This is a genomic window from Acetobacter orientalis, from assembly GCF_000963965.1.
Classification (GTDB): domain Bacteria; phylum Pseudomonadota; class Alphaproteobacteria; order Acetobacterales; family Acetobacteraceae; genus Acetobacter; species Acetobacter orientalis.
This window is the reverse complement of sequence record NZ_BAMX01000003.1, coordinates 1-54,733: the sequence shown is the minus strand read 5'-3', so window position 1 is coordinate 54,733 and position 54,733 is coordinate 1. Positions and strand designations below refer to the sequence as shown.

The window sequence follows — 54,733 nt, the reverse complement described above, 5'->3', positions numbered from 1 at the left end:
TGCGCGGGCTGCATAAGGTAAGGTGCGTAAAGAGTGTAGGGAAAAAGAAGCCCCCAAGGGGCCGCGCCCTTTCTCTAAAAAACCAAAATTTTTGATTGTGAGAGAAAGTGGCGCGAGTGACGGGGCTCGAACCCGCGACCTCCGGCGTGACAGGCCGGCGCTCTAACCAACTGAGCTACACCCGCAGTCCAGACGCTCATCAGAGAGTGATGTGCGTTGGTATGTCGCGTCTTATAACGGGATTTTTTTGTTTGGCAACCGGCTTTATGAAAAAAAATGCAGTTTAGTGTTTTTTTCTTCCGTGGCAGCGGGTTAGGGGTTTTGTGTGCTGTAAAAGCAGCTCCCGCCTTTGTGCACATAAAACAAAACCCCACCCTGTAAGGGGTGAGGTTTTGCAGGCAACGCTATAGGCAAGCTGCTTTAGCAGAGCAGGGGCTTAGGGTTGTTTTTCAAAAGCACCAGATAGGGTTAAGGTTACGTCGTCTCCCACAAGTGGGACGTATTTTTTAACATCATAGTCGCTGCGTTTTAGGGTGCCTGTGGCTTTAAAGCCTACCGTATAGGCTTTATCCATTGGGTTGGTGCCAGACCCAACATACTGGGCGTGTAAGGTAAGCGGCTTGGTAATACCGTGCAGGGTAAAGCTGCCGGTAATGGTTGCGCCCCCTTTACCATCTGGCTCTACTTTAGACGAAACAAAGGTGGCCGTGGGGTAATGGGCTGCGTCAAACCAGTCTGCGCTTTTTAGCTCGTCTGTGAGTTTGCCGCTGGTGGTCTGCACGCTGCTAACGGGTATGGTAACGTTTAGGCTAGAGGTGGCAGGGTGTGCGGTGTCTAGCTTGAGGGTGCCGCTGGCGTCTGAAAACAGGCCATAATACGGGGTAAAGCCAAAATGCAGCAAAGAGAAAACAACCTGTGTGTGCGTTGGCTCTAGTGCATACGTGCCGCTTTGTGCGTCTTTAAACGGTGTAGCATGGGCAGCCGTGCAAACGGCAGCGGTAAGGCTGAGTGTAGCTAAGGTGGCGGTAAAAGCTGCTTTAAACATGAAAACCTCCTGTATTTAGGTGCAAAACAAAAGCGTGGCTGCCCTGTTACAGAGCAAGCGTGTTTGGGCGTGCGGGTTACGTGCCTTGCCCAAACGGAAAACCAAATGTGAAGCCAGATAAGGCTTTGCCCATAACGGCCTCGCTGTAAGTGCGGTGGCCTTGGTCTGGGCCTGCGGCCCCGGCCACTACCATAAGGGGTAGCAGGTGCTCTTCTCTGGGGTGGCAAAAGCGGGCAGTGGGGGCAGTGTGCCACTGCGTTAGGGCTGCGTTACGTTCTTGCTCTGGCAGGCAAGCGGCATGTGCCAGCCATGTGTCAAAGCGTTCAGCCTCGTACGCGGCGTCAGGCGTGTCTGCCATAAAGTGGCGCAAATTGTGGTAGCTCATACCCGCGCCGATAATGAGCACATTCTCATCACGCAGGGGGGTAAGCGCTTGGCCCATGCGAATATGAAATGCCGGGTCGAGTTTTTCCTGCAAAGAGAGTTCGATAACCGGAATATCGGCTTTTTCAAAGGCGACCATGAGGGGAATAAACACCCCATGGTCCCAGCCGCGGGTGGGGTCTGTTGTGGCGGTTATGCCTGCATCTGTCAGCCGTTGGGCTATGGCTGCCGCTAAAGCTGGGGCGCCCGGTGCAGGGTATTGCAGGTGGTAGGTGTGGGGCGGAAAGCCATGATAGTCATAAATGAGGGGCGGGTTGCTAGCGGCGGTGAGTGTGGGGGTAGGCGTTTCCCAATGGCCAGAGACAATTAAAATGGCATCTGGTTTTTGGGGTAATGTTTGGCTGATACCACGCAGGTAAGCGGCCATGTTGTCCCATGTTTTGGGCCAGTCCATAAAAAAGCAGGGGCCACCACCATGGGGTATAAACAGCACGGGTTGGCGCAAAGGGGCTGCGGTTTGGCTGTCGTGTGTCATGGCAGTGTGCAGGCTCCTTCATACCCAAGAGAAGGCAACTGTGACTGCGTTTTGTCGCTTCGATAATATCTCTTTTTGAGAGAACATTTCGCACTTATGGTGTGAGATTGGGTGCGTTAGGGGCACAAAAAAGCCGGAGGGTGCGTTGCACCGGCTCCGGCTTTTGGGGTGTATGCGCCTAACCCTTACAAAAAGTAGGGGCGCATGGTGGGCTGGTTAGCTCTTTTTAGCGGCTTCTACACCTTGGCGGATAAAGTCAGCTGCTTCTTCACGGCTGCCCCAGCCGGTTACTTTTACCCATTTGCCGGGTTCAAGGTCTTTGTAGCGGGTAAAGAAGTGCTCAATGGCTTTAACGGTAATTTCTGGCAGGTCAGAAATGCTTTCCACTTTGCTGAACTGCGGGTGGATCTTGTCGTGCGGGACGCAAATAATTTTTTCGTCCTGACCGGATTCGTCTTCCATTTTCAGCACGCCAATCGGGCGTGAGCGGATAACAGAGCCGGGCACAACGTTAGAGGGTGTTAAAACCAGTGCGTCTGTGGGGTCGCCATCGGCGGCAAGGGTGCCGGGAATAAAGCCGTAAGCGGTGGGGTAGGCCATAGGGGTAAACAAAAAACGGTCAACAAAAATAGCGCCGCTGTCTTTGTCTACTTCGTATTTTACGGAAGAACCCTGCGGGATTTCGATCACGACGTTAATGTCGAAAGGCACGTCTTTACCGGGTGAAATTTTTGACACGTCCATAACGCTACTCCAGCACTAAAAATACGGATGGCCGACCCTATCTGGCGCAATGCAACTTGCCAAGTCAGAAGGCTGGAAGGTTTTTTGTGTGTTTTCATGCACTCAACCCTTGCCAAATGCGTCAGGTTGCGTAAATCAGAGACCCACCTGTGTGCGCCTGTAGCTCAATTGGTTAGAGCGGGCCGCTCATAACGGCTAGGTTGCGGGTTCAAGTCCTGCCGGGCGCAGGTTTTTCTTTTTACGTCCTTATATGGCGCGCCACCATTCCATTTGCGGGGGTCATCTCATGGCATCTTATCAATACGTCTATGTGATGAAGGATCTGACCAAGTCTTATCCGGGTGGGCGCGAAGTTTTTAAAGGCATTACGCTCTCCTTCCTACCGGGCGTAAAAATTGGTGTTCTCGGTGTTAACGGCGCCGGTAAATCTACCTTGCTTAAAATTATGGCCGGGATTGATAAAGAATACGGTGGGGAAGCATGGGCCGCTGAAGGCGTTAAAGTTGGCTACCTTGAGCAGGAACCCCAACTAGACCCTAAACTGACAGTTGGCGAAAACGTAGCACTTGGCTTTGGCGACCTGAAAAAAGCCGTTGACCGTTTTAACGAAATTTCCATGCGCTTTGCCGAGCCCATGGAAGATGCAGAAATGAACGCCCTGCTGGCCGAACAGGCTGAATTGCAGGAAAAAATTGATGCCGGTGACGGCTGGGAGCTTGACCGCAAACTTGAAATTGCGCTTGACGCTCTACGTTGCCCTCCGGCAGATAGCCCCGTTGATAAACTGTCTGGTGGTGAGCGCCGCCGTGTGGCCTTGTGCCGCCTGTTGATTGAAAAACCAGACATTTTGCTGCTTGACGAACCAACCAACCATCTGGACGCAGAAAGTGTTGCTTGGCTCGAAAAAACGCTGCACGACTATCAAGGCACTGTCATGGTTATTACCCATGACCGTTACTTCCTGGACAACGTGACCAACTGGATTCTGGAAATCGAGCGTGGCCGCGGTATTCCGTTTGAGGGCAACTATTCTTCTTGGCTGGAGCAGAAGCGCAAACGCTTGGCTCAGGAAGAGAAAGAAGAAAGTGCACGCCAGCGCGCCCTTGCCGCCGAGCAGGAATGGATTGGCTCCAGCCCCAAAGCGCGTCAGGCTAAAAGCAAGTCTCGTATTGCACGGTATGAAGAAATGCTGGCCAAAAGTGCTGAAAAGCAGAATGGCGTGGCTGATATCGTTATTGCTCCCGGCCCCCGCCTTGGTGGCACGGTTATTGAGGCCGACCATGTCTTTAAGGGCTTTGGTGACCGCCTCTTGATTGATGACCTGAGCTTTAAGCTGCCGCCTGGTGGCATTGTTGGGGTTATTGGCCCCAACGGTGCTGGTAAATCGACTCTGTTCAAAATGATTGTGGGTGCAGAAAAACCCGATTCTGGCGAACTGAAAATAGGTGAAACGGTTAAGCTGGGCTATGTTGACCAGTCCCGTGATGATCTCGATCCGGACAAAACCGTCTGGGAAGAAATTTCTGGCGGTACGGACGTGATCTACTTGGGTAAACGCTCAGTTGCTTCACGCGCTTATGTGGGTGCTTTTAACTTTAAAGGCTCAGACCAACAGAAAAAAGTTGGCATTTTGTCTGGTGGTGAGCGTAACCGCGTACACTTGGCTAAAATGCTACGCCAAGAAAGCAACGTGCTGCTGCTTGACGAACCTACCAACGACCTAGACGTAGATACCCTGCGCGCACTTGAGGAAGCCTTGGCTGAGTTCCCTGGTTGTGCTGTGGTTATTACCCATGACCGTTGGTTCCTTGACCGTTTGGCAACGCACATTCTGGCGTTTGAAGGTGATTCCCACGTTGAGTGGTTTGAAGGTAATTTCCAGGCTTATGAAGAAGATAAGCGCCGCCGCCTTGGGGCAGATGCCACAGAGCCGGGCCGCATTCGCTACCGGCCTATTGCCCGCTAAATAGCATTAGGTGGGTGCTTGGTGTGGCATCCATCTGGCTTTTGCATAAGATGCTGCCCTAACCTTGGCCCTGCCTTTTTAAAAGGCAGGGTTTTGTGTATTTGGTCTTGTGTGTGTAAAGGGGCTGCTCATGGCTGATGCCCGGACAGTGTGTACGGGGCGTCTTGTTTTACGGCCTGTTACATGGCGCGACATGGACGATATGGCACGCCTTAAAGCAGATGGCGGTGCTTTTGGGCAAATGCTGGGCGGGGTATGCACGCGCCAGCAGGCTGAAAAAGAAATGGCTGATGATATAGCCTTTTGGGCCTGCCACCGTGTTGGCATTTTTACCATTCACGAACACGGTAAATTTGTAGGCATGACCGGCATACACGACCGGCCAGATGGGCGTGGTTTTGGGTTGCGTTTTGCCCTGTACCCGTGGGCCAGCGGGCGCGGTATTGCCAGAGAGGCCGCCAATGCGGCCCTCAGTTTTACCCATAATGCCGGTATTGAGCGCGTGATTGCTGTTGCTAAAGAGAGCAATCAGGCATCGCGGAGTATTCTGAAAGGCATTGGTATGCATGAATGCGAGCAGTTTATGCGTAACGGCCAAACCATGCTGGTTTATGAAAGTGTACGCACACCATAATTTATGGACAGCCCATAAAAAAAGCACTCCCTAAAGAGTGCTTTTGTAACCAGTTTAAGGCCCAAAATCGGGGCGGCTAAACACTTCTGTCTTAACCAGCTTTAGCCTACCGCACGATGGTGTGGCGGCAGGCAAAGCGTGTTGGGCAGGAAGTGTGGCCCGATTAGTGAGCGTCTGGTGTGTGGTGGGCAATCTGGCGTTTTAGGGCGTTAATAAGCGCACCCACGTTACCGCCGTTACGCGCAATGTAAGAGGAATAGTCTTGGCGCTGTGTCAGGCGCAGGCTTGCCCCTTCGCCTACAACGTCTACCACTTTGTCGGTACCGCTTGCGTTGCTAATAATCCACTGCATGGTTGCTGGGGGCTGCTGTGGGCGTACCAGGGTGGCATCAACAGATTCGTCGTCGCCAGATTTGGTTACGTTGCCAATGGTAAAGCTTACGCCACGGTAGTCACCTAGTTTATCGGTAATGGCGTTTACCAGCACTTGGTGAAACAGGCCGATATATTCTTTTTGCTGTTCGGGTGTGGCTACTTTCCAGTAGCGGCCCAGGCAGTAACGGCCAATGGCATCAATATCGACATTTTGCTGGATAAGCGGCAGCACCTGCTCTTTCTTTTCAGAAAGTGGAATGGGGCTGTTTACAATAGCGACAAGTTTGTTGCCGAAATTTTCAATAAACTGGCGTGTGTTGTGTGCTGCGCGTGCTGGCAAAGCTGTCAGGTTAGCTGCACACAAAAGTGCCAGAGAGCCGAGAATAAAGCGGCGGCCAGAGAAAAATTTCATGTCGGTGCTACCCTTGTTGTCTATTCTTGACATGATACCACAGCGGCACGGTGGCGCGGTGGTCGTTCTTGATGGCTTCAGCCTGCGCTTTACGCTGCTGCTGATAGGCACTGCGAATGGTTGCGTAGGGGTCAAGCGCGTCACGCTGTAAGGCGTCTAGGTCGTCCAGATGTTCTGAGCGGCCGTGCACAACCCCCATCATGTTATAGGCCCAGTTAAAGCTGATAAGCCCATAGCCACGCGGTACATAGTTCCAGGGTGAGAGCCCCTGATCAATACCGTAACCGATACCATCACGGAAGGATGATGGCCCCATGGGTAAGAACAGGTACGGGCCAGAGGGCACGCCCCAGTTGGCCATGGTTAGGCCTGCATCGTTATCGTGGTGCGGGAAGCCCGCCATTTTGGCGACATCGATTAACCCGCCAATACCCACAGACATGTTAATGCACCACCGGGCAAATGCATCACCCGCACGGCGTGGGCGGCCTGCGCCTACGTCGTTAAAGAACACAGATGGTTCGTTCATGGTGGTAATCATGTTGCCCAAGGAGTTACGCACCGGGTGCGGTACAGCCCACACATACGCTTTGGCCACTGGCCGGAGCGCCCATTTGTCGAACTTCATGGTCAGGTTATAGACCTTGCGGTTCAATGGCTCGTAGCGGTCGTTGGCTTGCTTGTAGTCTTCAAGGGCGTCTGGGTCTTTGGGAACAGGGGCTTCAATGCTGCTGCACCCAGCAAGTGCAAGCACAGACAGCACCAGACCAGCGCGGCGTGGCGAAAAGCGGCGAGAAGCCGAAGTGCCTTGAATGGCCTGAGCGTTATGTGCCTGACCACGAGGGCGAATTCGTTTGCCGTTCCGTCCAGAATTCATTGCCGCCTTCACCTTCACCCTGTCACGTATCCTTGAGTAACATCCCAACCGGTATGGCTAGGCGCTATCCTGCCGCACTGTCTACCACGAGAACGGCACTACGCAATGCAGGGCTTCTCTGCACGGCAGGCAGGGTTAAGGAAAAGAAGCGCCTTAGGGGCCTTTGAGTTCTCTTACGCTTAAAAATTTTTACACATCTGTTGCGCGAATGTCGCAGGGTAGTGCGGCGTACAAGCTATATTAAGTGCACACGCTACAGGCTGGCTGTTGTGTGGGTGGTGCGCTTATAAACCCCGTTCGCGCTTGATCAGATCCCACGCGGCGTTGATTCGCGAAATTTTAGCCTCAGCCTCTGCAATTTCGGCGGGGGAGGCTTGGCGGGCTGTCATCACGTCGGGGTGATATTGCCGTACCAGCACTTTCCAGTGCGCCCGGATTTCATCGTTGGTGGCAGACGACTCGATACCCATAATGGTGTAGGCGTCATCTTCTACCATGCTGGGGCGGGCGCGGCCTTGCTCGGCCCGCTCCCACGCGCCTTTGCTCAGGCCAAAGAGGGCGTGCACACGGTGTAAAAAGCGGGTTTCTTCTTTGGTAAGGGGTTCCCCCTTGGCCAAGTCTGCACGGGCAATGGCAAATAATATGCCCAGCAGGTCTTCTAGCGGTTGTTTTTCGGTGGCGTAGGCATGGCCAAGTTCGCGGGCAAAGGCCTCAAAGTCATCTGTGCGTTGGCGGGCCATGTCAAACAAGCGCCCAAGCTCGCGCATATTCTCGTCTGGTACCCGAAAGCGCAATTTAAACGCATCTATTTCTTTGCGGTTTACCGGGGCGTCGCACTTGGCCAGCTTGGCGCACAAAATAACGCTGCTTAGCCCGTAAAGCTGTTCTTTTTTGCCCATGGCGGCAGCCAGTTTGGCCGCCATAAAGGTTGCTGCACCGCTGGGGTCTGGGTTTGTGCGGGCGGCAAAGCGGTCGCTCCAGCCGCCGGTGGGTGGGTTTAAAAGGGTACCTTTATCGGCTGCGTGCCCTAACGCCGCACCTAAAGCAGCCCCAACCGGGCCGCCCATGGCAAACCCGGCTACACCACCAAAAACTTTACCCCAAATAGCCATACTGTTTGTCTTTAACCTTGTTTACGCACAGCGCACAGAACGCACCACACACCGTTACGTGCCACCATAACAAGCATTTACCCTGCAGGAGAAGGCAACCATAAGGCAGGGCTGGCATAAAACGGCTGCCCACCCCGTAAAAATGAGCGTTATGGCTGGTTTTGTAGGCTTTTAAGTGCAAACACCCGCAAGGCAGAGGCCAGAGACTGGCTTGGTGTGCGGGCGGCATCAATACTGGCAACAAGTGCGGGTAGTGGTTGTTTTTTTTGGGCAGCGCAGTGCTCAAGCACCTGCCAGAACTCATTTTCAAGCGCAACGCTGGTGTCGTGGCCAGAGAGAATAAGGCTGCGTTTACGCAGGTGGGCACTCATGGTGGTAAGCTTTCCAAACAGGTAACGGCCCAAGTGGCGGCTTCTGCCACAATGGGGTCTGGGTCTTGGCGCAGGGCTGCGGCATATGCCAACAGGTCTTTTTTACCACTATTGCCAATGGCTGTCAGAACATTCCGAATAAAGCGGTTACGCCCAATACGTTTAATGGGCGAGCCAGAGAAAAGCTGCCTAAACGCGGTATCATCTAGCTGCACAAGGTGGGCAAGTTCTGGTGCCAGCAGGTCTGGTCGGGGTTGAAGCTTGGCGTGGCGCGATGTTTTGGCAAAGCGGTTCCAGGGGCACACGGCCAAGCAGTCGTCGCAGCCATAAATATGGGTGCCTATGGCGGGGCGTAGGTCGTGCGGTATGGGGCCTGCGTGCTCTATGGTCAGGTAAGAAATGCAGCGTTGAGCATTTAGAGTGTAGGGAGCCGGAAAAGCCTGCGTAGGGCAGGCGGTTAGGCAGCGCGTACAACTCCCACACTGCCCGCCAGACGGGGGCGTGGTAGGCAGGGCTAGCGTTGTATAAATTTCGCCCAGAAATAACCAACTACCATGCGTGCGAGAGACAAGGTTGGTGTGTTTACCCTGCCAGCCCAAACCTGCTTGGGCGGCAAGCGGTTTTTCTGCCACGGGGGCCGTATCGACAAACACTTTTACCTGTGGTGGGGCAGCATTGCCATGTTTGGCTAGGGCCGCTTGGCCCTCTTTCACCACATATTGGGCAAGGTGTTTGAGCATGCCTTTAATAAGGTCGTGGTAGTCTCGGTGGCGCGCATAGACAGAAATATTGCCGCATTCTGGCCGCTTTAAAGTAGCCAGAGCATCACCTTCTGGCGCGTAAGAAACGCCAAGCGCAATAACGCTTTGGGCCTCTGGCCATAGGGCTTGTGGGTGGGTACGTTGTGCGCTGCGCTCTGCCAGCCACCCCATTTCACCGTGGTAGCCTTTTGCTAAAAAATCGGCCAAGCGGGCGCGCACTTCTGGCCCAAGGTGGGCTGGGCAAAAGCCAATGGCGTCAAACCCAAGCGCTAAGGCCTTATTGCGTATGTTGTCTGCTAAGTTTTGCAGGGCAGGCGCTGGGGCTTGGGTCACGGAGGGGGCAGGCCTTTACGCTAAACAAATCAAATGCGCCACACACCACAGGCTTAGGGGTGTTACCCCCGTTTTTTAGGCCACGGGGGGTATGTGGGGTTGAGGCATTTCGTCCTCAGTCCAGTCTTCAGCCGCCCATTCGGCACGTAGGCGCGTTGCGAGGGCTTCGAGCTGCCCTTCAAGAATGGCAGCGCGTATTTGGCGCATGAGGCGCTGGTAATAGGCAATATTGTGCCATGTAAGCAGCATAGGGCCAAGAATTTCGTTGGCGCGAAAGAGGTGGTGCAAATAAGCACGGCTATGGCGTGTGCAGGCCAAGCAGTCGCAGTGGGGGGAAATGGGGCGTGCATCGTTTGCGTGCCGGGCGTTGCGCAGGTTAAGCGTACCGCGCTCTGTATAAGCGCGGGCTGTGCGGCCTGCGCGGGTGGGCATTACGCAGTCAAACATATCGACACCGCGCATAACACTGCCCAAAAGGTCGTCTGGGGTGCCAACGCCCATAAGGTAGCGCGGGGCGTTAGTGGGCATAAGGGGCACGGTGGTATCTAGGGTTGAGAACATGAGTTCCTGCCCTTCACCCACCGCAAGGCCACCAATGGCGTAGCCTTCAAACCCGATATCGGTCAGGGCTTTTACACTTTCTGCCCGCAGGTCTGTTTCTGTGCCACCTTGCACAATACCAAATTGGCCGTAGCCTGCGCGCGGTATAAAGGCCTCGCGCGAGCGGGCGGCCCAACGCATGGAGAGGCGCATGGAAGCCGCAATGGCTTCTGGCGCAGCGGGCAGAGCCGGGCATTCATCAAAGCACATGGTAATTGTGGCATCGAGCTTATGCTGAATGTCTGTCGAGCTTTCAGGCGTTAAGCGGTGGGTTGAGCCATCTATGTGCGACTTAAAGGTAACGCCGTCTTGGTCGAGCTTACGCAACGCCCCAAGAGACATAACCTGAAAACCCCCTGAGTCTGTTAAAATAGGGCCAGACCAGTCCATAAATTTATGCAGGCCGCCGAGTTGCTGCACGCGCTCTGCGCCGGGGCGCAACATAAGGTGGTAGGTGTTGCCCAAAACAATACCCGCCCCTGTTGAGCGCACGGCATCCATGGTCATGGCTTTAACGGTGCCAACTGTACCCACGGGCATAAAAGTGGGGGTGGCAACGGGGCCATGGGAGGTATGGAGCATACCAGCACGGGCTGCGCCGTCTGTGCTTTCGCAGGTCCAGTGAAAACGGCTCATGACGGCACTCCGGTTTCGGGCTTGGGGGTATGGATACTATGGGCGCAGCGCAGCAGGCAGGCATCTCCATAGGAATAAAAGCGGTAGCCGGTTTGTACGGCGTGCTCGTAGGCAAGGCGCATTCTGTCCTGCCCGGCAAAGGCGCTTACCAGCATAAACAGGGTTGAGCGCGGTAGGTGGAAGTTGGTCATGAGCATATCCACCGCGCGAAAGCGGTAGCCGGGCCTAATGAAAATAGAGGTTTCGGCATTAAAGGGGTGCACTACACCATGCGCGTCAGCCGCGCTTTCAAGCAAGCGCAGGCTGGTGGTGCCCACGGCAATAATGCGGCCCCCGGCTTTACGTACGGCGTTAATACGCTCTGCCGTTTCGGGTGTTATTATGCCGCCCTCTGCATGCATATGGTGTTTTGAAATATCGTTATCCCGCACAGGTAAAAACGTACCTGCGCCAACGTGTAGGGTTAGGGTGCAGCGGCTTGCGCCTGTGTCATCTATGGCGTTGAGCAAGGCCGGAGTAAAATGCAGGCCTGCTGTGGGGGCTGCTACCGCACCCTTATGCTCGGCAAAAATAGTGGCGTAATCGAGTGCATCTTGCGCCGTGGGGCCGTGGGGGCGGTGAATGTAGGGGGGCAGGGCCAGCGCCCCTACGTGACGCAAAAAGGCATCAAATGCCTCACCTTCTGCTGAAAAACGTAAAACGCCACCACCGCCTTCTTCCCGTGCGGTAACGGTTGCGGTGTGGGGGGTGTTGGCAAAGGTTAAGACATCGCCCACGCGTACCCGTTTGGCGTTACGCAGCAGCACATGCCACGATGTATCGGGTAAGATACGGTCTAGGGTAATACCAATATGGGCCTCGCCACGCATGGCCTGTAATTGCGCCCGTATAACGGCTGTGTCGTTAGCGACCAACAGGTCTTGGGGCTGTAACAGGCTGGGTAGGTCTGACACATGGCGGTCTATAAAGGGGCCGTGCAATGGCACGTCCAGAAGGCGTGCGCTTTCACGGGGGCGGGCGGGTTCCTGCGCAATTAGAGTTTCGGGCAGGTGAAAGTCAAAATCTTCTGTACGGTCGCTCATGGCCCGTTGGGTTTACGCAATAGCCTGCGGCAATGCCAGAGGGTAGGTGGCCTGTGGGTGTTAAAATCACCTCTACATCTTTAAAATATGTGGCAGGCGTGGGCGTGGTGCGTGCTCCCTAAAGGGTATGTGTAAGGGTAGGGCTTGAACAACGCGCCTGCAACAGCCAGATTTATCAGGTATTTTTTGACCGATATGTAAGGATATGACCGAATGTCTTATGCTCTACTTGATGCCGCACGCGTAGCAAGTGCTGCCAAAACCTCTTTGGGTGTGCTGCATGCAGCTCAAGAAACCTCTGAAGCGCACCAGCGTAAAGTAATTATGATTGAGCGTATTGAGGCTCTGGCCCGTGCCGCGGCAGAATCTGACGCGGGGAAAGCTGTTACCCTCACGTCTGAAGAATTCTGGCTGATTAGCAAAAACTGGTAAGCCCAAAATACAGTAAGGAGCACAGCCATGACATTTGTGTTAACCAGCCCAGCCTTTAAAAATGGGGACACCCTGCCGCAGGCACAGGTTTTTAATGGCATGGGGCAAAGCGGGCAAAATCTTTCACCCGCGCTGGCGTGGCATGGCGTGCCCCAAGGCACCCAAAGTTTTGTGGTAACGGTATACGACCCCGATGCCCCGACCGGTTCTGGGTGGTGGCATTGGGTTGTGGCGAATATTCCGGCAAACGTAACCAGCCTGCCTGAAGGGGCAGGTTCTGGTAAAGCTGGTTTACCTGCACAGGCCGTGCAGGTACGAACAGATTTTGGGCAGCCGGGTTATGGCGGAGCCGCCCCGCCACCGGGGCGTAAGCACCACTATGTTTTTACCGTGCATGCGCTTGATGTGCCTGCGTTGGACATTACACCAGAGGCCAGCCCGGCCTTGGTTGGTTTTATGGTGCACCACCATACATTAGGGGCCGCAACCCTAACCGCAGTGTATGGTGAGTAAGAGCGTTTAAAAGCATGCTGCATAGTTAAAGAAAAACCCCACTTTCATTTTTTGAAAGTGGGGTTTTCTCTGTGTTATGCGCTAAGCAGGGCGCTATGCCCGGACAGGGGCCGCGTGTTCTGGCTCTTGTTCAATAAGGTATGGGCCAGAGGTCAGCACCTTAATGGCCAGCATACCAATGCTGCGGGGGCGGCGCGGGCCTAGGGGTAGCACGGCATTGCCGCTGCTCCACCGTGATGTGTCTTGTTCAGACGGGTTCCAGCCTGTTAGGTCTGGATTTTTTAAATGCTCTGTAATGCTACGCGTTTTTCCACCTTCAAAGAAGGTAATATCGCTAACCAGCACACCAAGTTGGCGTCGGTCATCGACATAGGGCCCGATAGTATCAACCGGCCGGGAAACCCGAGAAACAAGACGAACGGTTGAAACGTCTGGTGGCACCATAAAGACAATACTACCGTCTTTTTCACGTATTTTACGAATGACGTGGCCAGATTCCGTAATCAGGTGCAGGTCAGGGTCATGCGTGAGTTCCGGTTCGGCAATTTTGCTTTCAATGCCAGCTTCTATCGCCTTATTTGTAAACTGGGCGTGCAAGGGTTCAACCTTGTCCCGGTCAACAATCAGAGGGGCTGCGGCATCGTCTTCCCATGTTTTGGGTCTGGTTTGGTTTGGCAGGCTCACGATTTTTCCTTCCTGTTGGAAAGACGCATGGTTGCCGGTATTCAGGTAGCTTTCTGTTAATGTGCCATCGGCAACAATCACAGAGTGCTCCTGCGTTTCGATATGGTAGTATTCGTACGCCGAGAACGATTTGTCATAAAAAATCGAGCGACCGTTTATGAGCATACGAACTGGCACAAAACCCCCATTAAAGAAGAGGCAATGCTCTGCCGTTACCAGCATGTCTTTGTAAGGTAGGCCGGTTGAAAACGCATTGGCCAAAATACGCACAGGATAGCCTGCGCGGTCATCTGGCAGGTTACGGTCTATCTCGGCGCGCTGCTTGCCGACCCACACAACAGGTTTGTAATATGAGGAATTCGTTTTCCAGTCATATGTTTTAATAAGATCGCCAACCTGAAACTGTTCAACAGCTTTGTCTCGTTGATCTGTTGCCAGCATGGTGCCGGGTAGAAAGCACGGGCAAGGTGGTCGCCGATGGCACCACAGCCACCAGAGAAGTCCTATTGTCATTTTCTTATGCCTTATGTTTGGTTATTTTGGAAAAACCGTTTTTGTAACGGATAAGACCAAGAAACTGCACCCGAACTTGCAAGCGCATATTCTGTGCAGCCGGAAACCACGCAGATGTGTGGCTGAAGGAAAAAGCAGATAAACCAAACAAACATAGAACTGTCTGTGTTTTGCGTTGGGCAGGTATTGCCAAAAGAGAAGAGCAAGGCAGACTGTTATAGGATGTATTGGTTATAAACAACGCAGACGTGTTAGCCAGTTTTTCAGGCAACAACACCCAGCTCCATGCCCCTTGCTGCAAAGAATTCAACAAAGGTAGAAAACCTTTGTGTTCTTTGTTGTAAGTTTTGCAAGCTGAGCGCTGCATGGTTTTTTCTTCCTGTACGTCTACGCAACCAGAAGGAAGCGTTTGTTATTGACCAACACAGAAATATTACAGAAAACTCATGAAAAATATGTTAACTTAAGGGGTGAAAAGTGGATTTTTTTTCACATACTGGACATCATGAAGATAGAAACGGAGAAAATTCAAGAATTTGTTTTATAAAACAAAACTAAATGCAGTATTTTTAGTTAATTTTGTTCGTTTTATTTAAACTATACTGAAAATAAGAGAATCGAAGCGCCTGTGGCTGTGTGCAATAAGCAGCAGACAATAAGAGGCTGTGCATGCAAGGCTATAAGAGAGAACTATAGCCTTGCATATAAAGGTTATTAAGACAGTACGGCTTGTAATGCGGGTAGATACTGCTCCAGCTTTACACGGAGCGGCATGAGGTAGACATGCCCTTTGTCTGTTGCAAGGCTTTTCAGGACTGTTTGTGCAAAGGTAATGTTTGCTTCTAATGTTGGTACAAAATTTTTTGGAAAAACAACACGGTTTGTTGTTTCCCAATAAGAGCGGGAGCGTGGGCCAATAACCGGAGACAAGCCCCAGAAAACAGTCTCGCCACTGAGCCATTCCCGGCAGAGGTCAAAAAGTTTGAGGTCAAACACGGGTTGGGTAAAAAAACCTTCGGCTCCGGCTTCTTTTTTACGTGCTATCTCTTCTAATTCGTGCCACGGGGCGCGGCGATAGGGGTCGAAAGCTGCGTAAATACGAAGGTGAGGCGCTTCTTTTTTGTAACGGCGAATAATGCTTTCTGTGCTGTTGCGGTAAGTGCGGTGTGCAAGGTCTGCCGGTGGGTCGCCATGTACCACAAGCACTTCTTCCAAACCCGGTTGGTTGGCACCGGGTAAAGGGGCATCTGGCGCTATATCAATGGCTCTGACATGCGGTACAATACGAGGGAATAAAGGCTGCATTTGGGCAGCGGCATCCCAACTGCGTAGGGGGAAGCGCATAAGGTCGGGAATGTTGAGCGTATCAGCAGCAGGTAGGAGCTGTTTTACGGCTGCAATATCGTCCCGCAATGCGTCTGCGCTACGCGGGATAAGCTCAACAGAGAGGCGACTTAAGCTCATTCCGCTTTACCAGTTACTAAAAGTTTTGCTGCACTCAGGGTGTTTTTAAGCAAGCAGGCAATGGTCATGGGGCCTACACCGCCGGGCACTGGGGTAATGCGGCCCGCAACCTTTACGGCTTCATCAAACGCGACGTCACCTACAAGCCGGGTTTTGCCGTTGTCTAGGGTAATGCGGGTAATGCCTACGTCTATGACTGTTGCGCCGGGTTTAATCCAGTCTCCGCGCACAAGGCCGCTGCACCCGGTGGCAACAACCAAAATATCAGCTTGGCGGGCCAGTGCGGCTGTATCTTGCGTATGAATATGCGCAATAGACACTGTGCAGCCTTCTGCCAGCAGCAGCAAGGAGAGCGGCTTACCAACAAGGTTGGAGCAGCCAATAACAACGGCGTGTTTGCCGCGCATATCGCCCAATTGGTCTTTAAGCAGTAAAAGGCAGCCTAAAGGGGTGCAGGGTATTAGGCTTGGTAGGCCAATAGACAGGCGGCCTGCATTAATTTCACCCAGACCATCGACATCTTTTTCTGGCCGAATGGCGTTGGTAACCCGGCGCGCATCTAACCCATTGGGTAAGGGCAACTGCACCAGAATACCATGAATTTCGGAGTCTTTGTTCAGGCGCTCAATTAAGGCCAGAAGTTCTTCTTCGGTCGTGGTTTCTGGCAACATGTGCATAAACGAGCGCATGCCAGCGTGGTGGGTTTGTATGGCTTTGTTGCGCACATACACTTCGCTGGCGGGGTCGTTGCCAACTAAAATAACAGCCAGGCCGGGGGTTACGCCGTGTGCATCATGGAAGGTGCGCACATCATCACGGATCTGGTTGCGGAGGTTGGCGGCAAAGGCTTTGCCGTCAATGAGGGAGGCCTGATGGTCTGGGGAGAGGGTGGGAGATGTGCTCATCGTTCCTGCTGCCGGGCAAAACTGAAGGTTAAAAAAGGCTGTCAGCTCTGCTGTGGCATACGCAAAAAAGCCGGGCGGGACAATGCTTGGCAGGGCATATAAGGCCGGTACCCGGCTGGGCTATGGTGTGGCAGAGGCTGGAATGGTGTTGCGGGGTTGGGCTTAGCCTAAGCTGTGGTTGGGGCTTTTAGCGTAAGGGCTGGGTATTTTCATTCCAGCTCCTGCTTGTAGGGGCTAAGGGCCGTAAGGGCTTGTGCCTCTTGCTGTATGGCGGTGCGTTCTTGCTCTAAAAAGGCGGCAACACTGGCCCTGAAAGAGGGGTTTTCTATCCAATGGGCAGAGTGGGTAAGGCTTGGGGTGTAGCCCCGTTGAATTTTATGCTCACCCTGAGCACCTGCCTCTACCCGCTTTAGGCCGTTGGCAATAGCAAACTCTATGGCGCGGTAATAACACAGCTCAAAATGCAAAAAGGGCCATGTGCCTACGCAGCCCCAGTTACGGCCATAGAGTGTGTCTGTACCCACTAAATTAAGAGCTGCCGCTACGGGCTGGGGGCCGTGGCGGGCTACCATAAGCACAACACGCTCACCTAGTTTTTCAGACAGCAGCGAGAAAAAACTACGGGTGAGGTAGGCGCTGCCCCATTTGCGATCAATTGTGTTTTGGTAAAACTGGTAAAAGGCGTCCCAGTCTGCGGGGGTTATGTCTGCGCCGCGTAGGGTTTCAAAAGTTAGGCCTGCGGCGTTGGCATCGCGCCGTTCACGCTTGAGCACTTTGCGCTTGCGAGAGGAAAGGGCTGCTAAAAAATCGTCAAATGTTTGGTAGCCGTTATTATGCCAGTGGTATTGCATGCCCAGCCGTGGCAGCCAGCCGCGTTGGCTTAGGGTTGTGCTATTTTGCGTGGTGCAAAAAGTAACATGTGCCGAAGAAAGTTGTAGCTGGCCGCATATCTGGCGGAGTGCATCAGCTAAAACCGTTGCGGTTTCTGGCGGGGCATTGGGGTGCACCAAAAGGCGGGGGCCGGGTGCAGGCGTAAAAGGGACAGCTATTTGTAGTTTGGGGTAATAGCTGCCACCAGCGGCCTCAAAGGCGCGTGCCCAGCCTTGGTCAAACACATATTCCCCCCACGAGTGGCCTTTTAAATAGGCGGGGCATACGGCTGCCAGTGTGCCATCTGGTGCATGCAGGCTAACATGTTGGGCCAGCCAGCCTGTGCGGGCCGAGACAGATCGACTTTCTTCTAAGGCAGAAAGAAACGCATGGCTGACAAAGGGGTTATCTGCCCCAGCGCAGGTATCCCACTCGGTTGGGGTAAAAGACTGCATGCCATCATGGAGTTTTATAGACCAGTCTGGCATGGCATGTCCTTATGCGGAGTGAGTATTAGTCGATTTCAAACAATCCTTCGACTTCAACTGGTGCGTCAAGCGGGAGTGAGGGCACGCCAACGGTAGAGCGCGCATGGCGACCTGCATCGCCAAAGACCTCAACCGCAAGGTCGGACGCCCCATTCATGACAGACGCATGCGCGGTAAATTCTGGGGTGCAGGCAATAAAACCCCCAAGGCGCACAACGCGCTTAACGCGGCTTAGGTCACCTACAGCGGCTTTAACCTGCGCAATAACGTTAATCATGCTGTAGCGGGCTGCCTCAACTGCTGTTTCAACAGAAACGGCACCGCCCAGCTTACCGGTTGCAAACAGCTTGCCATTAGCCAGCGGCAACTGGCCAGACACAATAAGTAAAGAGCCGGTTTGTACGCAGGCAACATAGTTGGCAACAGGGGCCGCAGGTGTGGGCAGGGTAATGCCAAGGGCGGCAAGGCGGGCTTCTGGTGTTGTGCTCATCTCTTATTCTCTCTTTCCGTACTGGTATACAGGCCGTGCAAGGCGGGGGTTAGCTTACAACCAAGCGTAAGCTGCCCCGCTTGCGCGGAGGAGGGTCGCCTCCATCTCCGGGGAAATCAAGGGGGAGAAGTGGGTCAGGCTCGCCTTGCATGTCTTGGTGGGGGCCATCTGGCAGCTTTTTGTCCAGATATGCCTCAGACAATGCACGGAAGGCATAGTCGAGCATGGAGGTGGCATAGGTCGCAACTGGGTCGCCCTCTACAGTGCCAGCCGGGCCAAAGCAGGAATACGCAAAGCTGTTCACGTATTCTTCCAGCGGGGCACCATATTGTAGGCCAATACTTACGGCCTCCCCAAAGCTTTCCATAAGACCTTTTACCATTGCACTTTCGCGCGTGGGGGTTAGGCACAGTTCGCCCAATGTGCCGTCTTCATATTCACCGGTGCGTAAAAAGAGCCGGTGGCCCCCGATAGCGGTTTTTTGCGTAAAGCCGCCATGCCTGTGCGGTAGGGCACGGCGCATGCCGCGTTCCAGCTTTTGGTTGAGGGGTTGGTCTGCGGGGTCTGGCTTGGCGGGTAGGCGGTCAATAAAGCCGCTTAAGGCACGGTACATAGCCATGTGGGCCGTGGCGCCGGGTAGGGGCAACACACTCTCGCCCGCTAGGGCTGCGGCCAGTGCGGTTTCTGCGGTAAAGCCGCGGGCATCTAGGCGGTTAAGCGTGCTTTGGGCTAACTGCCCATCGGGCCGTAAAAGCGAAAATACAGGGGCGAGACCACAGGCCTCAACACCCAAAATACCATCAACTGCGGCAGAGTTAGAAAACCCTGTTTCTATAAAAGCAAGGGGGTTTTCAGTTTCAACGGCGGCTTCTGCCCAGACAGCGCGCAGGGTTTCACCCAAGCCCGGCAGTACTGTGCGTACGGGGGGCAGGGGGAGAGACTCCGGCCCGCAACCGCAATGCGCGGTAAGGGTGGTTAGGGCTGCAATGGCGCAGGCGGCGGCGCGGCCATCTTCACTATCATAATCCAGCCCGACACCAGCAAGGCAGGCATCTAGGTTGGTCAGTAACAGTGTGCCTGCCAGGGCGGGTTGCGTGGGGTCGTCTTGCGCTGGGGCATCTGCCTGCGTGGGGACTGGGGCCGCTGTGGTGGCAAACAGGCCGGGCAGCGGCAGCTCACCATTGCGCTGGTTGGCGCGTGTTTGGGCTGTGTCGCGCAACACGCAGCTTAACAGGCGCAGGGCCGCTACAAAGGTTTCGGCGCTAAAGCCTTCACCCGGTGTCACAAAGGCTGCCAAATTAACAATAAAGCCGGGTGGCCGGTCAAACGTGCAAGTCCAGACACTCTCGGTTGGGGCGGCTTGGCGCATGAGCAAAAGCCACGTGAGCGAGCGGGCCGTTGCATCGTCTTGCGTTAGGGCCTCTACCCAGCGTGAGGCCACGCGAGCAAGGTCAATAGCATCTGTTCCGGGCACCAGCTGTGCCAGCGCGGCAGCAGCTTCGGCATCCCACTCTGCGGGCAACAGGACGGAGCGCAAAGGGGCATCCGGGTCTGCTGCGGCCTGTAATGTGCTCATGAGCACACCACTCCAATGGCGTCTGGCTCTTGTCATGGTGCAAGCTTACTCCTGCCACCAAGAGCAGTGTAACCCGCTCAAACAGCCCCAAACGCGATACAATGGTTAGTATAATGAGGATATGGGGGATAACTTTTGCCCTGCTCGAGCGCAGTTGATCGGGTAGCCCTTTAAAAGGCATAGACCGGGCTATAAACCGCGCATTATTATGCGAGTCATGGCAAATCTCGGAACACGGCTTTACACGCGCCGCAAGGGGCGCCTGGTTGGTAAAGATGACCAGGGGCGCTGCTACTACGAATCGACCGGCCTAGCCCGCAAGGGCGGAGGGATAGACCGGCCAGAACGATGGGTGATCTACCTAAAGGGCGAAGACCCTTCAGCCGTGCCACCAGAGTGGTGGGGGTGGTTGCACCATATGCTGGATGCCCCTATTGCGCCAGAAGAGCGCAAGCCGTGGCAGGTACCCCACGTGCCAAACCAGACTGGTACGGCCCAAGCTTACCGCCCAGCAGGGAGTGCCTATAACTTGGGCCGTAAACCTGCCGCGCAAGGAGATTACGAATCTTGGGTGCCAGAGGCGTGATCTAAAAAGCATTCCCTGCTACAGAAAAAGGGGAGAGGCACGGTGTTGGTAAGCTGCTTTACCTGCTAACCTCTCCGTTCATTCAGGGAGTGCACACGTCTATGGCTTCAGTTACCACGGCTCCAGCCCGGCGCAATATGGCAGAACTTATTACCGGTGTTGCGGTGCTGCTGGGTCTTGCCCTTATGTTGGTGGCAGCCATTGTAGGTGAAGGCCGCAAAACAGACAGCACAGGCTATGCCCTGCATGCCAGCTTTGGCCATATTGATGGTTTGGGCGTTGGCTCAGACGTAAGGCTGGCAGGGGTAACGGTTGGCCAAGTAACCCAAGAGCGGGTTAACCCCGCCACTTATAAGGCTGAAGTTACTTTTACCGTGCGGCCTGATATTAAATTGCCTACCGATAGTGCGGCTATTATTACCAGCGACAGCCTGCTGGGCGGTAAATACATTGCCCTCTCCCCCGGTGGTGATGACAGCACCCTTAAAGCGGGCAGCACCATTAACCAGACGCAGGGCGCGATTAGCCTTGAGCAATTGTTGAGCAAATTCATTTTCTCTGTAACCGACACCCTAACCCGCGCCAATAAAGATGCGGCAGATAAAGAGGCCACACCGGCAAATGGTGCGGCACCAGAAGCTGCGGGCAAAACAGACCAGCCTTAAGCCACACTCTGGCCATGTATCGGAAATAAGGTCGCGTTATGGGAAAGCAAATGCTCTGGTTGCAAGATGATGCTCAGCCAGTAACCTGCACGGAAAAACTGCGTGTTCTGGAAGAAAATTGGGAAGAATTGCACAGCATTGTGCAAGACGCCTTTGAAGACGCGGTTTTAATGGGGGTAAGCGAGCACGATATGCGCCAGAAATTGACAGATCTTATTGCAGGCCTTGTCTCTCCCAAAGTGGGGCATGCAGCATGAGCTTTGGCGTACGTAAGCGTGTTGTGGGTTGCCTGAGTGTGGCCTGTGTGGGGCTGTCTGTGTCTATGGCCCATGCAACGGGTGAAGCTTTGGCCCCCCCGGCTATTTACCCCGCTAACACATGGCAAGGTAAGGCAACCGCTGTGGTGCGGGTGTTAGACAGGCTAGACGCCCATGTTGAGCTTTTAAGTGTGCCAGTTGGAACGACTGCGCATTACAAGAGTTTGGATATTACACCGGGCCGGTGCTTGCAGCGGCCCAAAACATTATCTCCGGATGCCGCAGGGTGGCTGGAACTGCACGATACCCACCCAGATGGGGCAACGTTTAAAGGCTGGATGCTAGCAGCCGAGCCTGCTTTGGGTGTGTTTGAAAGCGCTGTGTACGATGTGCGCATGGTGCGGTGTGAAGGCAATGACGTAGCCCCTGCGGCACCGCCACTGCCTACGCCAGCAGTTCCGGTTTTAGCACAGCCATCCGGCCCTGATGCTCCTGCGCAAGGAGAGAGCACAGGCGAGGGTGGGCAAGCAGTGCCAGCAGGTGGGGCCGCTCCCGCACAGGGGGCAAGCCCCGCTGCACCTGAATATGGTGGTGAATATTAAGGACACTACAGCCAGCAGCCCAACGCAAGGGTTAACTACGCTGGCTTAACGCATGGCCTGTCTTCTGTATGACAGGTTGTCCTTAACCACTGGCTCCGGCATCGTTTAGTCGCAGGCATGGTGCGCAGCGTATGCGCGCTTTTGGCCGCATAAAACAAGGCGAGGTGCACGTGGTCCGTACTATTTCTAATAATGAGTTCCGCTTTCAGGTTCCGGCTCTGGACGAAGCGGCTTTTTTATTCGATTTTGACGGAACGTTGGTCGATATTGCGCCTACCCCAGAAGCAGTGGTGGTGCCAGATGGCTTGGCAGACACGTTGCGCCAACTGCGCGATAAGTGCGGAGACGCGCTGGCCGTTATTTCTGGCCGCCCGATTGACCAAATAGACCATTTTTTAGGCGACATACCCTTTGCTGTAGCGGGTGAGCACGGCATTGCCATACGGCACCGCCCCGGTGGCCCCATAGAGCGGGCCGCTCTGCCAACCTTGCCCCAGCAGTGGCTGATAGAAGCCCGTGCTTTGGTTGAAATGTACCCCGGCACCCGTTTGGAGCACAAACAGGCAGGCTTTGTGCTGCACTACCGTGCCGCGCCAGAAGCCGGTGCGGCCCTGAAAAAAGCGGCAGAGGGTTGGATGCACGAAGCAGACGGCGCCTTTCACCTGCAAGCGGCTAAAATGGCGTGGGAAATACGCCCAACAGGGGTGGATAAAGGCTACGCCGTCTCTTTGCTTATGCAAGCCGCCCCGTTTGAAGGCCGCAAACCCGTTTTTGTGGGGGATGACGTAACCGATGAAGACGGCATAGCCGCAGCCAAAAGGCTTAAAGGTGTGGGCTTGCGTATTCCAACAGATTTTCCGACCCCTGCGGTCTTTCGGTCTTGGTTGTCTATGCTGGTAGGGCAGGAGCGTTAAACTATGGCCCGGCTTATTATTGTCTCTAACCGTGTTCCGTCATCTTCTGACCGGCAGCAACCCGCCGGAGGGCTGGCTGTTGCGTTGCGTGACGCTCTAAAACAGGGCGAGTGCTTATGGTTTGGCTGGTCGGGGCGGCAAATAGATGATGCCGATAAAGACAACCGCAAAGCCGGTGCAGAGCAGGTGCGTAATGTTGCCTACAGCACCATTGACCTCACCCATTCTGAATTTGATGGGTTTTACCAGAAATATTCTAACGGTATTTTATGGCCGCTTTGCCATTACCGTGCAGGGTTAATGAGCTATTCCAGAAAAGACCAAGAGGTTTACTGGGAGGTCAACCAGCTTTTTGCGCGTGAGCTTAAAAAACAACTCCGCCCTGATGATATAATCTGGGTGCAGGATTACCACCTGTTCCCGCTAGGGCAGGCCTTGCGCGACCTTGGGGTTACAAACCCTATTGGCTTCTTTTTGCATATTCCGTTCCCGCCATGGAGCCTGATGAAGTCTTTGCCTGATGCAGAGCATTTAATGCGCAGCATGCAGGCCTACACAGTTATGGGTGTACAGACCGAAGACGACGCCCGGAACATGAACGATGGCTTTGTGCAGTGTAATATTGCCCAAAAAGCGCAGGTTTTCCCGATTGGGATAGACCCTGATAGCTTTGTGCAGCAAGCCGAAGCAGGCGAGCATGACTTTGATGTGCAGCGCCTGCAAATAAGCCTGCGCGGCCGCCCGTTAATTATTGGGGTAGACCGGCTGGATTATTCTAAAGGGTTACCAGAGCGTTTTCATGGGTACGAGGCATTTCTCAAACGTTTCCCCGAGCACCGGGGTAAGGTCATGTATCTTCAAATTACCCCTGTCTCTCGTGGGAATGTTGAGGAATACCGTTTGCTCAAACGCCAGTTAGATGAAACAGCAGGCCGCATTAACGGCATGTATGGAGATTTTGACTGGACACCCATTCGCTACATTACCCAGCCCGTGCCACGGCATTTGCTGGCAGGGTTTTACCGCTTGGCCGATGCAGCCCTTGTAACCCCATTGCGTGACGGCATGAACCTTGTGGCCAAGGAATATGTTGCCGCCCAAGATGAAGAAGACCCCGGCGTGCTTATTCTCTCCCATTTTGCTGGGGCTGCCCCAGAAATGGAAGATGCCTTGCTGGTAAACCCGCATGATGCCGATGAAATAGCAGATGCCTTGCATAAAGCCCTGACTATGACGCAATCTGAGCGGCAAGCCCGTTGGGGGCGACTCAAACCCGATGTTTGGCGTGTAACTGCACAGACATGGGCGCGGGACTTTATGACGGCTCTTGCAGGAGAGACACACGCGTGAAAGCGGCTCTGGCCCATCGTAAAATAGGCTTTTTTCTGGTGCTGGCCAGCGTGCTGGCACTTGGTGTGGCATGGTGGGTAGAAAATATTCTGCATATTATGCCGTGCGAGCTATGCTTGGTTGAGCGGTGGCCGTGGCGTATTTTGTTGCTGGTAGGTCTCATTGATATTCTGCTGCCCGGTGTTGCAGGTGGGCCAGTGCTCTGGCTGAGCGTGCCGCTGCTTGTGGCCTCTGTTGGGCTGGCCTTTTGCCATGCCGGGGTAGAGTGGGGATGGTGGCCAAGCCCCTTACCCGGCTGTCATGCCCCGCATATTCATGGCACCACAATGGCTGAGCGTTTGGCGTCTATGCCGCTATTGCCGGGTAAACCGTGCGATTACCCAACTTATCTTGTGCCTGCTGTACCGCTCTCTATGAGCGTGTTAGGCGGCCTGTATGCCGCAGTGGTGTTGGGTATTTTTGTTGTTATGAAACAACGCGCCAAACAGGCTGTGCGGCGTATTTTTCACTAACTATGTGTTTTTAGGTCTGGCACAGAGCTATGCCGGGCCATTTGGGCGAGTTCTTGCAAGCGCGTGCAGGCGTGTGCCCCTAAAGCGCAGATCTCGTCATAAGAAAACCAACGGGCTTCCAAGGCATCATCATTAGCTATGGGGGTGCAATGCGCTTGTGTAGCGAGGGTGCAATTTAGGGCAACAATAACGTAGTGAAAGATAAGGTTGCCTTGCACGTCATAGTGCAGGCTGTCGAACGTATCGATCACATGGGTGGCAGTTGCCTCTAGCCCGGTTTCTTCTTGCAGTTCACGCGTGGCGGCGGTGTGTAAGGTCTCACCGGGTTCAACCCGCCCACCGGGAAAGCCCCATAACCCTGCATCTGGTGCTTTGGCGCGCTTAACAAGCAAAAATTTACCATTGTGCTGCACAACAGCCAAAACGCCCACGCGCGGAAAAAAGGGAAGATCTGCCATGTAGGCAGAATGCAAAAGCCGCCTTTGCTGCGTCAAGGGGGGGGAGTGCAGGAATGGCTGCCTCCTGCCCAAGCCTTTGCAACCCGTGGGGGGAGTATGGTTTAAAGACAGCAAGAGTGTTGCCTAAGGTGTCTAGCCACGCGGCAGTGTAGGCAACGCCGTAGTAAGTAAGACGAATGTAAGGAGTGCTGTACCATGACAGCCGAAACGCTCTCCATTTCTGGGTTGGCTAAGCCAGCGTCTCGTATTGCTTTGGGTACTTGGGCCATTGGTGGGTCTATGTGGGGTGGGCCAGACGATGAAAACGCGGCCCGTACCATAGACAAAGCACTCGATCTGGGCATTAACGTTATTGATACCGCCCCCGTTTACGGCTTTGGCCATTCAGAAGACGTGATTGGCCGCGTGCTGGAAGGTAAGAGAGACCGCGTTATTCTGGCCACAAAAGTGGGCCTAAACTGGCAAGACGGCAAAGTGTTCCGAGATAGTCGGCCAGCACGTATTGCGCAGGAGGTAGAAGACTCGCTCCGCCGCCTCCGCACAGACCATATAGACCTTTACCAAGTGCACTGGCCTGACCCCAAAACACCCATTGAAGAAACCGCCCGTGCGTTAGAAAAATTGGTTAAAGCTGGTAAAGTGCGTGCATTGGGCGTGAGTAATTTCTCGCCTGAGCAAATGAACGAGTTTGCGCAATTTGCCCCGCTTGCCACCATACAGCCGCCGTATAACCTGTTTGAGCGCGATATTGAAAAAGATGTTCTGCCCTATGCGGTTAAAAACAACTTGGCCGTCTTGGCGTATGGCCCATTGTGTCGTGGCCTGTTGTCTGGCCGTATGACCGCTGAGCGGCAATTTGAGGGCGATGACCTACGCCGTACAGACCCTAAATTTCAGCAGCCTCGGTTTGGGCAGTACCTTAAAGCGGTAGAAGACCTAAAGGCTATTGCTAACAAGCATAATAAAAGCATGTTGGCCTTAGCTATACGCTGGGTGCTGGACAAAGGGCCGACCATTGCTTTGTGGGGAGCCAGAAAACCAGAGCAAATTAGCGGTATTGATGACGCCTTTGGCTGGAAGCTGGACGAGGCTGACCTAAAAGCCATTGACGCTATTCTTGCCCAAGACATTACCAGCCCAGTGGGGCCAGAATTTATGGCACCCCCTGCGCGTTCTTAAAAAGAAGCACGCACAGTATGCTGCGGGCTGTTTTGTAAGCCTGTAGCATGTGCGAATAAGCCAGCCGTGAGGCTACCGCAGGGCTGGCGTTCTGGCTTTTACATTGACTTGCTCTTTGCTTTTTCAGCACTCTTGAGGGCATGAAACAGTTTCCGCCCCGTGCAGAGCAGGGAGAGAAACCGGGGGTGGTGTTCCGGTTTCCGCGTGCGCATGTTCTGACCCGGCAACAGGCGGCACCATATTTAGGTATTTCTGAAAAAAGATTGCGCTTGTTAGACTTTGTTGGTCTTGGCCCGCCCTCTGTGCAGCCCGATAAAAAAGGCCGTCATTACCGCAAAGAAGACCTAGACCAATATTGCGCAACGCTTTTTGCTAAAGCTGGCCTTTCCGCTCAAGAACTACAACGCCACCGTACACAGCGTAATGCTGTGACCTATACCGGCACAGACCGGTTTATGGAGTTGGCTACTCGGCAGGAGTTAGCGCAAGGTTGTGCGTATGTAGGCGGGCGCATTGCTATTGGGCTGGGCCTGCTGGCTATTGTGCTGTCGCATACGCCGCTCTCTCGGGTTTTGTTTCATATGCAGTAAAAGGGGGGCTTGTGCTGGCAGGGGTGTTATTTTTCCGGTGCGGGAGGGGTGTTTACTGCGGGTAGAGGGCTTGCGGGCGGGCTGGCGCTGCCCCATCTTGGCAGTATGGCCACACGATCAGCTTCCCGTCCTGCGTCTCCCAAGCGTTCCTCTCTGAGTGAGAAAGCAGCAGCCCTGCCGCCTGTGTTGTTTAAGCCAGAAAAACAGGCTGTACGGCCCAAGCTTAAGCACATGCAGGTTGTGTCTGAATACGACCCTGCGGGCGACCAGCCCCAAGCCATAAAAGAGCTTGTAGCCGGGGTAGAAGCTGGTGAGCGCGACCAAGTGCTGCTGGGTGTTACGGGGTCTGGTAAAACATTTACCATGGCCAAAGTAATTGAGGCCACACAAAAGCCCACCCTTATTTTAGCCCCGAATAAAACTTTGGCTGCCCAGCTTTATGGCGAAATGAAACAGTTTTTCCCCAATAATGCTGTGGAATATTTTGTAAGCTATTACGACTATTACCAACCCGAAGCCTATGTGCCGCGTTCTGATACCTATATTGAAAAAGATAGCCAGATAAACGAACAAATTGACCGTATGCGCCATGCCGCGACCCAAGCCCTGCTTGAGCGTAATGACGTGATTATTGTTGCCTCTGTCTCGTGCATTTACGGTATTGGTTCGGTTGAAACCTATTCGCGCATGGTGGTTAAGGTTGAACTGGGGGGCGAGCTAGACCGCGACAGGCTGGTGCGTGGCTTGGTTGAGCTACAATACCGCCGTAACGATGCCGCCTTTACGCGCGGCACGTTTAGGGTGCGCGGTGAGACAATAGACATTTTTCCCGTGCAGAATGAAGACCGCGCGTGGCGCATTTCTTTGTTTGGCGACGAAATTGACGGTATTATTGAATTTGACCCCCTAACAGGGGAAAAAACAGCAGACCTGCAAGAGGTCACCATTTACGCAAACAGCCATTACGTAACACCTAGGCCAACGCTGAACCAAGCCAATATTGGTATTAAAAAAGAACTGCGTGAACAGCTCGATAAATTTACCAAAGAAGGCAAACTGCTGGAGGCAGAACGGCTAGACCAACGCACCACTTTTGACCTTGAAATGTTGGAAACAACAGGTGTGTGTAAAGGTATTGAAAATTATTCCCGTTACTTATCTGGCCGTAATCCTGGCGACCCGCCGCCAACTTTGTTTGAATATTTACCAGAAGATGCCTTACTGATTGTTGATGAAAGCCACGTGACCGTGCCCCAAATTGGCGGCATGGAGCGTGGAGATAATGCGCGTAAGTCAACTTTGGCAGAGTTTGGGTTTAGGCTACCGTCCTGCCTAGACAACCGCCCCCTTAACTTTGCTGAGTGGGACACGTTTAGGCCCCAGACAGTGTTTGTAAGTGCCACCCCCGGCCCGTGGGAGATGGAGCGTACCGGCGGTGTTTTTGCAGAACAGGTTATTAGACCAACAGGTTTGATAGACCCGGTAACAGATGTGCGGCCTGTTGAGCATCAGGTTGATGACCTTTTGGCAGAATGCCGCACAACTATTGCCAAAGGTGGCCGCGTTTTGGTGACAACCCTTACCAAACGCATGGCCGAAGACCTGACCGACTATTTGCACGAAGCGGGTATTAAAGTGCGCTACCTGCACTCTGATGTTGATACATTGGAGCGTATCGAAATTATTCGCGATTTGCGGGTGGGTGCGTTTGATGTGCTTATTGGCATTAACCTACTGCGTGAAGGGTTAGATATACCCGAATGCTCTCTTGTGGCTATTCTAGACGCAGATAAAGAAGGCTTTTTGCGCTCTCGTACCTCTCTTATCCAGACTATTGGCCGTGCTGCGCGTAACGTTGAAGGGCGCGTGCTGCTTTATGCTGATAAAATGACAGACTCTTTGCGCTATGCCATTGAAGAAACTGCCCGCCGGCGGGAAAAACAAATGGCATGGAACGAAGCGCACGGTATTACACCTAAAAGTGTGCGTAAAAACATAGGGGACATTGTATCGTCTGTGTTTGAGCAAGATTATGTTACCATCACGCCTGATGAAGATTTGGGCGTTGCGGAGTTTGTTGGGCAAGATTTAGATGCAGCCATTGCAGGGCTTGAAAAACGCATGCGTCAAGCCGCAGCAGATCTGGAGTTTGAAACTGCCGCTCGTTTGCGTGACGAGGTAAAACGCCTAGAGGCCATACAGCTTGGGCTTGAGCCACCACCAGCCCCTGTGTCTACTGCTGGCAAACCAGCCAGTGGTGGGGCAAACCCCCGGCGTAAAAAGAAAGACCAAGTGCCCCGCCCATTAGGGCCGGGCGGTGGCGGGTATGAGCCAAAGCCTAAACGTGGGCGCACAAAAAGCCGGGGGTAAGCCTTGCTTGTGGGTTAAGGGGCTGTTGGTGCAGTTGGGTTGTCAGACTTTGCTTCTGACAACCAGCTTTTTATTAATGTGTAGGTAACAGACAAAATAACCGGGCCAATAAAAATACCAACAAGCCCAAAACCCGCTAAGCCCCCCATAACGCCTACCATAATGAGTATGAGCGGAATATTGGCCTGTTTACGAATAAGGTAAGGCCGCAGCAGGTTATCAATAACAATTGTTAAGATTGTGACTACAAGTAAAATAATGGCGCTGGTCAGGTCTTTAAAGAAAAACATCCAGAGCACAGCAGGAATAAGCGTAACACCCGGCCCAGCCTGTAGCAGGCAGGCCATAAAGGTTATGGCTATTAAAACGCTTGCCCACGGCATGCCGGTTATTTCAAGCCCAATGCCGCCTACTGCCGTTTCAACCAAAGCGGTAACGGTTACCCCAATAGCCACGCCCCGAATGGTGCGGCCTGCTAAAAAAACCATGTCTTTGCCGCGTTTTCCGGCAAGGGCTTGTCCAAAGTCGGTCATGAGTTGGGCTGCGGCTTCGCCTTTGGTTTGTATAACCGCCATAATAATTAGGGTTAGTAAAAACTGGAGTGCCAGAATACTAAAACCGCCCAGATAGCTTAATGCCCAACGAATAATTTGCCCAGCGTCAGGCAGCATACTATCAAGGAGTTGGGGCAGGCGGGCATTTTCAATTTTATGCCAAAGAGCAGTGGTGCGGTGGCCTATGAGGGGCAGGTTGGCTAACCATTGCGGCTCTGCAGGAATACGGAAATTGATGACATTTTGAGAAAAATTAACCAATTCCCCAGAGTGCGTCATGACAACGGTTGTGGCCAGCCAAAAAGGCAGCACAAAAACCAAAAGTGCAAAAATGGTGGTAACGGTTACGGCTAACCCCCTGCTACCCCAGAGTATTTTTTGTAAGCGTAGCAAAAGCGGCCATGTTGTAACCCCTATCGTTACGGCCCATATGGCGGCAGGTAAAAATGGCCGTATAACCCACAAAGAAAAAACAACCATAACCCCCGCCATCATGGCGGCCAGCACAGCCCGTGCTTGTTGAGAAGACGGTGTATGAGGGGGCATGTTTAAGCTGTCCGGGCCGGGCGTGTGGGGGTGTGTTGTAAACTGGGCATGGCGGGGGTGTACTTTCTGGTGTATGGGCTCAGATACGTTTTTTACGTGAGTTCAGCATGCTCTTGTAGCTTAATTTTAGCCCAGCCTGCGTTGCCGGGGTGCCCATGAGCCATGCAAACGCCCCAACCCAAGGGCAAGCAAGGATAAAGGCCATGGCAGAGCAAAACAGGGCAGAGAAAAGTGAGCCTAAAAAGCGCACACGGGCATGGTTAGCCTATGGCTGTGGGGGTATTGCCCTTTTAGGTGTTGCCACAACTACGGTGGGGTGGTTTGCGCTGGGCCATATTAATTTAGCCTCTTTAGCAAGTAAGCGGGCCACTGCCTTATTGGGGCGGGCAGTGAGCATACAAAGCCTTACCATAACGCCGGGTGCGTGGGTGGGGGTGCAGTTTCAAAACGTGCAGGTAGCCAACGTAGCAGGTGGCAGCGCGCCAGATATGGTGCAAGTAGGCTATTTGGGTGTTGACGTTAAGCTGAGCTCTCTTTTTTCTGGCCCCATGGTTGTGCGCCATGTGCGCGCACAGGGTGTGCATGTTTTAGTAGAAAGAACACCCGCGGGTGTGCCTAACTGGCGCTTTAAAACACAAGGTATGTTAGCGGTGCCTAGTGCTGCCCCTACGCCGCCTGCCGTTGCAGGCTTGCAAAGTGCAGGCCATGCGCCACCACAGCCGAGCCAGCAGCCTATTATGCCCGTGGCAAAAGACCGTGCACACTACCCAACTGTACTAGAGGCAGAGCTAGAGCAGAGCGATGTAACCTACCGCACCGCGCATGGTGTTTCTTATCAGAGCGTATTGCATGCCGTGCATATGCAAACCCAAGGGGCACAAACCCCCATTAGCCTTGTGGTTGACGGAGCATACAACACGTTGCCCGTGCATTTAGAGGCAACATTACAACCCTTTGCCATGTTGCGGCAGTATCAAACGCCTTATGGTATGGCTGTGCGTGTTACATCGGGTGATTTATCTGTTGTGTTTACTGGCACAGCAACAGACCCACTGAACGCAGATGGCTTGGCGGGCGCTGTGCAGGTAGAGACCCCAACCTCTGCCCCCTTAGCGGCGGTAGTTGGCTATAAATTGCCCCAAAATATACCATTGAGCATGGCAGGGCAGTTTGTGCATGCAGGTGACCTATGGCAACTCACCAAAGGGCATGCTGCGCTAAAAGGGAATAAATTGAGCGTTGCCTTAGCTGAATTATACGAGGGCACACATACGCAGCCAGACCATGTAAAAGCCGATATTGCATTTGAGCATTTGAACATGAACACCCTGCTCGTAAAGGCCGAGCACGCAGGCCAAAGTGCAGAGGCCGACCTGCCGCTTGCTGTAAGCCAAACCCCAGACCCGTTGATAGAAGCCCATTTAACTGCGCAGTCTGTTGCCTATAATGTCTATAATTTTCAAAATTTTTCTATTTTGGCATCTGTTATGCCCGGTGTGGTAGGCGTGCAGGAAATGCGGGTGGGCTATTTAGGGGCAACACTTGCGGCCTCTGGGCAGTTACAGGCGCGCCCGCAGGGTAACACGCATATACAAGCCAAAGCGCTTGTAAGCGGTGTAGATATAGAGGCGTATAGGCGCGCACTCGGTTTTCAGCCTGTGCCTATTAAGGGCCGGGCCACCTTACAAATGACGGCAGAGGCCACACAGCCAACCCTAAACGCGGCCATAAGCCACGCTACCATTGCGGCTGCGGTAGGCATGACCGGGGGCACGTTAGAAAGTGCGGTGATACGGGCAGCCTCGGCTGATCTTGGGCTGCTTTTTCATAAAGCGACAGGCACAACACCTATTACGTGTTTATTAGGTGTTGTGAGTGCGCAAAATGGCATAGGACAGGTGCTGCCTTTGCGCCTTAAAACCGAGCAGGGCACGCTATCGGCCAATGCACGTTTTAACCTGAACAACCGCTCGTTTGACCTTATTTTTGCAACCCAACGGGCCACAACTGGCAGTTTTGCCTTAGATATTCCGGTGCGTGTGAGTGGTAGCTTTGCCAAGCCGCGCATTGGTTTGGCGGGTTTGTCTGCTACGGGGCGGCAGATGTTGGCGCAAAGTGAACGCCTTAACAGCCTGCCAGAAGGGGTGCGGCAATTTGCCCAACAAAATGCGTGTTACCGCGCCATTGCCCCCTAGCGGCAGCGGCCGCCAGTTGGGCTGGGGCTTGTTAGGGCGGCGCAACCCTTCTACCGTGTGGGCTTAGTATTTGACTATCTGGACCCAAAGCCATGACAACGTCAGAAAACACCCTCCATCCAGATTATGCAGCACTTGCTGCGGCACCTGTTTGCACAGAGCCTTTTACGCATGTGGTGGTGCCAAATTTCATCAGGAAGGAGGATTTGCCGCGTCTGTTTGCGGCTATGCCAGAGATAACGTCTGGCGGGTCTTTTCCGCCATCGGCTCTTACCCTCTCGCCTTTAGTGCAGGCTTTGGTCACGCAAATGGAAGGGCCTGAGCTACGGCAGCTTATTGCGCAAAAATTTAACCTCGATTTAGCGCATGCGCCTTCTATGCTGACCATTCGGGGTCGCACCCGCGAAAAAGACGGGCGCATTCACACAGATTCTTTAGCAAAACGGGTGACCATTTTGCTGTATCTCAACCCAGCGGGTGAGACATGGCAAAAGCAAGAGGGCTGCCTGCGCCTGCTGCGTGGCCCGCACGATATTGAAGATTACGCCAAAGAAGTGCAGCCAGTTGATGGCACGCTGCTTATTTTTCCCAATGGGCCAACAACATGGCATGGGCATAGGCAGTTTGTAGGGCAACGCTATACCATCCAGCTGAACTACATGACTCAAGATGCCCGCGCGCGCTCAGAATTACGGCGGCACCAGATTTCGGCTATTGCCAAAAAGTTCTCTCTACCCGGTGCAGCTCTTTAAGGCATAGCGCCATTGTAATGGCATGCTTGGCTTTTTTTTACTCCCGCCCCTGACCCAACACAGGAATGATTGATTTTTTATGAAACAGAAAAACTTTTTTGCTAAAAATAATTATAAATGCAGCAAGTTTTCCCCTGTGGTGTTAGGGGTTTGCATGCTGGCAGGCACGGCGCTGTCTTCTGGCCATGTGGGGCAGGTAGCGCATGCGCAGCAAGTGGCGCCTGCTATGCCTTCTACCCGTATTCCGGCGGCATTAAGTAGTGCACAGGTTGTGCGGGCCACGCTGCCTAATGGGTTGCAGGTTGTTATTATACCCAACCGTTTAGCCCCGGTTGTGACCACACAGTTAAACTACCTTGTAGGCTCCGCTGAAGCCCCAGAAGGCTTTCCCGGCACCGCGCATGCGCTGGAACACATGATGTTTCGTGGGAGCAAAGGGCTAGATAAAGACCAATTGGCTGCGGTAGGCACGCGGCTAGGCGGGAGTTACAATGCCTTTACGACCGAAGATGTAACCCGTTATTTTTATACAGCACAGGCAAAAGACCTACCTGTTTTGTTAAAAATTGAAGCGCTGCGCATGGGTGGGCTTACGTTAAGTGAGGCCGATTGGGACAAAGAACGCGGCGCGATAGAGCAGGAAGTCTCACGCGACCTGTCTAGCCCGGCGTATCGGTATATTGAGCAGCTACAGTCAATTTTGTTTGCGGGCACACCTTATGCGCACGATGCTTTAGGCACCCGGCCATCGTTTGATAAAACAAAGGCAGCACTTCTGCGGCAGTTTTACGAAAAATGGTATGCACCCAACAATGCCATTCTTGTTATTGCAGGGGATATAAACCCCGTAACAACACTGGAGCAGGTGCGCGAAATTTTTGGCCCCATTCCTCGCCGCACAATTCCTAAACGGCAGGATATTAAGCCGGTGCCAGCCCCAGCGCGCACGTTGTCTCTCCCAACAGACTACCCTGTAGGGTTTGCAACGCTTGCCTTCCCTATGCCGGGCCGGGCCGCGGCAGACTTTGCTACGGCTGATATTTTGTCTGACGTGCTCAGCAGCCAGCGTGGAGCCTTGTACGACCTCGTGCCGCAAGGCAAGGCGCTTATGGCAGGTTTTGAATATGCGCCTAAAAAACACGCCGGGTTTGGATTGGCCCTTGGAGCCTTCCCTAAAGGAGGGGATTCCAATAAAATGTTAGCTGAATTGCGTGGTGTTTTAGAAAAAATACGCAAAGACGGTGTGCCAGCAGAGTTGGTTGAGGCCGCTAAACGGCGTGAAGTGGCGCAGCTTCAGTTTTCTGCTAACTCTGTAAGCGGGCTTGCAGAAACGTGGTCAGACGCCCTGACATTTAGGGGGCTTGAGTCACCCGGTGATGCCGTAGCGGCGTATGAAGCCGTAACACGAGAAGCGGTTAACAAATTAGCAGCAACATTACTTGACCCAACCCATGCGGTAACGGCTGTGTTGGTGCCAGAAAGCTCTGGTAAAGCTGTGGCAGGCAAAGGGTTTGGTGGCGCAGAATCGTTTGCTTCTGCCCCAGATAAGCCAGTAAAGCTGCCTGAATGGGCAGAAAAAGCCCTTATGCAGCTTGAAGCGCCACAGCCATCTAAACAGCCTTATGTGACCACATTAGCGAATGGCTTGCAGCTTATTGTGTGGCCTGCCCATGTTGGGCATACGGTGCAGGTAAGCGGGCAGGTGCGCCAAAAACCAGACTTGCAAGAGCCAGAAGGTAAAGAAGGCATTAGCAGTGTGGCAGAAGAGTTGTTCTCTTATGGCACAACGCAGCATAACCGCTTAGCTTTTCGCAAAGCGTTAGACGATATTCCTGCATGGGAGGAGGCAGGGGGGAGCTTCTCTTTAGCTGTGCAAACGCCAGATTTTGAAAAAGGTATGGCTTTACTGGCAGAAAATGAGCTGCACCCGGCTTTTCCTGAACAAGCTTTTCAGGTTGTTAAAGCACAGTCTGCGCAGGCGCAGGGCGGTGTGTTGCAGTCTCCGGGGTATTTGTTTGAACGCGCGATAGAAAAAGCCTTGGTACCCCCAAAAGACCCCACACTGCGTGAGGCAACACCACACAGTATTATGGCTATCTCGCGCGATGATGTGGTGAAATACTATCAAAAAGCATGGCGCCCAGACCTAACCACTATTGTGATTACTGGTGACATAACGCCAGAAAAAGCCAAAGCGGTAGTAGAAAAAGAATTTGGTGCTTGGAAAGCTGACGGCCCAACCCCCAACCTTGATTTACCGACTGTGCCGCTTAACAAACCCTCTCGTGCAAATGTGCCCGATAAAAGCAGTGTGCAAGACGAGGTGGTTTTGGCACAAAACTTGGGCTTACTCGTATCTAACCCAGACCATTTCTTGCTCCAACTTGGGAACGAGGTTTTAGGCGGTGGGCTGTTCTCGTCGCGCCTTTACCGAGACTTGCGTGTTAAAACTGGCTATGTTTACACTGTAAGCAGTGCTTTTTCATGGAGCCGTACACGCGCTAATTACAGCATAAGTTACGGTGCAGACCCAGATAAAGTGGGTAAAGCCCGTGTTGCTGCCATGCAGGACTTAAAAGACATGCAGTCTGCTGCGCCTACGGCAGAAGAGCTCTCATTAGCGAAAGCCTCTTTACTCCGTAGCCTGCCCCTGCGCAGGGCAAGCCTGTCTGGCATTGCAAGCGAGTATATTAACCTAACTCAGCTTGGTTTACCGTTAGACACAGCAGACCGCGCGGCACAAGCATATTATAAAGCCAGTGCAGAAGACGTGCAGGCTGCGTTTAAAAAATGGCTGCGGGCAGATGGTATGGCACAAATTGTAAAAGGCCCTACCCCTACATGGTAATTGCTTTTTAGCGAACACTCAAACCCCACCTCCTTTTTTTAAGGGGTGGGGTTTTTTATTGGCTGAGTATTTTTATGGCTAATCCAGCTTAGGTCTTGTCGAGCGGCGTTGGGTGGCGAAAAGCCATGATGAGTTCTAGTCGGTGGTGTGCGCGTAAGGCTTCGCGGGCCGTGCGTGAATTTTCATGCACACGGTAGCGGCACAATATTTCAGGCAGGTAAGCAGGTTCTAGGTTATGGTCAATAAATTTGAGCCAGAAATCATAATCTTCCCACCCTTCTTCTATATGAGAAAAACCGCCCACTTGCTGCCAAGCTGTTTTGCGTACAAGGGCCATAACATCTACATAATTGGCTTTGCGCATTAAATCTGGGTCCCAAATATCGGCCCGGCCAATACCAGTGCGGTCTCCAAATTCTTCAAGCTGGCAGTAAACAGCAGGAAAATTTCCATGCTGTAGGGTAGCATAAAGTTTTTCTAGGGCTTCTGGGTAAAGCATATTATCGGCATCTATAATAAATACACTGGGGGCCAAGGCGTGCTTAAAGGCCATATTACGTGAAAAAGAAGGGCCTTGATTATATTTGTTTTCCAGGAAGGTTATTCTGTAAAAACGATTTTTATTGGATTCAAGCCACGATAAAATAAGCGGGATAACGCTATCTTGCGTTGAGGCATCATCAATAAACACAAGATCTAGGGCTTGATGTGTTTGCTCGGCGAGAGAGTCTAGGCACTCTATAACGTAATCAGTGTAATTATAATGTGTTAGGCAAATACTAATAAGGTCTGGTGGTGGGGGTGTTTTCTTTTTATGGCTAAAAATACCGTTGGGTGCAGGGTCCCATGGTTTAAAGAGGGTCATTGTTGTTTTGCCCATACAGAAGAAATATAACTTGCTAAATCCTGTTTTTTGGAGCGAATAAGCGTTTTATTATTAAAAAGTTTAAAACAATTTTGACGCACTTTTTCGGCCTCTTGTTGTCCCTCTAGGGTATCGAGGAGCCATTCAATAAGATTTGGCATGTGGCGGGTGGTTTCTGTTAAATAGTGTGTGCCTGCTTTGTAGAGTGGGTGCGGAAAGCACTCTTCACTCACCACAACAGCACCGGCTGCCATACCTTGTAGAACCATACGGTGCCATTCAAAAAAATGGTTATCATCACGGTGGATATTAAGAAAAATTTTTGAATGTTCTGCAATATATCGCGGTAAGTGTGCCAAAATGGCGTAACGACCTTGGGTGGTTAAGGGGCCATCTGTTTTGCGGTAATAAAGAAAGCAGTTATAAGCTGCAAAAAAACTTGCATGATTTGCAAAAAACTTTTCGCGTTTATAAGAAATATTACCAAAAAAACTGATATCAAACACACGCTTAGCTAAGGGCGTTGTCGGGGGTGCTGCATGGCGGGCGGTGGGTGGTAGCGTGCGGAATAACGCTGTTTGTTTATCGGCATTGGTTAAGGTATTTTTATGTGGTGTGGGGAGTGGGTCAAAATGGAAAACAGGCACACCAAATTGTGCAAACGCGGGTAGGCTTTGCACGCATAAATCCATAATACCTGCGGCCATAAGGCAGTAAATTAGCCCACGTGTAAACCAAAGCGTATGGGGTTGTTCGGTATTAAACATAATGGCGCGGGCCATTATGTCTTCCTGCTTCCATGCTTCACTACCGTCTAGAAAAAAGAATTCGTGTGGTGCGCAGAAAATACACAACTCTGGTTTGCGGGCCAGAGGTGTTTTTTCTGTCATGGTTTGGGTATTAAGCCCACTTTGCTGCAAAGCTGTGGCAAGAGTTTGGGCAAGTTCCTGAATAAAACTATTACCCTCTGTATGGTAAAAAACGCCAATAGAGCGCGGTTGTGGGGCTTGAGGGGTATAGGGTAGCGGAGTGTAAGTGAGTTTTTTCTGGCATTGGTTACCATAATATTGTGCCATACGATGGGGGGAGAGAATATCGCGCCCTTCGCCAATGCCATGTAACAGAGCGTGCTGTGTTGGAGAAATGGTGGAAAACTGCACTGTTTTGTGAAGCGTTTTATAATATTCTTCATCGAAAAGAGCGTAGTTTTTTAATTTTTTGAGGCATTTTGTTAAGATATCGTGCGAATAATTTTGTAGCAGCCCTTTTTCAAAAAAAAGCGTATTGGTTTTATTGCGTAAATAATGCGCAAAAGGGTTTTCATTTTTGGCAATAATTTTTGAAAATAGGCTTTGGTAAATTTCAGTATTGAATGTTGCGTTAGGGTTTTTGTGCTCTTTGTAACCAAAAGCGACATAATGCACTAAGGGATCTAGACCTGAGTGTTTAACTTCGGGGTAGTTTGCTAAATAAAAAGTGGTGTCAAACTGTTCAGACTCGAGAATAGTTTGAATGTCTTTTTTATGGGGTGTAGTCAGAACGGTCATGCTGCGGCCTATATGCGTGCAAAAATATAAACGGTATTTTTAAAAATTCTATACAGGGTCCTTATTTGTTTTCTTTTCTTTGAAGGCATTATTTTAATCCGCTATAATATTTTGTGGCTGCATGGTACGGTGTTGGCTTTGCGAGAGCAGTAAGGGGTATTTACTCAAGTTCTATCTACATAAAATGTATATAAAAAACGTTATTGAAACAATAATATCCGTTTGTATGTTCTGTATTATAAAAAATACATAACAATTAAGTATATATTATATGTTTTTCTATATTTATCAAATATTTTTTGTGTTTCATTTAACCGTATTTTAATTCTGGAAAAATACAAATAAAGGGCAGGAGGCTGGTGGTCTCTTTTTTGGGGGTGAAGCCGTGAGAAAAACCCTTTTGTGGCACAGTGTAAAAGCACTGCGCCAGATAAACGGCAGCACAAACCATATTTGGTAAAAGTGGGGTAAAAGGCACAGTGAGCAGCACAATGGTAGGCAAGGCAAGAAAAGGAAAAACCCAAACACGGCGTATGACAAAGCCGGCAACAGGGGGGCGAGGTAAAGCCGCATTGCGCGCTAGTGCTGCAAGGCGGTCATATACAGCAGGCCAAGAGCTGGAACCTGTTGATGAGATGGATGTGTCTTTTACGGGCCTTTTAGATGAGGCAGACCAGTTTGCAGAGGACGCTGTTATGTCTGGCCAAAACACCCATACAGCAGAGGCTGAAGCCGCGGTTGCGTTTGATGGCGCGTGGTATCTTGCAATTTACCCAGATGTAAAAGAGGCGGGTATAGAGCCTGTAGCGCATTTTTTAGAGCATGGTTTGCAAGAAGGCCGTAACCCCAACCCGTATTTTGATGGGCGGGCTTATGTGCATGCTAACCCAGATATAGCGGCTTTTCCCTTTGGGCCCTTTATGCACTACGTATGCTTTGGCTTTCGGGAAAAGCGGCCTTTACGCTAGAGCGTATCTGTTAGAGGCACTTTAAGAATGGAGCGTTGAGGGCTGGCTGGGTATTTTGTTAAGCAGGAGAGGGTATTTTTTAGCCCTGACGCTGCTGTATGGACGCAGAAAACCACATACCTTCAGGCGCTCACAAGGCGTGTTGGTTTTGATGTTAGGTGCTTGTTGACCAAGCCGCTTAGGACATAAAAAATCCGCCCATAAGACTAAGGGCGGATTTTTGTAACGACAGATTGTGCTAGCTTATAGCTGTTTAGTCTTTGTTGGGTCTTTTTCTGGTGTGTTCAGTATGTTCCAGCAGATCTTCTGTGAGTTGGATAGAAGGCACGGTTTGCGGCACGGCTTCATGGTTTGGTACGTGGCGGAAGGTTTTCCAGCCTATAACTAGTAACAGTGCAATAACGGGAATGGCACAAAAGCTCCATGTGCCGTTGGGGTAGTCAAACGCCATCATAACCAGCACGCAGGCGTAAAAGGCGAGTGTGAGCCAAGACGTAAAAGGGGCACCGGGCATAGGGAAAGAGGTTGCGCGCACGGTGCCGTTGTTAATGGCTTGGCGGAGCTTAATTTGGCACAGCACAATGAAAGCCCATGTGCCCAAAATACCGATAGAAGAAACATTTAGCACAATTTCAAAAATTTGTGCTGGCAGCAGGTAGTTGAGCACCACACCAACAAGGTAAATTGAAACGGTGGTGAGAATAGCGGCTGATGGAATAGCATTTTTGTTCATGTGGGTAAGGTAGCGCGGGGCTGAGCCATCTAGGGCCAGTGCGCGCAAAATACGCCCGGTCGAATACAGCCCAGAGTTAAGGCTGGAGAGCGCTGCGGTAAGCACTACAATGTTCATAATGCTATCAACGCCCGGTATGCCTAAATTGGCAAAAAACGTTACAAATGGGCTAACGCCAGCGTGGTAGCTGTTCCAGGGTAAGAGCAGTACCAGCAAGGTAATTGTGCCCACATAAAACAGCGCAATACGCCACATGACCGTGTTAATGGCTTTTGGCAGCACGTTTTCAACATCTTCGCACTCACCTGCGGCTGTGCCTACCAGTTCAATAGCGGCGTAGGCAAATACCACACCTTGCACGAGCACAAGGGCCGGTAGTACCCCGTGTGGAAAAATACCGCCGTTTTGTGTAATAAGGTGCAGCCCCGGTGTGTGCCCCGCTAAGGGTAGCTGCAAGCCAAGTACGATGGTGCCAACCACAAGAAACGTAACGAGTGCCCCAACCTTAACGAGAGAGAACCAGAACTCCATCTCGCCAAACCAGCGCACGCCTATCATGTTCATAACGGTAATGAGCACGAGGGCTACGAGGGCAAAAACCCATTGGGGTACGCTGTCAAAACTACCCCAAAAGCGCATATACAGGGCTACGGCGGTAATATCGCCAATGCCTGCCATGGCCCAGTTTAAAAACGCCATTGACCCGGCAATGTAAGACGCCTTGGGGCCAAGAAATTCTTGCGCGTAAGACACAAAGCTGCCGCTGGTGGGGCGGTGCATAACCAGCTCGCCCATGGCGCGCAGCATCAAAAATGCAAAAATACCACAAACGAGATAGACCAGCGCCAAAGACGGCCCAATTTGTTGCAAGCGCGAGCCTGCGCCCAAAAATAACCCGGTACCAATAGCCCCGCCGATAGAGATCATTTGCATTTGGCGTTTGCCCAGCCCGCGGTGGTAGCCTTCAGACGTGAGGTTAGAGGCGGGTTTAGGCTGTGCAGACGTGGGCAATGGGGCAGACTGAGGCATTCAGGCATCCTAAAACTGGCCCGGATGTCTTGAAATGCACCGAAAAGCAGGCAGAGCCGTTTGGCATGGTCTGGGTAGACCATAGGATGCCGCAAACAGGCCATGCCACGCCAGCGCCGGGTTTGCTAAGTTAAGCGTTAAAACCAGCAAGTTCAGTGCGGAAAGACAATAATCCGGAAGTGTTCCTTCGCGTCGAGAAGGGTGTTCTTAATACCAAACAAAAATTCAGGACAAGTCTTGCGCCAATTTTAGGGGTTTTATTTTACAAATCTGGCAGCAATGAAAGCTGTGTTTCTGTGGCTGGGTTTTCTGTGCTGTCTAGGGCAGAAAGAGTTAAGCCCAATAGCCGTACACCCTGCACAAGGGGCAGGAGGGGGGTAAGCAAAAACCGGCCCGTTTCAGTCAGGTGTGCCTCGTTTTGCACCAACGTTTGGAGCGAGGTACTGCGGGTAAGTTGTGTAAAATCGGCATAGCGCAATTTAAGGGTAACGGTACGGCCTGAAATATGGCGCTTGCCACATGCCCGCCACACCATATTTGCCAAGTTTGTTAGGGCTGCAAGCAGGGCGTCTGGTGTGTGCAGGTCTTGCTCGAACGTCGTTTCTTTCCCCAAAGACTTGCGGGGGCGGTCTACTTCTACGGGGCGGTGGTCTTCTCCGCGGGCAATGCCGTAATAAAAGCTGGCAGCTTTGCCAAAATATTGGCTTAGAAAGGGCAGGGTCTGTGCTTTCAGGTCTGCCCCTGTGTAAATGCCAAGGGCGTTCATGCGGGCTGCTGTGGCAGGGCCAATACCATGAAAAGTCGAGACCGGCAGGGTGGCGACAAACTCTGCCCCGGCCTTGGGTGGAATAACAAATTGCCCGTTAGGTTTGCGGTAGTCTGACGCCAGTTTGGCCAAGAATTTATTGTAAGAAATGCCAGCAGAAGCTGTCAGCCCTGTTTCAGCCAAAATGGCGGCTCTGATCTCTTGCGCTATGGCCGTGGCAGACGGGCGGGGGAGGAGCGGGTTCGTAACATCAAGATATGCTTCATCGAGCGAGAGCGGCTGAATAAGTGGCGTATAGCGGGCAAAAATAGCGTGAATTTGGGCCGAAACGGCCCGGTACACCTCAAAGCGTGGTGGCACAAAAACAAGGTGTGGGCATTTTCTGCGGGCCACGACAGAGGGCATGGCAGAGCGCACACCAAATTTACGGGCTTCGTAACTTGCTGCCGCTACGACTCCGCGCTCCTGACTGCGGCCAACGGCTACAGGCTGGCCTTTGAGCGCTGGCGCATCGCGTTGCTCGACCGAGGCATAAAAAGCATCCATATCAATATGGATAATGCGGCGCACAGGCTGGCTCATGGGGCCAGCCTACCACAGTGTATGGGGGTTTTAACCCCTCTATGCGCAAAAATGTTCTTTTTTTGTTCTTTTTTATGCGTGTGTGGTGTGTTTAATGCACATAGGCGCTGTGGTTTACGCTTTCTTCCATGCGGTGGGCCCCTAGGGGCCAGGTCATGCGGTGGTTGCCGACATCAAAATCGTGCCAGCGGCTCAGAGAGAGGGCTGCCCCCGTTGCGCTATTATGGCGCGTTGGGGTGCTGGCCAGTGCGGCAGGGCGCACCAAAGTGGTAATGGCATGGCGAGAGAGCCAGTAGCCAGCCCCGGCAAGGCATGCTCCAAGGGTGGTAATGGCAGAGGCAAGGCCGTTCACCAGTGCAGGAAAGGGGAGGAGTGGGCGCAGGAGTGCCTGCACATCGCTCTCCCGCTCGTTTTGGGCGGCTTCTGTGGCAAGGAGCAGGCTGTATTCTGTAGGGGTAATGGCTAATGTGCTGCCGACCCGAATATCAAGCGATGGCATTTTGAGCGCTGCCATGCGGCTTAATGCCTCATGAAATGCGGTCGATACGGCTAAAAATTCCTGCCTAAAACATGGCAGAAACAGCCCAAGTTGTCGGCCGCAGGCAGACGGGGCAGGAGAAGGGGCCTCACCGGCAAGGCGGCGAATGGTCCAGATTGTCAGCCGTTCGCTACAGGCAAGGTCTGTCAGGTAAACAGGTGAACGTGTCATGGCGCATTCCTGAGGGGGAGAGACCCTCATCCTCTTAAACTGTGATGACCTTCTTTTAAATGAGAACTATTCTCATTTGCAACATAAAAAGTAAGCAGATGTCTTATGCAGCGAAAGATCAGGCTGAATTTCTGCTTTTCTTGTGCGCCTGCATGGGGCAGACAGAATTTATGTCTTCCCTAGCTTCTCTCTCCCTTCCGCTGCTGCGCAAACTCGATCCCGAAACTGCGCACGAGCTTGCTCTCGATGCCCTTATGCTGGGCGTGTCGGTGCCAGTAAAACGCCCGGTTGATGACCCAGCCTTGGCTACCCGTACCTTGGGTATGCGTTTTTCTAACCCCATAGGCATTGCGGCCGGGTTCGATAAAAACGCACGCGTTATGCGCCCGTTGGCCCAGCTTGGATTCGGGTTTGTTGAAGCAGGCACAGTAACCCCCCGCCCCCAGGCTGGTAACCCAAAACCCCGCTTGTTTAGGCTTACTGAAGACCGCGCGGTTATTAACCGTATGGGCTTTAACAACCAAGGGATAGACCGCTTTGCCGTGCGTTTGGCCCGCTTGCACCGCACATTGCCTTCTGGCCGTGGGGGCGGGGCCGGGGCGCCTATTGGAGCTAACCTTGGTATTAACAAAACCGGTGCAGACCCAGAGCGCGACTACCCCGCACTGGTTGGGCGGGTAAAACCTTACGTTAATTACATTGTGCTCAATGTGTCGTCTCCCAACACGCCGGGGTTGCGGGGGCTGCAAGATGCGGCCCGCCTTAAAAGTATTCTGGATGCCATTGCCGAGCGCCACCCAGAGCGGCCGCCCTTGCTGGTAAAACTAGCCCCAGACCTAGAAAATGAGGCCATTGGCCCAATTGTAGAGGCCGCGATAGCCGGTGGTGCGCAGGGGCTTATTGTGTCCAACACTACGTTGGCCCGGCCTGCCAGCTTGCAAAGCATGTTTAAGGGCGAAAGTGGCGGCCTGTCTGGGCGGCCCTTGCGGCCACGGGCAACCGAAATGCTGCGCCTTGTGGCACAGGCCGCTGCTGGCCGTATGGCGCTGGTTGCGTGCGGTGGTATTGAAAGCGGGGCCGATATTTTAGAGCGTATTCGCCTTGGGGCTGACCTGGTGCAGGTCTATTCTGCTTTTGCGTATGAAGGCCCAGCCCTTGTGAACCGCCTAAAGCGCGAACTACTAGACCTCATGCACCAAGACGGCATTGAAGTGCTGGATGATGTACGCGGGAGCGCCCTGTAATGACGCAAGCCCCCTTTGCAATGCAAAACCTGCAAGGTCTGTCTGCTTTGGCAGACCAGTATGATGGGTATGTTATTGACCTGTGGGGCACCGTGCACGATGGCGTGCAGCCTTACCCCGGTGCGGTTGACTGCTTAAAAGCCCTGCGGGCTGCGGGTAAACGGGTTGTTATGCTGTCTAACGCGCCCCGCCCGGCAGAGGTAGTGTGCAACCAGCTTGAAGGGTTTGGGGTAGACCGCACCCTGCATGACGGAGTTATGACCAGCGGTGAGTTGGTGCGCCGCCTGTTGCAAGCCCGTACAGACCCTTGGTTTGCACGTTTAGGCGATAAAGTGCTGCATGTTGGTGGCACCCACGACCTTGGTTTGTATGACGGCTTAGCCCTTGAGCGCGTGGCAGACGCTACCCAAGCACAGTTTATTTTAAATACTGGCCCAGATGCTGAGCGCGGGACAGACTCGGTTGACCCCTACCTGCCAGAGTTACGCGCAGGGCTAGAACGCGGCCTGCCCATGCTGTGTGCTAACCCCGATATGGTGGTGGTAAAAGGCGGAAAACGCATGATTTGCGCCGGAGCGTTAGCGGCATTTTACGAGCAGGAAGGGGGCAATGTGCGTTGGGTAGGTAAACCCTATGCAGAAGTGTATGCCCCTGTTTTTGACATGCTTGGCGTGCCGCAAAGCCGTATTTTGGGCATTGGGGATGCCTTGGCAACAGATATACGTGGCGCTGCGGTTGCGGGTATTGATGGCGCTTGGGTTTTAGGGGGTATTCACCAAGAAATGCTGGGCAATAACGCTGCCCTTGCGGCTGAGGAAGCGGAAGGAGCCGGTCTGCGCCCGGTAGCCAGCCTGCCGCGTTTGGTCTGGTAAGCCATACCTACAGCGCCACGTGTCTATGTGTTAACCCGCCGTTACTAAGGTAGCCGTTTGAATACGGTACGTATGAAAAAAGCCCGGAGCATGGCCAGTTGAGGCGCGGCTCTGGGCTTTTTTGTTGGGTTTTTGTTTGGCTAAGAAACGTGAGCCATTAGAAATCTGGCATGGTTTGTGCCAGCAGCCCACCCTGGCGTAAGGGGGCCAAGCGGCGGGCAAGGCCGGTGGCATCGTCTGTTTCTACCATAATGCCGCAAATGGTGGCCTCACCTTCAGCGGGTTGTAGGCGCTCGCCGGGCATTTTGCGTAAAAAGCGGGTCATGGCGGGGGCTTTGCTCATGCCAATAACGCTGTCGTAGTCTCCGCACATGCCAGCATCGGTCTGAAATGCTGTGCCCGCGGGCAAAATGCGGTGGTCTGCTGTGGGTGTGTGGGTGTGGGTGCCCACAACCAAAGACACCCGGCCATCAAGCACGTTGCCCAGCGCCCATTTTTCGCTGGTGGCTTCAGCATGAATATCGACCACAATGGCTTGGGTGGTTACCCCTAGGCGGTGGCGGGTTAGTAGCTCGTTAATAGAACGGAAGGGGTCATCGAGGGGGTCCATAAACAGACGGCCCATGGCGTTAACCACAAGGGCTTTGCGGCCATCGGCCAGCTCAATTTGTACGCTGCCATTGCCCGGTGTGCCGGGCGGAAAGTTAAGCGGGCGTATAATGCGCGGGGCTGCATCTATATGGGGTATAAGGTCGCGCCTGTCCCAGCTGTGGTTGCCAAGGGTAATAACATCAACCCCACCGTTAAACAGGTCGGTTGCAATACCGGGGGAAAGGCCAAAGCCGTGGCTTGCGTTTTCTGCGTTGACAATAACAAGGTCAAGCGCGAGCTTTTGCCGCAGGGTGGGCAGGCGGCTTAACACCCCCTCGCGCCCGCTGCGGCCTACAATATCCCCTAAAAACAGAATTCTCACGCGCTGGTCTTTCTGTGTGTACGTTCAGTCAAAATGCAGCCTCTCTTTTTCTGTTACGATACAAGAGAGAGGTTTGTCATACGGGCCGGTGGGCAGATGGTCTACCTCTTGCACCGAAAGAGCATACCCTACTGCCGGAATAGCTGGCAGGCCAGCGAGTGTGCGGTCGTAATAGCCACCACCATACCCCAGCCGGTTGCCAGTACGGTCAAAACCCACAAGAGGCACCAAAAGAGCTTGGGGGGCAGCATAGGGGCCATCAGGCACTTCTGTGCCAAAGCGGCCTGGCACCATGCTGCCTTGTGGGTGCCAAACCCTAAACTGCAACGGGTGCCCGCGCGGTGGGGTTTCTGGCAGTAACACGGTACGGCCCGCCTTGTGTAAAGCGTGGCATAGGGGGCGTACATCAACCTCGTGCGGTAGGGGCCACACACAGGCAATATTTTGTGCGGGTAGTGCCAGCAGGGTTTCTGCCAAGCGGGCACAGAGCAGGCTGTCTAGTGCTGGGTTGCGTGTTTTAAGCGCGTGCAGGCACCCGGTACGGGCTTGCTTTTTAGCCTGCGCCACAGCGGGTGGGTCTGAAATAAAGGGGGGTAAGTGCGGAGCCACCATGACCGTGGGTCTTTCAACCTCCAGGACCTGCTAGTGCAGGTGGGCGCCGGGTAATGTGACCAGGGCCACAACAGAGCCAGCTCCCTAGGAAGTGCTTATCGGCCCAGGGGTGTGACATGCCTTCACGCGTCGGGCAGCCCCGCTCCCTCTATGTAGGCGCGCTCGAGCGTTGCTGCAATAGTTTCTGCGCGTTCTGCTAAATCAGTTAAGCGTGTGGCGGCCAGTGCTTGCTCAGCGCGCATACGGTCAACGTCTTGCACGGCCTGATTGGTGCTGGCTGGCAGCAGTTGGGACGCCAGATCTTGAATCTCATCGGCCATTAACAGCGAGGCCAGCACCAGCACGTGGCTTTCGCCTGTAAAGCCAAGGGCACGAATATGCTGCACGCGGCGCTCTACCTGCATGGCCATGGCTTGCAGGTGGCGCTCTTGCCCGTTTTCGCAGCCAACAGAATAACTATGCCCATTAATGCGGATTGAAACAGTCGCCATCTCTTATTTCTCTTCCGTGCCAGCGGTCTGGGCCAAAGTGTCGCGCACACGGCAGATCAGGGCATCTACGTTGGCAACAAGCTCTTGCGTGTTAAGGGCATGGTGTTGCTGGGTCTGCTTGCCTTTTTCCAGCGCAAAGGAGATTCTTTGCAAGGCCCGGTCTAAACGGGCAATAGGGTCTTGGTGTGTGGCAGGGGGGGCTGCCCCATGGGGCATGCTGGTCGGTTCGTTTGTGTCTGAGAGAGACTGCGCCACGGCCTGATCCTGCATTATGGTCATTATCCTTATGGTCTGTTGAGGAATCGCCCGCAAATGCGGCGGCGTCAAGCGTGGTTATGGAAAACGTTGCATCTTTCTTACATTCTGCCCTGCCTGCACGGCTCTTTACACTGCATGATTATGCCATGGGTGTGGCAGTGTGGCAGGCGGCAAAGCAGGCAGGGGTGCCCTTGCATCTTAACGGGCGGGCTGCTTACGGCTTTATTTCTGCCCCCGGTGCGGCTGGCTATATGGGGGTGGCAGCATGGCAGGCCTTAGTACAGGCCATAGCAAAGCAAACCGGGTTTAGCTGCCCCCATATTTTAGATTGCGGGCCAAGCGCAGGCTACGCCGCCATGGCTGCGGGCCATGGGCAAAGCCTTATTGTGTTACAAAACGATTCTGCCGCAACAAAAGCCGTTACTGCGCTTTATGCCCAGCGTGGCGGTCATGTTTTCATAACGCGGCCGCCATCATTTGACCTTATACGCGCCGTATCTGTGCCAACGCATCTTGCCGCGTATTTCTCACGGAGTTATTGCGAATAAAGTTGTTCCGTGCCCATCAGTGCGGAAACAGGCTAGAGAAAGGGATCTCTCAATGACGCTTACCCCCCAGGTTAAGGCTATTCTTGATCAGTACGAGAGCGATAATCCAGGAACAAAAACAAATCTCGCCCGCTTTCTGAACGCCGGTAAACTGGCTGGTACGGGTAAACTTGTCATTCTTCCTGTTGACCAAGGTTTTGAGCACGGGCCTGCACGCTCTTTTGCTGCTAACCCCGCAGCCTACGACCCGCACTACCACTTTGAGCTGGCTATTGAAGCAGGTCTGAGCGGTTACGCAGCGCCTTTGGGCATGCTGGAATGTGGTGCGGCAAAATATGCCAGCGAAATTCCGCTTATTCTGAAATGCAACAGCTCTAACAGCCTTGCGACAGAAAAAGACCAAGCTGTAACCGGCACCGTGGCAGACGCCCTGCGCCTTGGTTGCGCGGGTATTGGCTTTACCATTTACCCCGGTTCTGAATACTGCTTTGAGCAGATGGAAGAATTCCGTGAACTGGCAGCCGAAGCAAAAGCCGCTGGCCTTGCCGTTATTCTGTGGAGCTACCCCCGTGGCCCGCTGCTGAACAAACCAGCAGAAACCGCAGTAGATGTGTGCGCGTATGCCGCCCACATGGCCGCTCTGTGTGGTGCGCACATTATCAAGGTAAAGCCCCCGCAGGAACTGGTGGCGCTGGATGCCAATAAAGCTGCTTACGAGCAGAACAATATTGATATCTCAACCCTGCCAGCTCGTATTCGCCACGTGGTGCAGTCTTCCTTTGCTGGCCGCCGTATTGTCATCTTCTCCGGTGGTGACAAAACGGGTACCGACAACCTGCTAAGCACCATTCAGGGCATTCAGGATGGCGGCGGTTTTGGCTCCATCATTGGCCGTAACGTGTTCCAGCGCCCTAAAGCTGAAGCACTCGACCTGCTGGACAAAATTATTACCATCTTTAAAAGCTAACACCATAACCGCAGGATACAGGGCCGCGAGGAGGGCCGTTATGACGGCATATGACATCTATCTCGCGACCCCAGCCCTGCGGGACGCTGACGCGTTTTTGCCTAAGCTGGCGCAGGGGCTTGCTACATTGCCCCCTGCTGCTGTGCTGCTACGGCTGGCCGATGCGCCAGAGCCGCAGCTTGTAAGCCTTATTCAAAAAATTCTGCCAGTGGTGCAGGGGCAAGATATTGCCGTGCTACTGGAAGACCGCCCCGCATTAGCCAAAAAAACTGGCTGTGATGGTGTGCATCTCTCCCCCCGGTTTGCGGGGGGCAGCGTGCGTGATGTGCGCAAACTTCTTGGGGATGACCTGCAACTTGGTGTGGCAGTTGGTGTAAGCCGAGATGCCGCAATGCGCGCGGGTGAAGAAGGTGCGGATTACATTTGTTTTGGGGCCGGTGGCGCCCCTGCCGATGCAGAGGATATTTTGCCCGGTACCCCAGAGCCTACCCCGGTAGAACTTGCCAAATGGTGGTGCTTGGTGATGGAACTGCCTGCCGTAGTAGAGGTGCCAGAACCCGCACAACTGGCGCAGGTGGCAGCAAGTGGGGCAGACTTTATGATGCCCGCCATTACCTTTTGGGATACGCCACAGGCATGGCACATACCCGCTTAATGCGGCACTAAGCTGCAATCTGGCCATAGTTCGGCCACCCCATTACGGCATAGCATGGTATGAGGTCTATTAGGCTGGTAGGGCACATAGCCGCGCTTATGGCGGCGTGCCGCCCCTAAAAAAGGATATAAGGCATATGCGTATGACAAAAACAGTTGCAGCTCTGGTTTTGGCTGCTGGTCTGGCTGGCACAGGTGCGGCACAGGCCCAGAGCTGGGGCAGCATTGGTAAAGATGCGCTGTCTAGTGCAACAAGCAGTGCCACAAGCGGCGCAAAAAGCGCAGGCATGAATATGGTTGGCTCTATGCTGCCCAGCCTGTCTTCTGCCAGCACCAGCAACGTTGCCGGTATTTTGGGGTATTGCGTGCAGAATAACGTGCTGCAAAGCTCAACCTCTACCGCAAGCTCTGTGTTGAATAACCTGACCCAGAAGCCCGGCGTTACCTCATCTAGCGCCTATAGCGCTGGCCAGCAGGGGCTGCTGCAAACAGGTGATAACCAGATGTTCTCTCTGGCTAACCTAAAAGGCCAGCTTAAAACCAAGCTGTGCAATACAGTGCTGAGCAAAGCCCAGTCTCTTCTCTAAAAATTTTGGCCATCATCTCTCTACGTTACAGTAGGGGTGTGATGGCCTTACGCGCTGCATAGTTTGCCCTTAGGGCATGTGGTGCATGGGGTCGTTTAAAAACCTGCCGTGGCGTTTGCCCGGCAGGTTTTTTTGTTGGTGAAAGGGCTTGCCCATTTGCCCGCTGCAATAAGGTGAGGGGGTTTTATAGGCCTCATCATCAGGTCTTAGAGGCTGTGTAAAAATTCTGGGCGGCTAAGTTGGCGCGGGGCTTTTGTGGCTGCATACACAGTTTTGCAGCCACCATACTCTTGTAGGAAGCCCTTTAGTCTTGGTGCAAAAAAGCAGACCAGACTGACTTGGCGGCTTTTGAAACAGCCTTTTAGCTTAGCGGGGCACGTACCGCCCTACCGTGTAACGGCTGGGGCACTGGCTGTTGGGGCCGTTGCTATAGTGGGTGTGGTTGGGGCCATGATATGTGTGGGGGGCAGAATAAGAGACTGCACAAAATACAGCACCCCATTAGATTGCGGAATGCCATTCACCCACAAACGTGCAGGTGTGCTCTCGCCATTGCCAACAATAATTTGGCCGCTGGCAGTGTCTAGCTGCGCATAAAGCGGTAGGTCTGCAAGGGTAGGTAGGGCCAGCACATGGTTGGGGGCTGCTTGAATGGCGGCCTTAATCTGCTCTGGTGCCCAGTGGCCCGGTACAATGCTGTAGGCCAGTAGGCGGTGCAGCGTGGGGCGCTTGGGTTGTGCAAAAACATCGCCCCCCGCTTGCTGGGCGGCGTAATGCTCCAGCGCAGAGTTGGGAATGGCAAAAACCGTATAAGGGCCTTTGCGCTGCAAGAGCGGGAGCAGGTCGGTTACGCTTAGCGCGCGGGTATAGTCTGCCAATTCAAGAGATGTGGGGAGTGTGTCAGACAAAGGGCGGTCGCAATAGGCGGGGGTTTCTGGGTCTGGGTAGGCCACCACGCTATTGGGGGGTAGTTTCTCGTTTTGCGAGTCTGCTTGGCGGGGGGCATAGGTGCGTGTGCCAGAGACGGTGGGCATCATGGCGGCACAGGTGGCATTGGGTGTTGTAAACACATCTTGCCGGGCTTTGTCTTGGCACCCGGTAAGGCTTGCGGCCCCAAGCATAAGGGGGGCCGCAACCAGTATTGTTTTAGGCAGTGCTACGGTCTGTTTAGTGCGCAGGCGGGCTAATGCAGGCAAGGGCCGCATGGTGGTCTCTCCTGAAGAGACATGCCAGAACAGAATGGCAGACCGTGCTGGGCATGTTCAGCACCCGTCGCCCCGCATGGTCCATGCGGCTACAATGCCATTTACCAGCTCAAAGTTGGTTTGGCAGGTATAGGTGTAGGCTGTGCCGGTCATTGGGCCACCCCAGCCCATGCCACCACCCCAACCGGGGCCGCCCCAGCCGCCACCCCAACCACCGCCCCAGCCGCCGTAGCCCCAGCCACCGCCATAACCCCAACCACCCATGCTGGTGTAGTCGGTCTGTTGCGAGATGTAGGACAGGAAGGTGTGGTTACCAGACTGGAACTCACGCGTGGGCACGCCGTAAGTGCGCACAACGTCTACAGCCTGCTTACCAATCATCGAGTCGAGCAGGCGGCGTTCTTTGGGAGAGGGAACCTGACAGGCAGCCAGAGAGAGCATGCTCACCAGGAGAAACAGTTTTCTGTATGTCATGGTCAAATTCCGACAGGGTGAAACATGCCAGCCCGGCCCCGTGCCGGGTCATGTGCAAATAAACCTTATATAAGTTTTGCAGACTAAACGCCTATCCACAAGACATCGTTTATGCGTGGGGTGCCGCAGGCCAGCATAACCAGCCTGTCAAACCCCAAAGCAATGCCCGAACAAGGGGGCATATGGGGCAGGGCTTCCAGCAGTTTTTCGTCTATCGGCCAAGTGGGGCGCGTGGGGTACTGGGTTTGGCGGCTTGTACGGTCGGCCTCAAAACGGGCGCGTTGTTCTGTGGGGTCTGTTAATTCTTCAAACGCGTTAGCCAGTTCCATACCGTTGGCGTACAGCTCAAAACGCAGCGCGACTCTAGGGTCTTGTGGGTCTTGCTTGGCAAGGGCTGCCTGGCTTGCAGGCCAATGCGTTAAAAACGTGGGGCGTGTACGGCCTATGGCGGGTTCTATGCGCTCCAGCAGTAACCTAAAAAACAGGTCTTCCCATGTTTCCCCCGTGCGCACGGTGCACTGGGCTGCTTGGGCCAGTGCCTGCACGTTGCCCTCTGTGGGCAGCAGGTCTAGCCCCGCGTGGCGGTAGAAAGCCTCTTGCATGCTTAAGCGCTCAAACGGGCCGGTTAGGTCTAGGGTGGTGGCGCCATTAAGGGTGGGCTGGTGTAGGGCGGGGGGGAGTACGGCTTTTAGCAGGGCCTCGGTTTCGTCCATCAAGGCGCTTAGGCTTGCGTGGGGGTGGTACCATTCCAGCATGGTAAATTCGGGGGCGTGTAGGCCGCTACGCTCGCCATTGCGCCACACACGCGCAAACTGAAACACCGGTAAGCCTGTGGCTGCCACAATGCGCTTCATGGCAAATTCTGGGCTGGTGTGCAGAAACAGGGTTTCTGGTACGCCTTGGGGTGTTTCGCGCACGGTGTGGAAAGGGTGCAGGTGCACTTCCTCACCCGGTGTTGGTACGGCGTAGGGGGTTTCAACCTCCATGTGGCCGCGGGCTTCCAAAAATGCCCGAATACCGCGCTGCATAAGCCCGCGCCTGCGTAAAAAAGGCAGCCGATCGCGAATATGCTCTGGGTCTGGCCCGGTAGGGGCAGGTGTTAAAGTGGTTTGTGTGCTTGCAGGACAGGACATGGTGAGAGTAGAGCCGTGGCATGTCTCATCTGGTCAAGCCCCAATCTTTGCCCCGCAGGCTGTTGCGCACCCCCCAAGACCTGATAGCGGCGGGCTTAGCCCCCCCCAGCCAGCACGCAGCGTTGCAGGCCGTGGCGCAGCATTACGCCACGGCCATACCGCCTGCGTTTTTAGACCTGATAGAACACCCCAACGACCCCATAGCCATACAGGTTATACCCACCCCTGCTGAGCTTGAGGTAACCCCAGAAGAACGCTCCGACCCGATAGGGGATGACGCGCTCTCGCCCGTGCCGGGTATTGTGCACCGCTATGCTGACAGAGCATTGCTTAAACCCTTGCTGGTGTGCCCGCTTTATTGCCGCTTTTGCTTTAGGCGCGAGCATGTTGGCCCAGATGGCGGCTTGTTGGATGATGCCGCCCTAGAACGCGCTTTAGAGTGGCTGCGTACCCACCCCCAAATTCAGGAAGTTATTTTAACCGGGGGTGACCCGCTTATGCTCTCTGCCCGGCGGTTAGGGCAGATTATGGACGCCCTTTCTGCCATGCCGCATGTGACAACCATACGGCTGCACACCCGTGTGCCCGTTGCCGCGCCAGAGCGTGTGACAGAGGCCCTGTTGGATACGTTAGAGTCTGACAAAGCGGTGTGGATGGCCGTACATATTAACCATGCGCGCGAGTTGTCTGAGCCAGCCAAAGCGTGTCTCAAACAGATTGTACGGCGGGGCATACCCTTACTGGGGCAGTCTGTGCTGCTACGTGGCGTGAATGATAGCGAAGACGCGCTAGAAGCTCTGTTTCGTGGCATGGTGGCGGCGCGTATGCGGCCGTATTATTTACACCAGCTTGACCCCGCACCGGGTACGGCCCGTTTTCATGTGCCGGTAGAAGAAGGGCAGCGTTTGTTAGCTGGCCTACGGGGGCGGGTAACGGGGCTTGCGTGGCCTACTTACGTGCTTGATATTCCCGGTGGGTACGGCAAAGTGCCGCTTGGCCCCGGCTATGTTGATGGCCCGCGTACCGTACGAGACCCGGAGGGGAAAACGCATAATCTGGATAGGCTTTAGAAACGAGGCGGTACAAGCCAACCAAGGTGAGCCTTCTAATGCCATGGGTGTTGCAAAGACCTGCGGGCTAAGAGCCTGCCCGCCATGAGCAAAGGCGGCTTAACCACGTGCGTGGTTAGCGCAGCGTATGGTTTTTTGGTACACGATAGGGGCTGCACAGGTGCCTAAGATACGCCAGAGTGACCGTTAAACTGCTTGCAAACATAGTTGTTTAAAGGGTTCGCCTACGTGCCTACGTGCCTACGTGCCTACGTGCCTACGTGCCT

Annotated in this window: 54 protein-coding genes, 2 tRNA genes, 1 other RNA gene and 1 pseudogene; 26 read left to right on the top strand and 32 right to left on the bottom strand. The window is 53.5% G+C overall.

Features of this window, described 5'->3' with window-relative positions; genetic code table 11:
* Window positions 1-108 precede the first annotated feature (108 nt).
* The 4 genes from Abor_RS01365 to ppa form a co-directional block, all read right to left on the bottom strand.
* Window positions 109-185: transfer RNA gene (locus Abor_RS01365), tRNA-Asp, on the bottom strand.
* Between the two features lie 251 nt (window positions 186-436).
* On the bottom strand, window positions 437-1,045 hold the full coding sequence (locus tag Abor_RS01360) for a YceI family protein (protein ID WP_048840042.1): 609 nt from the start codon (window positions 1,043-1,045) through the stop codon (window positions 437-439).
* Between the two features lie 76 nt (window positions 1,046-1,121).
* On the bottom strand, window positions 1,122-1,964 hold the full coding sequence (locus Abor_RS01355) for a DODA-type extradiol aromatic ring-opening family dioxygenase (RefSeq protein ID WP_048840041.1): 843 nt from the start codon (window positions 1,962-1,964) through the stop codon (window positions 1,122-1,124).
* 216 nt (window positions 1,965-2,180) lie between these two features.
* Window positions 2,181-2,708 (bottom strand): inorganic diphosphatase, encoded by a 528-nt coding sequence (ppa, locus tag Abor_RS01350; protein ID WP_048840040.1) that lies wholly within the window; start codon window positions 2,706-2,708, stop codon window positions 2,181-2,183.
* A gap of 153 nt (window positions 2,709-2,861) precedes the next feature.
* Between ppa and Abor_RS01345 the strand changes: the two genes are divergently transcribed.
* The 3 genes from Abor_RS01345 to Abor_RS01335 all read left to right on the top strand — a co-directional run bounded on the left by Abor_RS01345 (window position 2,862) and on the right by Abor_RS01335 (window position 5,308).
* Window positions 2,862-2,935 (top strand) — tRNA-Ile (locus Abor_RS01345).
* Between the two features lie 59 nt (window positions 2,936-2,994).
* Window positions 2,995-4,674 (top strand): energy-dependent translational throttle protein EttA, encoded by a 1,680-nt coding sequence (ettA, locus tag Abor_RS01340; protein WP_048840093.1) that lies wholly within the window; start codon window positions 2,995-2,997, stop codon window positions 4,672-4,674.
* Between the two features lie 130 nt (window positions 4,675-4,804).
* Window positions 4,805-5,308 carry a GNAT family N-acetyltransferase gene (locus tag Abor_RS01335; protein WP_048840039.1) on the top strand — a complete coding sequence of 168 codons (504 nt, stop codon included), beginning with the start codon at window positions 4,805-4,807 and terminating at the stop codon, window positions 5,306-5,308.
* A 163-nt stretch (window positions 5,309-5,471) separates the two neighbouring features.
* Here Abor_RS01335 and Abor_RS01330 read toward each other — a convergent pair whose 3' ends face one another.
* The 7 genes from Abor_RS01330 to queA form a co-directional block, all read right to left on the bottom strand.
* Complete coding sequence (locus tag Abor_RS01330; RefSeq protein WP_048840038.1) at window positions 5,472-6,095, bottom strand: MlaC/ttg2D family ABC transporter substrate-binding protein; 624 nt, start codon at window positions 6,093-6,095, stop codon at window positions 5,472-5,474.
* Between the two features lie 7 nt (window positions 6,096-6,102).
* Window positions 6,103-6,972 (bottom strand): MlaA family lipoprotein, encoded by an 870-nt coding sequence (locus tag Abor_RS01325; RefSeq protein ID WP_084594311.1) that lies wholly within the window; start codon window positions 6,970-6,972, stop codon window positions 6,103-6,105.
* 284 nt (window positions 6,973-7,256) lie between these two features.
* Complete coding sequence (locus tag Abor_RS01320) at window positions 7,257-8,084, bottom strand: TerB family tellurite resistance protein (protein WP_048840037.1); 828 nt, start codon at window positions 8,082-8,084, stop codon at window positions 7,257-7,259.
* 149 nt (window positions 8,085-8,233) lie between these two features.
* Complete coding sequence (locus tag Abor_RS01315) at window positions 8,234-8,455, bottom strand: ribbon-helix-helix domain-containing protein (protein ID WP_048840036.1); 222 nt, start codon at window positions 8,453-8,455, stop codon at window positions 8,234-8,236.
* Window positions 8,452-9,549, bottom strand: coding sequence for a tRNA epoxyqueuosine(34) reductase QueG (gene queG, locus Abor_RS01310; protein WP_048840035.1), 1,098 nt, complete (start codon window positions 9,547-9,549; stop codon window positions 8,452-8,454). The genes Abor_RS01315 and queG overlap by 4 nt, the downstream gene beginning before the upstream one ends.
* Before the next feature lie 75 nt (window positions 9,550-9,624).
* Window positions 9,625-10,785 carry a tRNA guanosine(34) transglycosylase Tgt gene (tgt, locus tag Abor_RS01305; protein WP_048840034.1) on the bottom strand — a complete coding sequence of 387 codons (1,161 nt, stop codon included), beginning with the start codon at window positions 10,783-10,785 and terminating at the stop codon, window positions 9,625-9,627.
* Window positions 10,782-11,867 carry a tRNA preQ1(34) S-adenosylmethionine ribosyltransferase-isomerase QueA gene (gene queA / locus Abor_RS01300; protein WP_048840033.1) on the bottom strand — a complete coding sequence of 362 codons (1,086 nt, stop codon included), beginning with the start codon at window positions 11,865-11,867 and terminating at the stop codon, window positions 10,782-10,784. The genes tgt and queA overlap by 4 nt, the downstream gene beginning before the upstream one ends.
* Before the next feature lie 213 nt (window positions 11,868-12,080).
* Here queA and Abor_RS01295 point away from each other — a divergent pair, with 213 nt between their 5' ends.
* On the top strand, window positions 12,081-12,299 hold the full coding sequence (locus Abor_RS01295) for a hypothetical protein (RefSeq protein ID WP_048840032.1): 219 nt from the start codon (window positions 12,081-12,083) through the stop codon (window positions 12,297-12,299).
* 27 nt (window positions 12,300-12,326) lie between these two features.
* Entirely contained in the window at window positions 12,327-12,812 is a 486-nt protein-coding gene (locus Abor_RS01290) for a kinase inhibitor (protein ID WP_048840031.1), read from the top strand.
* Between the two features lie 93 nt (window positions 12,813-12,905).
* On the opposite strand, the gene Abor_RS01285 is transcribed toward Abor_RS01290, so the two are convergent.
* From Abor_RS01285 to Abor_RS01260, 6 genes are all read right to left on the bottom strand, one after another.
* Window positions 12,906-14,009: a Hint domain-containing protein gene (locus Abor_RS01285; RefSeq protein ID WP_084594310.1), complete on the bottom strand. Its 1,104-nt coding sequence runs from the start codon at window positions 14,007-14,009 to the stop codon at window positions 12,906-12,908.
* Window positions 14,010-14,723: 714 nt separating this feature from the next.
* Entirely contained in the window at window positions 14,724-15,473 is a 750-nt protein-coding gene (locus tag Abor_RS01280) for a methylenetetrahydrofolate reductase (RefSeq protein WP_048840029.1), read from the bottom strand.
* Window positions 15,470-16,378, bottom strand: a complete 909-nt coding sequence (gene folD, locus Abor_RS01275; RefSeq protein WP_048840028.1) for a bifunctional methylenetetrahydrofolate dehydrogenase/methenyltetrahydrofolate cyclohydrolase FolD — start codon at window positions 16,376-16,378, stop codon at window positions 15,470-15,472. The genes Abor_RS01280 and folD overlap by 4 nt, the downstream gene beginning before the upstream one ends.
* A 209-nt stretch (window positions 16,379-16,587) precedes the next feature.
* Entirely contained in the window at window positions 16,588-17,736 is a 1,149-nt protein-coding gene (locus tag Abor_RS01270) for a GNAT family N-acetyltransferase (protein ID WP_048840027.1), read from the bottom strand.
* A gap of 25 nt (window positions 17,737-17,761) precedes the next feature.
* The gene (locus Abor_RS01265; RefSeq protein WP_048840026.1) at window positions 17,762-18,226 is read right to left on the bottom strand and encodes a RidA family protein; all 465 of its coding nucleotides are present in this window, start codon (window positions 18,224-18,226) and stop codon (window positions 17,762-17,764) included.
* 49 nt (window positions 18,227-18,275) lie between these two features.
* The gene (locus Abor_RS01260) at window positions 18,276-19,838 is read right to left on the bottom strand and encodes a TSCPD domain-containing protein (protein ID WP_048840025.1); all 1,563 of its coding nucleotides are present in this window, start codon (window positions 19,836-19,838) and stop codon (window positions 18,276-18,278) included.
* Between the two features lie 181 nt (window positions 19,839-20,019).
* Between Abor_RS01260 and Abor_RS01255 the strand changes: the two genes are divergently transcribed.
* The 7 genes from Abor_RS01255 to Abor_RS01225 all read left to right on the top strand — a co-directional run bounded on the left by Abor_RS01255 (window position 20,020) and on the right by Abor_RS01225 (window position 24,688).
* The gene (locus Abor_RS01255; RefSeq protein ID WP_048840024.1) at window positions 20,020-20,388 is read left to right on the top strand and encodes an NADH:ubiquinone oxidoreductase subunit NDUFA12; all 369 of its coding nucleotides are present in this window, start codon (window positions 20,020-20,022) and stop codon (window positions 20,386-20,388) included.
* A 101-nt stretch (window positions 20,389-20,489) separates the two neighbouring features.
* Window positions 20,490-21,053, top strand: a complete 564-nt coding sequence (mlaD, locus tag Abor_RS01250; protein WP_048840023.1) for an outer membrane lipid asymmetry maintenance protein MlaD — start codon at window positions 20,490-20,492, stop codon at window positions 21,051-21,053.
* Window positions 21,054-21,091: 38 nt separating this feature from the next.
* On the top strand, window positions 21,092-21,310 hold the full coding sequence (locus Abor_RS01245; protein ID WP_048840022.1) for a hypothetical protein: 219 nt from the start codon (window positions 21,092-21,094) through the stop codon (window positions 21,308-21,310).
* Window positions 21,307-21,912 carry a DUF2155 domain-containing protein gene (locus Abor_RS01240; protein ID WP_244877850.1) on the top strand — a complete coding sequence of 202 codons (606 nt, stop codon included), beginning with the start codon at window positions 21,307-21,309 and terminating at the stop codon, window positions 21,910-21,912. Before Abor_RS01245 ends, Abor_RS01240 begins: the two co-directional genes overlap by 4 nt.
* Before the next feature lie 170 nt (window positions 21,913-22,082).
* A complete protein-coding gene (gene otsB / locus Abor_RS01235; protein ID WP_048840089.1) occupies window positions 22,083-22,826 on the top strand; it encodes a trehalose-phosphatase in 744 nt (247 codons plus the stop codon).
* A gap of 3 nt (window positions 22,827-22,829) precedes the next feature.
* On the top strand, window positions 22,830-24,176 hold the full coding sequence (locus tag Abor_RS01230; protein WP_048840021.1) for an alpha,alpha-trehalose-phosphate synthase (UDP-forming): 1,347 nt from the start codon (window positions 22,830-22,832) through the stop codon (window positions 24,174-24,176).
* Window positions 24,173-24,688, top strand: a complete 516-nt coding sequence (locus tag Abor_RS01225) for a disulfide bond formation protein B (RefSeq protein WP_048840020.1) — start codon at window positions 24,173-24,175, stop codon at window positions 24,686-24,688. Before Abor_RS01230 ends, Abor_RS01225 begins: the two co-directional genes overlap by 4 nt.
* Here the strand turns inward: Abor_RS01225 and Abor_RS01220 are convergent.
* Complete coding sequence (locus tag Abor_RS01220; RefSeq protein ID WP_048840088.1) at window positions 24,685-25,146, bottom strand: NUDIX hydrolase; 462 nt, start codon at window positions 25,144-25,146, stop codon at window positions 24,685-24,687. The two genes, Abor_RS01225 and Abor_RS01220, sit on opposite strands and share 4 nt — an antisense overlap.
* A 195-nt stretch (window positions 25,147-25,341) precedes the next feature.
* On the opposite strand from Abor_RS01220, the gene Abor_RS01215 reads away from it, so the two are divergent.
* The 3 genes from Abor_RS01215 to uvrB all read left to right on the top strand — a co-directional run bounded on the left by Abor_RS01215 (window position 25,342) and on the right by uvrB (window position 29,285).
* Window positions 25,342-26,325, top strand: a complete 984-nt coding sequence (locus tag Abor_RS01215) for an aldo/keto reductase (protein WP_048840019.1) — start codon at window positions 25,342-25,344, stop codon at window positions 26,323-26,325.
* Window positions 26,326-26,465: 140 nt separating this feature from the next.
* Window positions 26,466-26,915: a hypothetical protein gene (locus tag Abor_RS01210; protein ID WP_048840018.1), complete on the top strand. Its 450-nt coding sequence runs from the start codon at window positions 26,466-26,468 to the stop codon at window positions 26,913-26,915.
* Window positions 26,916-27,020: 105 nt separating this feature from the next.
* Window positions 27,021-29,285, top strand: a complete 2,265-nt coding sequence (uvrB, locus tag Abor_RS01205) for an excinuclease ABC subunit UvrB (protein WP_048840087.1) — start codon at window positions 27,021-27,023, stop codon at window positions 29,283-29,285.
* 14 nt (window positions 29,286-29,299) lie between these two features.
* Here uvrB and Abor_RS01200 read toward each other — a convergent pair whose 3' ends face one another.
* The gene (locus Abor_RS01200) at window positions 29,300-30,385 is read right to left on the bottom strand and encodes an AI-2E family transporter (protein WP_048840017.1); all 1,086 of its coding nucleotides are present in this window, start codon (window positions 30,383-30,385) and stop codon (window positions 29,300-29,302) included.
* Window positions 30,386-30,588: 203 nt separating this feature from the next.
* Here Abor_RS01200 and Abor_RS01195 point away from each other — a divergent pair, with 203 nt between their 5' ends.
* The 3 genes from Abor_RS01195 to Abor_RS01185 all read left to right on the top strand — a co-directional run bounded on the left by Abor_RS01195 (window position 30,589) and on the right by Abor_RS01185 (window position 36,180).
* On the top strand, window positions 30,589-32,580 hold the full coding sequence (locus tag Abor_RS01195; RefSeq protein ID WP_048840016.1) for an AsmA family protein: 1,992 nt from the start codon (window positions 30,589-30,591) through the stop codon (window positions 32,578-32,580).
* A gap of 92 nt (window positions 32,581-32,672) precedes the next feature.
* Window positions 32,673-33,332, top strand: a complete 660-nt coding sequence (locus Abor_RS01190) for a 2OG-Fe(II) oxygenase family protein (RefSeq protein WP_048840015.1) — start codon at window positions 32,673-32,675, stop codon at window positions 33,330-33,332.
* Window positions 33,333-33,486: 154 nt separating this feature from the next.
* Window positions 33,487-36,180 (top strand): M16 family metallopeptidase, encoded by a 2,694-nt coding sequence (locus Abor_RS01185; protein ID WP_084594314.1) that lies wholly within the window; start codon window positions 33,487-33,489, stop codon window positions 36,178-36,180.
* A gap of 88 nt (window positions 36,181-36,268) precedes the next feature.
* On the opposite strand, the gene Abor_RS01180 is transcribed toward Abor_RS01185, so the two are convergent.
* Both Abor_RS01180 and Abor_RS01175 read right to left on the bottom strand, forming a co-directional pair.
* Window positions 36,269-37,045, bottom strand: a complete 777-nt coding sequence (locus Abor_RS01180) for a glycosyltransferase family 2 protein (RefSeq protein ID WP_048840013.1) — start codon at window positions 37,043-37,045, stop codon at window positions 36,269-36,271.
* Window positions 37,042-38,592: a CgeB family protein gene (locus tag Abor_RS01175; protein WP_048840012.1), complete on the bottom strand. Its 1,551-nt coding sequence runs from the start codon at window positions 38,590-38,592 to the stop codon at window positions 37,042-37,044. The genes Abor_RS01180 and Abor_RS01175 overlap by 4 nt, the downstream gene beginning before the upstream one ends.
* Before the next feature lie 533 nt (window positions 38,593-39,125).
* Between Abor_RS01175 and Abor_RS13080 the strand changes: the two genes are divergently transcribed.
* A complete protein-coding gene (locus Abor_RS13080) occupies window positions 39,126-39,560 on the top strand; it encodes a hypothetical protein (protein ID WP_232015187.1) in 435 nt (144 codons plus the stop codon).
* A gap of 253 nt (window positions 39,561-39,813) precedes the next feature.
* On the opposite strand, the gene Abor_RS01165 is transcribed toward Abor_RS13080, so the two are convergent.
* From Abor_RS01165 to Abor_RS01155, 3 genes are all read right to left on the bottom strand, one after another.
* A complete protein-coding gene (locus Abor_RS01165; protein ID WP_048840010.1) occupies window positions 39,814-41,322 on the bottom strand; it encodes an amino acid permease in 1,509 nt (502 codons plus the stop codon).
* A 262-nt stretch (window positions 41,323-41,584) separates the two neighbouring features.
* The gene (dinB, locus tag Abor_RS01160; RefSeq protein ID WP_048840009.1) at window positions 41,585-42,670 is read right to left on the bottom strand and encodes a DNA polymerase IV; all 1,086 of its coding nucleotides are present in this window, start codon (window positions 42,668-42,670) and stop codon (window positions 41,585-41,587) included.
* A 91-nt stretch (window positions 42,671-42,761) separates the two neighbouring features.
* On the bottom strand, window positions 42,762-43,379 hold the full coding sequence (locus Abor_RS01155; RefSeq protein WP_052946332.1) for a hypothetical protein: 618 nt from the start codon (window positions 43,377-43,379) through the stop codon (window positions 42,762-42,764).
* Window positions 43,380-43,549: 170 nt separating this feature from the next.
* Here Abor_RS01155 and Abor_RS01150 point away from each other — a divergent pair, with 170 nt between their 5' ends.
* Both Abor_RS01150 and Abor_RS01145 read left to right on the top strand, forming a co-directional pair.
* Window positions 43,550-44,623: a quinone-dependent dihydroorotate dehydrogenase gene (locus Abor_RS01150; protein ID WP_048840084.1), complete on the top strand. Its 1,074-nt coding sequence runs from the start codon at window positions 43,550-43,552 to the stop codon at window positions 44,621-44,623.
* On the top strand, window positions 44,623-45,495 hold the full coding sequence (locus Abor_RS01145) for a TIGR01459 family HAD-type hydrolase (protein WP_084594306.1): 873 nt from the start codon (window positions 44,623-44,625) through the stop codon (window positions 45,493-45,495). The genes Abor_RS01150 and Abor_RS01145 overlap by 1 nt, the downstream gene beginning before the upstream one ends.
* Before the next feature lie 157 nt (window positions 45,496-45,652).
* Here the strand turns inward: Abor_RS01145 and Abor_RS01140 are convergent, their stop codons facing one another.
* The 5 genes and pseudogenes from Abor_RS01140 to Abor_RS01120 all read right to left on the bottom strand — a co-directional run bounded on the left by Abor_RS01140 (window position 45,653) and on the right by Abor_RS01120 (window position 47,841).
* Window positions 45,653-46,468 (bottom strand): TIGR00282 family metallophosphoesterase, encoded by an 816-nt coding sequence (locus Abor_RS01140; protein WP_048840008.1) that lies wholly within the window; start codon window positions 46,466-46,468, stop codon window positions 45,653-45,655.
* A 24-nt stretch (window positions 46,469-46,492) separates the two neighbouring features.
* The gene (locus tag Abor_RS01135; protein WP_048840007.1) at window positions 46,493-47,080 is read right to left on the bottom strand and encodes a 5-formyltetrahydrofolate cyclo-ligase; all 588 of its coding nucleotides are present in this window, start codon (window positions 47,078-47,080) and stop codon (window positions 46,493-46,495) included.
* A non-coding RNA gene (gene ssrS / locus Abor_RS01130) (6S RNA) lies at window positions 47,067-47,223 on the bottom strand. Before ssrS ends, Abor_RS01135 begins: the two co-directional genes overlap by 14 nt.
* Window positions 47,224-47,361: 138 nt before the next feature.
* A pseudogene (locus tag Abor_RS01125) lies at window positions 47,362-47,571 on the bottom strand (cell division protein ZapA); the annotation flags it as partial.
* 3 nt (window positions 47,572-47,574) lie between these two features.
* Entirely contained in the window at window positions 47,575-47,841 is a 267-nt protein-coding gene (locus tag Abor_RS01120; RefSeq protein WP_048840082.1) for a hypothetical protein, read from the bottom strand.
* 65 nt (window positions 47,842-47,906) lie between these two features.
* Here Abor_RS01120 and Abor_RS01115 point away from each other — a divergent pair, with 65 nt between their 5' ends.
* The 4 genes from Abor_RS01115 (at window position 47,907) to Abor_RS01100 (ending at window position 50,585) form a co-directional block, all read left to right on the top strand.
* Window positions 47,907-48,377 carry a hypothetical protein gene (locus Abor_RS01115; protein WP_084594305.1) on the top strand — a complete coding sequence of 157 codons (471 nt, stop codon included), beginning with the start codon at window positions 47,907-47,909 and terminating at the stop codon, window positions 48,375-48,377.
* A 52-nt stretch (window positions 48,378-48,429) separates the two neighbouring features.
* On the top strand, window positions 48,430-49,344 hold the full coding sequence (locus tag Abor_RS01110; RefSeq protein WP_048840004.1) for a class I fructose-bisphosphate aldolase: 915 nt from the start codon (window positions 48,430-48,432) through the stop codon (window positions 49,342-49,344).
* Window positions 49,345-49,384: 40 nt separating this feature from the next.
* The gene (locus tag Abor_RS01105) at window positions 49,385-49,999 is read left to right on the top strand and encodes a thiamine phosphate synthase (protein ID WP_048840003.1); all 615 of its coding nucleotides are present in this window, start codon (window positions 49,385-49,387) and stop codon (window positions 49,997-49,999) included.
* A 136-nt stretch (window positions 50,000-50,135) separates the two neighbouring features.
* Entirely contained in the window at window positions 50,136-50,585 is a 450-nt protein-coding gene (locus tag Abor_RS01100; RefSeq protein ID WP_048840002.1) for a DUF2501 domain-containing protein, read from the top strand.
* Window positions 50,586-50,971: 386 nt separating this feature from the next.
* Here Abor_RS01100 and Abor_RS01095 read toward each other — a convergent pair whose 3' ends face one another.
* The 3 genes from Abor_RS01095 to epmA form a co-directional block, all read right to left on the bottom strand.
* Window positions 50,972-51,790, bottom strand: a complete 819-nt coding sequence (locus tag Abor_RS01095; protein WP_052946331.1) for a fasciclin domain-containing protein — start codon at window positions 51,788-51,790, stop codon at window positions 50,972-50,974.
* Window positions 51,791-51,847: 57 nt separating this feature from the next.
* A complete protein-coding gene (locus tag Abor_RS01090; protein WP_048840001.1) occupies window positions 51,848-52,264 on the bottom strand; it encodes a hypothetical protein in 417 nt (138 codons plus the stop codon).
* A gap of 83 nt (window positions 52,265-52,347) precedes the next feature.
* Window positions 52,348-53,397 (bottom strand): EF-P lysine aminoacylase EpmA, encoded by a 1,050-nt coding sequence (epmA, locus tag Abor_RS01085; protein ID WP_048840000.1) that lies wholly within the window; start codon window positions 53,395-53,397, stop codon window positions 52,348-52,350.
* 20 nt (window positions 53,398-53,417) lie between these two features.
* Here epmA and Abor_RS01080 point away from each other — a divergent pair, with 20 nt between their 5' ends.
* Window positions 53,418-54,467: a lysine-2,3-aminomutase-like protein gene (locus Abor_RS01080; protein ID WP_048839999.1), complete on the top strand. Its 1,050-nt coding sequence runs from the start codon at window positions 53,418-53,420 to the stop codon at window positions 54,465-54,467.
* The last annotated feature ends 266 nt before the right edge of the window (window positions 54,468-54,733 follow it).

Excerpts from the sequence above, each read along its gene's own strand:
- Abor_RS01080 (WP_048839999.1), top strand. The coding sequence starts at position 53,418 with ATGTCTCATCTGGTCAAGCCCCAATCTTTGCCCCGCAGGCTGTTGCGC.
- Abor_RS01200 (WP_048840017.1), bottom strand. The coding sequence starts at position 30,385 with ATGCCCCCTCATACACCGTCTTCTCAACAAGCACGGGCTGTGCTGGCC.
- Abor_RS01285 (WP_084594310.1), bottom strand. The coding sequence starts at position 14,009 with ATGACAATAGGACTTCTCTGGTGGCTGTGGTGCCATCGGCGACCACCT.
- Abor_RS01100 (WP_048840002.1), top strand. The coding sequence starts at position 50,136 with ATGCGTATGACAAAAACAGTTGCAGCTCTGGTTTTGGCTGCTGGTCTG.
- Abor_RS01230 (WP_048840021.1), top strand. The coding sequence starts at position 22,830 with ATGGCCCGGCTTATTATTGTCTCTAACCGTGTTCCGTCATCTTCTGAC.
- Abor_RS01290 (WP_048840031.1), top strand. The coding sequence starts at position 12,327 with ATGACATTTGTGTTAACCAGCCCAGCCTTTAAAAATGGGGACACCCTG.
- Abor_RS01180 (WP_048840013.1), bottom strand. The coding sequence starts at position 37,045 with ATGACCCTCTTTAAACCATGGGACCCTGCACCCAACGGTATTTTTAGC.
- Abor_RS01315 (WP_048840036.1), bottom strand. The coding sequence starts at position 8,455 with ATGAGTGCCCACCTGCGTAAACGCAGCCTTATTCTCTCTGGCCACGAC.
- Abor_RS01165 (WP_048840010.1), bottom strand. The coding sequence starts at position 41,322 with ATGCCTCAGTCTGCCCCATTGCCCACGTCTGCACAGCCTAAACCCGCC.
- Abor_RS01330 (WP_048840038.1), bottom strand. The coding sequence starts at position 6,095 with ATGAAATTTTTCTCTGGCCGCCGCTTTATTCTCGGCTCTCTGGCACTT.
- Abor_RS01155 (WP_052946332.1), bottom strand. The coding sequence starts at position 43,379 with ATGACACGTTCACCTGTTTACCTGACAGACCTTGCCTGTAGCGAACGG.
- Abor_RS01090 (WP_048840001.1), bottom strand. The coding sequence starts at position 52,264 with ATGACATACAGAAAACTGTTTCTCCTGGTGAGCATGCTCTCTCTGGCT.
- Abor_RS01280 (WP_048840029.1), bottom strand. The coding sequence starts at position 15,473 with ATGAGCTTAAGTCGCCTCTCTGTTGAGCTTATCCCGCGTAGCGCAGAC.
- Abor_RS01245 (WP_048840022.1), top strand. The coding sequence starts at position 21,092 with ATGGGAAAGCAAATGCTCTGGTTGCAAGATGATGCTCAGCCAGTAACC.
- Abor_RS01110 (WP_048840004.1), top strand. The coding sequence starts at position 48,430 with ATGACGCTTACCCCCCAGGTTAAGGCTATTCTTGATCAGTACGAGAGC.
- Abor_RS01335 (WP_048840039.1), top strand. The coding sequence starts at position 4,805 with ATGGCTGATGCCCGGACAGTGTGTACGGGGCGTCTTGTTTTACGGCCT.
- Abor_RS01115 (WP_084594305.1), top strand. The coding sequence starts at position 47,907 with ATGGAAAACGTTGCATCTTTCTTACATTCTGCCCTGCCTGCACGGCTC.
- Abor_RS01135 (WP_048840007.1), bottom strand. The coding sequence starts at position 47,080 with ATGGTGGCTCCGCACTTACCCCCCTTTATTTCAGACCCACCCGCTGTG.
- Abor_RS01295 (WP_048840032.1), top strand. The coding sequence starts at position 12,081 with ATGTCTTATGCTCTACTTGATGCCGCACGCGTAGCAAGTGCTGCCAAA.
- Abor_RS01220 (WP_048840088.1), bottom strand. The coding sequence starts at position 25,146 with ATGGCAGATCTTCCCTTTTTTCCGCGCGTGGGCGTTTTGGCTGTTGTG.
- queA (WP_048840033.1), bottom strand. The coding sequence starts at position 11,867 with ATGAGCGACCGTACAGAAGATTTTGACTTTCACCTGCCCGAAACTCTA.
- Abor_RS01265 (WP_048840026.1), bottom strand. The coding sequence starts at position 18,226 with ATGAGCACAACACCAGAAGCCCGCCTTGCCGCCCTTGGCATTACCCTG.
- ettA (WP_048840093.1), top strand. The coding sequence starts at position 2,995 with ATGGCATCTTATCAATACGTCTATGTGATGAAGGATCTGACCAAGTCT.
- Abor_RS01355 (WP_048840041.1), bottom strand. The coding sequence starts at position 1,964 with ATGACACACGACAGCCAAACCGCAGCCCCTTTGCGCCAACCCGTGCTG.
- Abor_RS01360 (WP_048840042.1), bottom strand. The coding sequence starts at position 1,045 with ATGTTTAAAGCAGCTTTTACCGCCACCTTAGCTACACTCAGCCTTACC.
- Abor_RS01270 (WP_048840027.1), bottom strand. The coding sequence starts at position 17,736 with ATGCCAGACTGGTCTATAAAACTCCATGATGGCATGCAGTCTTTTACC.
- dinB (WP_048840009.1), bottom strand. The coding sequence starts at position 42,670 with ATGAGCCAGCCTGTGCGCCGCATTATCCATATTGATATGGATGCTTTT.
- Abor_RS01325 (WP_084594311.1), bottom strand. The coding sequence starts at position 6,972 with ATGAATTCTGGACGGAACGGCAAACGAATTCGCCCTCGTGGTCAGGCA.
- Abor_RS01120 (WP_048840082.1), bottom strand. The coding sequence starts at position 47,841 with ATGCAGGATCAGGCCGTGGCGCAGTCTCTCTCAGACACAAACGAACCG.
- Abor_RS01190 (WP_048840015.1), top strand. The coding sequence starts at position 32,673 with ATGACAACGTCAGAAAACACCCTCCATCCAGATTATGCAGCACTTGCT.
- Abor_RS01095 (WP_052946331.1), bottom strand. The coding sequence starts at position 51,790 with ATGCGGCCCTTGCCTGCATTAGCCCGCCTGCGCACTAAACAGACCGTA.
- Abor_RS01210 (WP_048840018.1), top strand. The coding sequence starts at position 26,466 with ATGAAACAGTTTCCGCCCCGTGCAGAGCAGGGAGAGAAACCGGGGGTG.
- Abor_RS01260 (WP_048840025.1), bottom strand. The coding sequence starts at position 19,838 with ATGACAAGAGCCAGACGCCATTGGAGTGGTGTGCTCATGAGCACATTA.
- uvrB (WP_048840087.1), top strand. The coding sequence starts at position 27,021 with ATGGCCACACGATCAGCTTCCCGTCCTGCGTCTCCCAAGCGTTCCTCT.
- ppa (WP_048840040.1), bottom strand. The coding sequence starts at position 2,708 with ATGGACGTGTCAAAAATTTCACCCGGTAAAGACGTGCCTTTCGACATT.
- mlaD (WP_048840023.1), top strand. The coding sequence starts at position 20,490 with ATGGCTTCAGTTACCACGGCTCCAGCCCGGCGCAATATGGCAGAACTT.
- Abor_RS01195 (WP_048840016.1), top strand. The coding sequence starts at position 30,589 with ATGGCAGAGCAAAACAGGGCAGAGAAAAGTGAGCCTAAAAAGCGCACA.
- Abor_RS01240 (WP_244877850.1), top strand. The coding sequence starts at position 21,307 with ATGAGCTTTGGCGTACGTAAGCGTGTTGTGGGTTGCCTGAGTGTGGCC.
- Abor_RS13080 (WP_232015187.1), top strand. The coding sequence starts at position 39,126 with ATGACAAAGCCGGCAACAGGGGGGCGAGGTAAAGCCGCATTGCGCGCT.
- epmA (WP_048840000.1), bottom strand. The coding sequence starts at position 53,397 with ATGTCCTGTCCTGCAAGCACACAAACCACTTTAACACCTGCCCCTACC.
- tgt (WP_048840034.1), bottom strand. The coding sequence starts at position 10,785 with ATGAGCCGTTTTCACTGGACCTGCGAAAGCACAGACGGCGCAGCCCGT.
- Abor_RS01320 (WP_048840037.1), bottom strand. The coding sequence starts at position 8,084 with ATGGCTATTTGGGGTAAAGTTTTTGGTGGTGTAGCCGGGTTTGCCATG.
- Abor_RS01175 (WP_048840012.1), bottom strand. The coding sequence starts at position 38,592 with ATGACCGTTCTGACTACACCCCATAAAAAAGACATTCAAACTATTCTC.
- Abor_RS01145 (WP_084594306.1), top strand. The coding sequence starts at position 44,623 with ATGACGCAAGCCCCCTTTGCAATGCAAAACCTGCAAGGTCTGTCTGCT.
- Abor_RS01255 (WP_048840024.1), top strand. The coding sequence starts at position 20,020 with ATGGCAAATCTCGGAACACGGCTTTACACGCGCCGCAAGGGGCGCCTG.
- Abor_RS01185 (WP_084594314.1), top strand. The coding sequence starts at position 33,487 with ATGCTGGCAGGCACGGCGCTGTCTTCTGGCCATGTGGGGCAGGTAGCG.
- Abor_RS01150 (WP_048840084.1), top strand. The coding sequence starts at position 43,550 with ATGTCTTCCCTAGCTTCTCTCTCCCTTCCGCTGCTGCGCAAACTCGAT.
- Abor_RS01215 (WP_048840019.1), top strand. The coding sequence starts at position 25,342 with ATGACAGCCGAAACGCTCTCCATTTCTGGGTTGGCTAAGCCAGCGTCT.
- Abor_RS01105 (WP_048840003.1), top strand. The coding sequence starts at position 49,385 with ATGACGGCATATGACATCTATCTCGCGACCCCAGCCCTGCGGGACGCT.
- folD (WP_048840028.1), bottom strand. The coding sequence starts at position 16,378 with ATGAGCACATCTCCCACCCTCTCCCCAGACCATCAGGCCTCCCTCATT.